Source organism: Gilliamella sp. wkB308, assembly GCF_001690185.1.
GTDB lineage: Bacteria > Pseudomonadota > Gammaproteobacteria > Enterobacterales > Orbaceae > Gilliamella > Gilliamella apicola_I.
Genome location: NZ_LZGN01000028.1, coordinates 1 through 57,671 on the forward strand (window position 1 = coordinate 1; position 57,671 = coordinate 57,671).

General features: G+C 35.7%; 54 protein-coding genes, 1 tRNA gene and 1 other RNA gene (1 of these 56 running past the window's edge). 28 read left to right on the forward strand and 28 right to left on the reverse strand.

The genetic code is table 11. From position 1 onward, the window contains the following. From A9G10_RS04190 to A9G10_RS04200, 3 genes are all read right to left on the reverse strand, one after another. Positions 1-389 (reverse strand): hypothetical protein (locus A9G10_RS04190; RefSeq protein ID WP_143425951.1); only part of this gene is annotated, 389 nt, incomplete at its 3' end. Beyond that, the gene (locus A9G10_RS04195) at positions 389-3,928 is read right to left on the reverse strand and encodes a hypothetical protein (protein WP_065558374.1); all 3,540 of its coding nucleotides are present in this window, start codon (positions 3,926-3,928) and stop codon (positions 389-391) included. The genes A9G10_RS04190 and A9G10_RS04195, both read right to left, overlap by 1 nt. A 1,111-nt stretch (positions 3,929-5,039) precedes the next feature. Then, on the reverse strand, positions 5,040-5,792 hold the full coding sequence (locus A9G10_RS04200; RefSeq protein WP_065558375.1) for a M48 family metallopeptidase: 753 nt from the start codon (positions 5,790-5,792) through the stop codon (positions 5,040-5,042). A gap of 156 nt (positions 5,793-5,948) precedes the next feature. Here A9G10_RS04200 and queA point away from each other — a divergent pair, with 156 nt between their 5' ends. Continuing rightward, positions 5,949-6,983 carry a tRNA preQ1(34) S-adenosylmethionine ribosyltransferase-isomerase QueA gene (gene queA, locus A9G10_RS04205; protein WP_065558376.1) on the forward strand — a complete coding sequence of 345 codons (1,035 nt, stop codon included), beginning with the start codon at positions 5,949-5,951 and terminating at the stop codon, positions 6,981-6,983. Positions 6,984-7,057: 74 nt separating this feature from the next. Here queA and A9G10_RS04210 read toward each other — a convergent pair whose 3' ends face one another. Next, the gene (locus tag A9G10_RS04210; protein WP_065558377.1) at positions 7,058-7,741 is read right to left on the reverse strand and encodes a M48 family metalloprotease; all 684 of its coding nucleotides are present in this window, start codon (positions 7,739-7,741) and stop codon (positions 7,058-7,060) included. A 138-nt stretch (positions 7,742-7,879) separates the two neighbouring features. Between A9G10_RS04210 and tgt the strand changes: the two genes are divergently transcribed. From tgt to A9G10_RS04225, 3 genes are all read left to right on the forward strand, one after another. Beyond that, positions 7,880-9,016: a tRNA guanosine(34) transglycosylase Tgt gene (tgt, locus tag A9G10_RS04215; protein WP_065558378.1), complete on the forward strand. Its 1,137-nt coding sequence runs from the start codon at positions 7,880-7,882 to the stop codon at positions 9,014-9,016. Between the two features lie 72 nt (positions 9,017-9,088). Next, positions 9,089-9,165, forward strand: a tRNA-Pro gene (locus tag A9G10_RS04220). Between the two features lie 39 nt (positions 9,166-9,204). Next, positions 9,205-9,329: non-coding RNA, RtT sRNA (locus A9G10_RS04225), on the forward strand. Between the two features lie 108 nt (positions 9,330-9,437). Here A9G10_RS04225 and A9G10_RS04230 read toward each other — a convergent pair. Further along, entirely contained in the window at positions 9,438-10,469 is a 1,032-nt protein-coding gene (locus tag A9G10_RS04230) for a LacI family DNA-binding transcriptional regulator (RefSeq protein WP_065558379.1), read from the reverse strand. Between the two features lie 323 nt (positions 10,470-10,792). Here A9G10_RS04230 and A9G10_RS04235 point away from each other — a divergent pair, with 323 nt between their 5' ends. From A9G10_RS04235 to rimL, 4 genes are all read left to right on the forward strand, one after another. Continuing rightward, positions 10,793-11,236: a PTS sugar transporter subunit IIA gene (locus A9G10_RS04235; RefSeq protein ID WP_065558380.1), complete on the forward strand. Its 444-nt coding sequence runs from the start codon at positions 10,793-10,795 to the stop codon at positions 11,234-11,236. Between the two features lie 32 nt (positions 11,237-11,268). Beyond that, positions 11,269-11,541 (forward strand): PTS sugar transporter subunit IIB, encoded by a 273-nt coding sequence (locus A9G10_RS04240; RefSeq protein ID WP_065558381.1) that lies wholly within the window; start codon positions 11,269-11,271, stop codon positions 11,539-11,541. 21 nt (positions 11,542-11,562) lie between these two features. Then, positions 11,563-12,927, forward strand: coding sequence for a PTS ascorbate transporter subunit IIC (locus A9G10_RS04245; protein ID WP_065558382.1), 1,365 nt, complete (start codon positions 11,563-11,565; stop codon positions 12,925-12,927). Positions 12,928-13,039: 112 nt separating this feature from the next. Continuing rightward, on the forward strand, positions 13,040-13,591 hold the full coding sequence (gene rimL, locus A9G10_RS04250; protein WP_065558383.1) for a 50S ribosomal protein L7/L12-serine acetyltransferase: 552 nt from the start codon (positions 13,040-13,042) through the stop codon (positions 13,589-13,591). A gap of 36 nt (positions 13,592-13,627) precedes the next feature. Here rimL and A9G10_RS04255 read toward each other — a convergent pair whose 3' ends face one another. Together A9G10_RS04255 and adhP are read right to left on the reverse strand one after the other, a co-directional pair. After that, on the reverse strand, positions 13,628-15,121 hold the full coding sequence (locus A9G10_RS04255) for an APC family permease (RefSeq protein WP_081299029.1): 1,494 nt from the start codon (positions 15,119-15,121) through the stop codon (positions 13,628-13,630). Between the two features lie 203 nt (positions 15,122-15,324). Further along, a complete protein-coding gene (gene adhP / locus A9G10_RS04260; RefSeq protein WP_065558384.1) occupies positions 15,325-16,359 on the reverse strand; it encodes an alcohol dehydrogenase AdhP in 1,035 nt (344 codons plus the stop codon). A gap of 496 nt (positions 16,360-16,855) precedes the next feature. On the opposite strand from adhP, the gene A9G10_RS04265 reads away from it, so the two are divergent. Then, complete coding sequence (locus A9G10_RS04265; RefSeq protein WP_065558385.1) at positions 16,856-17,896, forward strand: tagatose 1,6-diphosphate aldolase; 1,041 nt, start codon at positions 16,856-16,858, stop codon at positions 17,894-17,896. 134 nt (positions 17,897-18,030) lie between these two features. Here the strand turns inward: A9G10_RS04265 and grxB are convergent, their stop codons facing one another. Both grxB and A9G10_RS04275 read right to left on the reverse strand, forming a co-directional pair. Continuing rightward, positions 18,031-18,681, reverse strand: coding sequence for a glutaredoxin 2 (grxB, locus tag A9G10_RS04270; protein ID WP_065558386.1), 651 nt, complete (start codon positions 18,679-18,681; stop codon positions 18,031-18,033). A gap of 2 nt (positions 18,682-18,683) precedes the next feature. Beyond that, positions 18,684-19,304 carry a Pr6Pr family membrane protein gene (locus tag A9G10_RS04275; protein ID WP_065558387.1) on the reverse strand — a complete coding sequence of 207 codons (621 nt, stop codon included), beginning with the start codon at positions 19,302-19,304 and terminating at the stop codon, positions 18,684-18,686. 235 nt (positions 19,305-19,539) lie between these two features. Between A9G10_RS04275 and xerD the strand changes: the two genes are divergently transcribed. From xerD to mpl, 4 genes are all read left to right on the forward strand, one after another. Further along, positions 19,540-20,439: a site-specific tyrosine recombinase XerD gene (gene xerD, locus A9G10_RS04280; protein ID WP_065558436.1), complete on the forward strand. Its 900-nt coding sequence runs from the start codon at positions 19,540-19,542 to the stop codon at positions 20,437-20,439. 24 nt (positions 20,440-20,463) lie between these two features. Further along, positions 20,464-21,159: a bifunctional protein-disulfide isomerase/oxidoreductase DsbC gene (gene dsbC, locus A9G10_RS04285; protein ID WP_065558388.1), complete on the forward strand. Its 696-nt coding sequence runs from the start codon at positions 20,464-20,466 to the stop codon at positions 21,157-21,159. A gap of 77 nt (positions 21,160-21,236) precedes the next feature. Beyond that, entirely contained in the window at positions 21,237-22,973 is a 1,737-nt protein-coding gene (recJ, locus tag A9G10_RS04290; RefSeq protein WP_065558389.1) for a single-stranded-DNA-specific exonuclease RecJ, read from the forward strand. A 117-nt stretch (positions 22,974-23,090) separates the two neighbouring features. Next, positions 23,091-24,482: a UDP-N-acetylmuramate:L-alanyl-gamma-D-glutamyl-meso-diaminopimelate ligase gene (gene mpl / locus A9G10_RS04295; RefSeq protein WP_065558390.1), complete on the forward strand. Its 1,392-nt coding sequence runs from the start codon at positions 23,091-23,093 to the stop codon at positions 24,480-24,482. Between the two features lie 196 nt (positions 24,483-24,678). Here mpl and A9G10_RS04300 read toward each other — a convergent pair whose 3' ends face one another. Next, positions 24,679-26,037: an L-serine ammonia-lyase gene (locus tag A9G10_RS04300; protein ID WP_065558391.1), complete on the reverse strand. Its 1,359-nt coding sequence runs from the start codon at positions 26,035-26,037 to the stop codon at positions 24,679-24,681. Positions 26,038-26,366: 329 nt separating this feature from the next. Here A9G10_RS04300 and proS point away from each other — a divergent pair, with 329 nt between their 5' ends. From proS to A9G10_RS04315, 3 genes are all read left to right on the forward strand, one after another. Further along, positions 26,367-28,088 carry a proline--tRNA ligase gene (gene proS, locus A9G10_RS04305; RefSeq protein ID WP_065558392.1) on the forward strand — a complete coding sequence of 574 codons (1,722 nt, stop codon included), beginning with the start codon at positions 26,367-26,369 and terminating at the stop codon, positions 28,086-28,088. A gap of 24 nt (positions 28,089-28,112) precedes the next feature. Next, positions 28,113-28,697: a tyrosine-protein phosphatase gene (locus A9G10_RS04310; RefSeq protein WP_081299032.1), complete on the forward strand. Its 585-nt coding sequence runs from the start codon at positions 28,113-28,115 to the stop codon at positions 28,695-28,697. A gap of 166 nt (positions 28,698-28,863) precedes the next feature. After that, entirely contained in the window at positions 28,864-30,315 is a 1,452-nt protein-coding gene (locus tag A9G10_RS04315; protein WP_065558394.1) for a beta-barrel assembly-enhancing protease, read from the forward strand. A 61-nt stretch (positions 30,316-30,376) separates the two neighbouring features. Here the strand turns inward: A9G10_RS04315 and A9G10_RS04320 are convergent, their stop codons facing one another. Both A9G10_RS04320 and rluC read right to left on the reverse strand, forming a co-directional pair. Beyond that, complete coding sequence (locus tag A9G10_RS04320; protein ID WP_065558395.1) at positions 30,377-31,039, reverse strand: histidine phosphatase family protein; 663 nt, start codon at positions 31,037-31,039, stop codon at positions 30,377-30,379. Positions 31,040-31,066: 27 nt separating this feature from the next. Further along, positions 31,067-32,044 (reverse strand): 23S rRNA pseudouridine(955/2504/2580) synthase RluC, encoded by a 978-nt coding sequence (gene rluC / locus A9G10_RS04325; RefSeq protein WP_065558396.1) that lies wholly within the window; start codon positions 32,042-32,044, stop codon positions 31,067-31,069. A 146-nt stretch (positions 32,045-32,190) separates the two neighbouring features. On the opposite strand from rluC, the gene dsbB reads away from it, so the two are divergent. From dsbB to rapZ, 4 genes are all read left to right on the forward strand, one after another. Next, positions 32,191-32,721: a disulfide bond formation protein DsbB gene (gene dsbB / locus A9G10_RS04330; RefSeq protein WP_065558397.1), complete on the forward strand. Its 531-nt coding sequence runs from the start codon at positions 32,191-32,193 to the stop codon at positions 32,719-32,721. A 78-nt stretch (positions 32,722-32,799) separates the two neighbouring features. Beyond that, a complete protein-coding gene (gene rluA, locus A9G10_RS04335; RefSeq protein WP_065558398.1) occupies positions 32,800-33,456 on the forward strand; it encodes a bifunctional tRNA pseudouridine(32) synthase/23S rRNA pseudouridine(746) synthase RluA in 657 nt (218 codons plus the stop codon). Between the two features lie 77 nt (positions 33,457-33,533). Further along, on the forward strand, positions 33,534-34,130 hold the full coding sequence (locus A9G10_RS04340) for an XTP/dITP diphosphatase (protein ID WP_065558399.1): 597 nt from the start codon (positions 33,534-33,536) through the stop codon (positions 34,128-34,130). Positions 34,131-34,229: 99 nt separating this feature from the next. Continuing rightward, entirely contained in the window at positions 34,230-35,078 is an 849-nt protein-coding gene (rapZ, locus tag A9G10_RS04345; protein WP_065558400.1) for an RNase adapter RapZ, read from the forward strand. Here the strand turns inward: rapZ and A9G10_RS04350 are convergent, their stop codons facing one another. Then, entirely contained in the window at positions 35,079-35,900 is an 822-nt protein-coding gene (locus tag A9G10_RS04350; RefSeq protein WP_065558401.1) for a divergent polysaccharide deacetylase family protein, read from the reverse strand. After that, positions 35,897-37,105, reverse strand: coding sequence for a murein hydrolase activator EnvC (envC, locus tag A9G10_RS04355; protein ID WP_065558402.1), 1,209 nt, complete (start codon positions 37,103-37,105; stop codon positions 35,897-35,899). The genes A9G10_RS04350 and envC overlap by 4 nt, the downstream gene beginning before the upstream one ends. Positions 37,106-37,317: 212 nt before the next feature. Between envC and glyQ the strand changes: the two genes are divergently transcribed. From glyQ to ybaK, 3 genes are all read left to right on the forward strand, one after another. Continuing rightward, entirely contained in the window at positions 37,318-38,253 is a 936-nt protein-coding gene (gene glyQ, locus A9G10_RS04360; RefSeq protein WP_065558403.1) for a glycine--tRNA ligase subunit alpha, read from the forward strand. Positions 38,254-38,261: 8 nt separating this feature from the next. Further along, the gene (gene glyS / locus A9G10_RS04365; protein ID WP_065558404.1) at positions 38,262-40,334 is read left to right on the forward strand and encodes a glycine--tRNA ligase subunit beta; all 2,073 of its coding nucleotides are present in this window, start codon (positions 38,262-38,264) and stop codon (positions 40,332-40,334) included. A 965-nt stretch (positions 40,335-41,299) separates the two neighbouring features. Beyond that, complete coding sequence (gene ybaK / locus A9G10_RS04375) at positions 41,300-41,785, forward strand: Cys-tRNA(Pro) deacylase (protein ID WP_065558406.1); 486 nt, start codon at positions 41,300-41,302, stop codon at positions 41,783-41,785. A 173-nt stretch (positions 41,786-41,958) separates the two neighbouring features. Here the strand turns inward: ybaK and A9G10_RS04380 are convergent, their stop codons facing one another. The 4 genes from A9G10_RS04380 to A9G10_RS04395 all read right to left on the reverse strand — a co-directional run bounded on the left by A9G10_RS04380 (position 41,959) and on the right by A9G10_RS04395 (position 45,056). Then, positions 41,959-42,231, reverse strand: coding sequence for an HU family DNA-binding protein (locus tag A9G10_RS04380; RefSeq protein WP_065558407.1), 273 nt, complete (start codon positions 42,229-42,231; stop codon positions 41,959-41,961). A gap of 176 nt (positions 42,232-42,407) precedes the next feature. Continuing rightward, positions 42,408-43,001 carry a YjaG family protein gene (locus A9G10_RS04385; protein ID WP_065558408.1) on the reverse strand — a complete coding sequence of 198 codons (594 nt, stop codon included), beginning with the start codon at positions 42,999-43,001 and terminating at the stop codon, positions 42,408-42,410. Beyond that, entirely contained in the window at positions 42,994-44,067 is a 1,074-nt protein-coding gene (gene hemE, locus A9G10_RS04390; RefSeq protein ID WP_065558409.1) for a uroporphyrinogen decarboxylase, read from the reverse strand. Before hemE ends, A9G10_RS04385 begins: the two co-directional genes overlap by 8 nt. An 89-nt stretch (positions 44,068-44,156) precedes the next feature. Continuing rightward, positions 44,157-45,056: a LysR family transcriptional regulator ArgP gene (locus A9G10_RS04395; protein WP_065558410.1), complete on the reverse strand. Its 900-nt coding sequence runs from the start codon at positions 45,054-45,056 to the stop codon at positions 44,157-44,159. A 208-nt stretch (positions 45,057-45,264) separates the two neighbouring features. On the opposite strand from A9G10_RS04395, the gene rpiA reads away from it, so the two are divergent. Next, complete coding sequence (rpiA, locus tag A9G10_RS04400; protein WP_065558411.1) at positions 45,265-45,939, forward strand: ribose-5-phosphate isomerase RpiA; 675 nt, start codon at positions 45,265-45,267, stop codon at positions 45,937-45,939. Between the two features lie 59 nt (positions 45,940-45,998). After that, on the forward strand, positions 45,999-47,240 hold the full coding sequence (gene serA / locus A9G10_RS04405) for a phosphoglycerate dehydrogenase (RefSeq protein ID WP_065558412.1): 1,242 nt from the start codon (positions 45,999-46,001) through the stop codon (positions 47,238-47,240). Between the two features lie 136 nt (positions 47,241-47,376). Here the strand turns inward: serA and srlR are convergent, their stop codons facing one another. From srlR to srlA, 6 genes are all read right to left on the reverse strand, one after another. Beyond that, positions 47,377-48,156 carry a glucitol operon DNA-binding transcriptional repressor SrlR gene (gene srlR, locus A9G10_RS04410; protein WP_065558413.1) on the reverse strand — a complete coding sequence of 260 codons (780 nt, stop codon included), beginning with the start codon at positions 48,154-48,156 and terminating at the stop codon, positions 47,377-47,379. A gap of 102 nt (positions 48,157-48,258) precedes the next feature. Then, entirely contained in the window at positions 48,259-48,624 is a 366-nt protein-coding gene (locus A9G10_RS04415; protein ID WP_065558414.1) for a transcriptional regulator GutM, read from the reverse strand. A 72-nt stretch (positions 48,625-48,696) separates the two neighbouring features. Continuing rightward, a complete protein-coding gene (gene srlD, locus A9G10_RS04420) occupies positions 48,697-49,476 on the reverse strand; it encodes a sorbitol-6-phosphate dehydrogenase (RefSeq protein ID WP_065558415.1) in 780 nt (259 codons plus the stop codon). Between the two features lie 10 nt (positions 49,477-49,486). After that, positions 49,487-49,858 (reverse strand): PTS glucitol/sorbitol transporter subunit IIA, encoded by a 372-nt coding sequence (locus A9G10_RS04425; RefSeq protein ID WP_257006720.1) that lies wholly within the window; start codon positions 49,856-49,858, stop codon positions 49,487-49,489. A 21-nt stretch (positions 49,859-49,879) separates the two neighbouring features. After that, positions 49,880-50,884 carry a PTS glucitol/sorbitol transporter subunit IIB gene (gene srlE / locus A9G10_RS04430; RefSeq protein ID WP_065558437.1) on the reverse strand — a complete coding sequence of 335 codons (1,005 nt, stop codon included), beginning with the start codon at positions 50,882-50,884 and terminating at the stop codon, positions 49,880-49,882. Positions 50,885-50,914: 30 nt separating this feature from the next. Continuing rightward, positions 50,915-51,463 (reverse strand): PTS glucitol/sorbitol transporter subunit IIC, encoded by a 549-nt coding sequence (gene srlA, locus A9G10_RS04435; protein WP_065558417.1) that lies wholly within the window; start codon positions 51,461-51,463, stop codon positions 50,915-50,917. A 274-nt stretch (positions 51,464-51,737) separates the two neighbouring features. Here srlA and A9G10_RS04440 point away from each other — a divergent pair, with 274 nt between their 5' ends. The 3 genes from A9G10_RS04440 to mutH all read left to right on the forward strand — a co-directional run bounded on the left by A9G10_RS04440 (position 51,738) and on the right by mutH (position 53,670). Continuing rightward, on the forward strand, positions 51,738-52,322 hold the full coding sequence (locus A9G10_RS04440) for a Dps family protein (protein ID WP_065558418.1): 585 nt from the start codon (positions 51,738-51,740) through the stop codon (positions 52,320-52,322). Positions 52,323-52,401: 79 nt separating this feature from the next. Beyond that, positions 52,402-52,950 (forward strand): NADPH-dependent FMN reductase, encoded by a 549-nt coding sequence (locus A9G10_RS04445; protein WP_065558419.1) that lies wholly within the window; start codon positions 52,402-52,404, stop codon positions 52,948-52,950. A gap of 51 nt (positions 52,951-53,001) precedes the next feature. Then, positions 53,002-53,670 (forward strand): DNA mismatch repair endonuclease MutH, encoded by a 669-nt coding sequence (mutH, locus tag A9G10_RS04450; RefSeq protein ID WP_065558420.1) that lies wholly within the window; start codon positions 53,002-53,004, stop codon positions 53,668-53,670. Positions 53,671-53,699: 29 nt separating this feature from the next. On the opposite strand, the gene argA is transcribed toward mutH, so the two are convergent. The 4 genes from argA to A9G10_RS04470 all read right to left on the reverse strand — a co-directional run. Next, entirely contained in the window at positions 53,700-55,028 is a 1,329-nt protein-coding gene (gene argA / locus A9G10_RS04455) for an amino-acid N-acetyltransferase (RefSeq protein ID WP_065558438.1), read from the reverse strand. Between the two features lie 418 nt (positions 55,029-55,446). Beyond that, a complete protein-coding gene (locus tag A9G10_RS04460; RefSeq protein ID WP_065558421.1) occupies positions 55,447-56,646 on the reverse strand; it encodes an MFS transporter in 1,200 nt (399 codons plus the stop codon). A gap of 213 nt (positions 56,647-56,859) precedes the next feature. Continuing rightward, positions 56,860-57,372 carry a shikimate kinase AroL gene (gene aroL, locus A9G10_RS04465; protein WP_065558422.1) on the reverse strand — a complete coding sequence of 171 codons (513 nt, stop codon included), beginning with the start codon at positions 57,370-57,372 and terminating at the stop codon, positions 56,860-56,862. 211 nt (positions 57,373-57,583) lie between these two features. Further along, positions 57,584-57,671 carry the final stretch of an Aca2/YdiL-like domain-containing protein gene (locus tag A9G10_RS04470; protein WP_065558423.1) on the reverse strand. Its footprint extends 266 nt past the window's final position, so only the last 88 of its 354 coding nucleotides appear in the window; its start codon lies beyond the right edge, outside the window; the stop codon is at positions 57,584-57,586.

A 57,671-nucleotide genomic window follows, 5' to 3' on the forward strand; every position in this document is an offset into this window, starting at 1 on the left:
TGTTCACTTGATACTAAGATACCTTGATCGTTTTTTAATGTAACGGATAGACCTTGTAACGGAAAGGTTACATTAGCTGCGGTATCATCGTAGTCTAAAAATACTCTTCCCGCTATTGGAATTGCATTAGCTACCGATACAACTGCTAACGACATAAAGGTGGATAGCAACATCCATTTTAGACATTGCAATATTGCTTTATAACAAAAAACATCAACCCAAGATCTTTTTTTAGCATTCATTTTCGCTGTTGCATTACACTTAATTCGCATTATCTTCTCTCCTGATATGCGTAAATTCTTTTCTTTTCGATTTTCAGCTTTTAGGTCTGATTTTATCTGCACGGGTAAAGGTATTTGACCACTGTTAAATTTTTGCCAACTGTTCATTAGAAACTCCCCACTACATTGACAAACCAACCATGTGAACGGTAGTTCAAGCGTGTTAAGTTGTCGTTATAATCCGTGAAGTTGTAACCCACGCCCATCTTGATGTTGTCGCCAACATTGCGATAAACACTGGTCACTAAACCGTCTTTATGGTCATCTGCCAGATCAGTACGTAACGTTCGACCTTCAACCTGATATTCCCAGTCACCCGTCTTATAATTAATCCTTAGTGCATATAAATCAGCGCCTGATGAATACCAATCGCTTTCACCTTTATAACGTAAATGCCCCTGTCTTTGTGCCGCTTTAAACGCCGTCTCCCAGTTCGCATTCCATTCGTAAACACCTTCTAATGACCATACCCAGCTCTTTTGGTCATACAAACTCGATGTATAACGTTTACCGCTTGATGATGTTGAGTTCACTATCAACTGGTCATCCGGGTCTAATCCATACACATAGGTCATTTTGCCAAAAAGGTTCAGATTATTGATTACTTGAGGTCGGTAGGCAAAACCGATCATTGACTCCGTGTAATTACTTACTACATCACTTGAATCATCTTGATTACCAAACGTTTTGGCAAAATCAAATTGTCCAAGCCAACTTAAGTTTTCATTAACTACCGTTTTGACCCGGTTAGTGGTGACCCATTGTCTTATGCGTTCACTACCTTCATCTATCCGATATTCCAGACGATTGCGTATTTGAAATAAATCATTTTTATAACCATAACCAGCGGCATAAATATCCCGACGAGTTTCATCATTTCCGGTTAAACTGGTGTGATTGCGGTGACGGTTGCTCACACGGCCTATCGAGTAAGACCCCTCTATAAATTGGGCTTCCGTCGGTTTATAACTCACCCCGTAAACATCCGATGTCGTGTGGTCTATGCGGTTAGTTTTAAATTGTCGCTCAGAATATAACTCCATTTGACTCGTCGCCTTGGTTCGACCACCGAATACCGTTGTAATACCGCGACCCGAACTTGAGTCCACATCATTAAGTACCTTCGTGTATAAGTTGGTGCGGTCATTCACATCCCAGCTGCCCTGGATACCACCACCGCCTCCACGGTTTGACACAAACAATTCCGCGCCAATATTAATGCTGTCCGTTATCTGAGAGCTGTATCCCACCGTCGTGCGGTTGTCATTCGACACATCACCCGATTTGCCTAACGTCAGCTGCTGAATAATGTAACCTTTGTCCCGTCCGTCAAAAAACGAGCGTTCCAGTTTCGCCGCCACCAGCATTTCATGCGTGCTGTCCTCACCATAATTGTGGTTATTACGGTGCTCCAGCTCTAATGTGGTCTTATATAAATCGCCCAGCGTGGTGTAATATTGTGCACGGGCTATTCGTTCTACATAGTTACCCTTGTCTTTTTCATTGCTGTAACCCAGTAAGACACCTTTTTTATCCGGCTCAAAGTCATAACGTAACTCGCCACCCCACTCTTCCAAATCACTGCTTCGGGCTTTGGCAAACGATGAAAAGCCTTCCTGCTGCATCGAGTAATACCCTTTAAAACTCAGCGGAATATCCTCATCCGTAAAGTCATTAAAGTTGATGGTTTGCTCAACCTTCCATGCCGCACCTCGGGTATCGCCTGATAACGTCGTTTGATTAAACGATACACCACCATTGCTCGACACATAGATATCATTCATCCCCGCCTTGCTTTTCGCATACTCCACATGGGTATGTGTTCCTTGCGTCGGTCGTATTATCAGGTCTACCCCTTTTAATTCATACGTATCTCCGCTTGACTGGTCTTCATTGATATACGTCCCGCCAATTCGAACATGGTCGTTTAACCAGTGATAAGCACGACCACCAAACACTTTTTCGCTGTTAAAGTCAAAACCGTCTGAGTAATATTCATACTCCGCAATAATCCACACCGGGTTACCCCCTAACAGATTACCGCCTTCAATTATCGAACTCCCCGTCTCGCCCTGTGCCGTCATCGGCAATGGCTTGGTTAAAAGTACCCGACCCTGAAACTGATTGACTTCATAGTCCACGCCTTCCGTCAACGTCCCGGTGCTCAGTACCCGACCCGTATTACGGTCGCGTACCTCCATCGACAGCTTTAAACTCCCTTCGGTAATACGCTGATGTTTTAAAAAATACAAACTACCACCGGTCGAGGCTAACTCAACATGACTGCCTCGCGTTTCACCGTTCGATAAAAACACCGTCCCGTACGTGCGGGTATCGCCATATCCGGTCACGCCTTCACTTTCATGAAACAATTGTGCACCGTATAAACTGCGGTTAAAGTTGGCAAACTCATTGCCCGTAATCTGCGTGTTATAGTTACCCCATAACCCGTAACTTTTCCCTTTCTCTATTTTGAGATAAAACTTCCCTTCCGTATCCACATCCCGTTCAGTGGTCGAACCATCACCGTAACTTGGGTAGTAAGCTTGCGGGTCGATTTCACGGATAAAACGGGTCGGGTCTTTTTCACCTAAATGACCGAACGCATTTTTCAGCCGGGTTTCCGTTGTGTCCAAATGGGCGGTAATGCGATAATCACCTTTGTTCGCTTTTAAATAAAAAGCAACCCGTCCATCCCAGCTCCCTTTGCCGCTGTAGTGATGACTGTCAGCCTCTTCCAGTATGGATTGTCCGTCGCCACTGACATTGTTTTGCGCATACGTCACATCCACTATACCCACATAGAAAAGGTCATCTTCCTGCTCCACCACCAGCTTTTCCTGCTGTGTGTGGGTCTGACCCTGCTCATCCTGCCAGCTTAAATCAAACTGATACTCACCCGGCGATAAAATTATCTCGCGCATGGCTCGACCATTGTCGTCCACCACTAAGTGCTCACCATTGAGCTTCACTGCTTTTTTATCTTCCAGTCCCGCCATTTGAATGACCACTTTACGGTCTTGGGCACTGGTGACAATGCCCTGATGGTTTATTCGGCTTTCACCAAAGCCCGGTATCGTGCTGTCTGATTTTAATTGACCAAATAATAAATTTGACGTGGGGGTCGATTTGCGGTAGGCGGTGAACGGATTGTCGATTTGTGCACTGCCGTAACCTAAGGTTTTAAATGGCACTGCATATACGGTATCTTTTTGGCCTGCATAACCGGTCGTGCTTAAAATCGCTTTATACTCGCTGTCAATTGATAACGGCTCACCATTATCCGTTTCCCCGCTCCATAATACGGCCTCATCCGGACTGATATCACTAAAACGGAATGTCTTTAAGGGATATTGGTTATCTAAGTCTGATTGACGGTAAACCGTGATCTGGTATTCCGCTATTTTTGAGGGGTAGTTAGTATAGACATAAAATCCCATTGGTGAGGTAAACAGCCCTTGTGAGGTCAGCTTAAGCTTGGGATTATAGATACTTAAGTTAAGCTTCTCTTCTGCATTAAACTCATCCCGGATAATGTTCAATTTGGGCACGTTATCCGCACCGGCATAAACACCATTTGAGCCGAGTAAAAAAGCAGCACTTATCCCCAGACAAGGTAAATGCCGGGTCCAGTTATGTTTTTTCATCTACTTTATTTCCTTTCTTTTTAAGGTCAATTGCTTTATTTTTTTATAATTAAATTTATTTATTAGGTTTTATTGACTAAATTGTTATTCTGCTGACCAATCAAAACAATAATTTATAATCACTTGTTTTTTAGAGAAAAAACACCTAATTAATGAAACGGCAGTTCAACTATTACTCAATTTTTGGGCTAGCAAAAATGATAAATTTTGAACACAAGCTTCTTATCCATTGATTCAAAACGATTTTTTATAAGTGGACAATTTAATAAAACAAGTGTTTGTTTACATATTTTTTTCAAAAATTTTCACAATTATATATTGATCGCAAAAAACGATCAATACTTAACAACATGATCGTAAAAAACTATCATTACCACATATAACTATTTTTATTAGGATTAATTACGTATAAAAACTTGCATAAATAACTTTTAAAATAAAAAAACAGATGCTAATTAATAACAATATCAATATTCAATTACATAATTTTGCTTACTGATCTTGATTAGACAGTATTCGATATTTAACTTAACAAATTAATCAGAAAAATTTTTAAAAAAGTCAAAAAAATTTACTTTTAATTAATGCATTAGTTATAAAGATCCATTTAATAAATTAAGATAAAGAATTCAATTTACAATCAAACTTTCGGATTAGTAAAAATTTTTAAATGTTGCATATTCATTTCTTCTCTATTCATTTTTAATGATCAGAAAAATTAACAAAACAAGCGTTTTTACAGATACTTTTTAAATATTTTCACAATCACACATCAATCGAAGAAAACGATTAATTTAAATAATTAAAATCAATAAAAACTATTAATTTACATGTAACAATTTTTAATTTTGCTTAGTGAAGTATAAAAAGAAGCGTTAAATTATTTTAACAATTTGATAAATAGATAGTTATTTACAATAATCCTGTAATGACATGACTTAATTGTAAAAATAAGTAGTTTGTAAATGCGAGATGATAGGCAAAGAAATGGAGAACATCTTCTAGATGTCTATTGATTAATACTATTGAATTCGTCTTGAAATTTCAATTTACATAAAAACAAAAAAGCACCAAAAAATTAGGTGCTTTTGATTCAATTATTGACTCGATATTATTTTTTCAATCTAGCAATCTTCTTACGAATATTAGCCGCACGATCTGATGAAGAAGGATGACTACTTAATAAGTCAGCATTACCACCACCAAGTTTTTCAAAACTCGTTGCAAGCCCTACTGGATTAATGTTTTTCTTTACTAAGAAGTCAAAAGAGTAGTTATCAGCGTCTTTTTCTTGTTTTTGTGAAAATTGAGAGTTAACAACAGCGGTGGCTAAAGTGCCTAATTTAGATTTTGATAACGCAGTTACCGCCGCGTTTCCTGATGAAGCAGCAGCATCACGAGCTATCTCGGTAGCATAAGCAACTTGCATTGCTTTTTTAGTGTGCCCTAAAGCAACATGACCTAATTCATGTCCTAAAACACCCTGAATTTCATTGTCATTCATGTTATCCATTAAACCACTATAAACACGGACACAACCGTTAGCCATTGCCCATGCATTGATATCTTTATTTAGATATACTTTATATGTAATAGGTGTTCCATTTAAGTTATAGCCGAGTGTTTTGGCAATTTTATTCAATCGTTTAGTATAAGCACTGTTGGCAGACGCAATTTTTGCTTTTGAATCCATTTGAGCACATGCATTAGCGCTTAATGTTTTTATTTCATCGTCACTAAGTGTTGCAGCCTGAATACCACGCATACCAAGATCAGTCATATTATCTATACTGTTACAACCGACTAATGATATTGCTGCAACCAAAGGTAGAGCAATAGATAATGTATTTTTAAGATTTTTCATTTTGTTTTCCTTATTTTAAATATAATTACTTTATTCCTAACCTTAGCTAGGCAGCCAAAATTTTAAACTAACTTTAATAATAAGCAATAAATAATTACTTGCTTACTGGTATTATGAGATTTAGACTAATGCCTATTTTTTTCAGACATAGCTATTATGAAACTATCCGACTTTAATTTTTTACTTCCCAAAGAACTTATTGCAAAGCATCCTTCTCAAACCAGAAGTGACTGTCGACTTTTATCTTTAAATGGTCATACAGGAAAGATTGAACACGGAATTTTCACCGATATTATTGATAAAATTAATCCCGGTGATTTACTTGTTTTTAATAATACTAAAGTTATCCCTGCCCGTTTATTTGGAAAAAAAACATCGGGAGGAAAAATTGAAATTTTAGTTGAACGAATTTTGAATGATAATCGTGCCCTTGCCCATATCAAAGCATCAAAATCACCTAAAGAAGGTACCGAACTTTTATTAGGTGAAGATGATTCGATTAAGGTGGTAATGGTGGCAAGACATGATGCTTTATTTGAACTTCAATTTCCTGACGATGTATTGACTATTTTAAATAAAATAGGTCATATCCCTTTACCACCTTATATTGATCGCCCCGATGATGAACAAGACCGTGAAGTTTATCAAACTGTTTACAGTAAAGTGCCAGGTGCGGTTGCTGCACCTACTGCCGGGCTTCATTTCGATGAACCATTGTTAGAAAAATTGAAAGATAAAGGCGTTGAAATGGCTTTTGTTACTTTGCATGTTGGTGCAGGTACGTTTCAGCCCGTAAGAGTTGAAAATATTGAATCGCATATAATGCATGCCGAGTATGCAGAAGTCCCCGAAACAGTCGTTGAGGCAGTGTTAGCTTGTAAAGCTCGTGGTAATAAAGTTATCGCCGTGGGAACAACATCGGTTAGAGCGCTAGAAAGTGCCGCCCAAAAAACAGGTACGATCACACCTTTTTTTGCCGACACACAAATTTTTATTTATCCCGGCTACCAGTTTAATGTGATCGATGCATTAATTACAAATTTTCATTTACCCGAATCGACTTTAATTATGTTAGTTTCAGCCTTCGCTGGTTATGAAAATACAATGAATGCTTATCAACAAGCCGTTAACGAAAAATATCGTTTTTTTAGCTATGGTGATGCGATGTTTATTACAGGCAAACAAATTTAATTGGTGAGTTTTTAAAATTTGCCAATCTAAGTAGTAACCATTTACCCATTGATTGGCAAACGAAGAAAATATTATTACTTAATATTATTCAGTTTTTGTGAAATATGATTAATTCGTTTTGATATTGCAGGATGCGATGTTAGATCGACATCATTATGTACCGGCATTTTCATAAGCATGCTAATCAGTGCGGCAGGGTTTAATTTTTGTTTACGTAATATCTCAATCGCATAATTATCTGCATCAATTTCATTTTGCTGAGCGGTCTCCTTTCTTACCATCACAACAGTCTTATTCGCTTTATCATAAATTTCAATATAAGGGGCATGTTGGAATGCGTTTATCGCATGTTTTAGCGCAATGTGTCCTTGTTCATGAGCAAGTACGGCCAATAGCTCATCATCGGTTAACAGTTTAATTAATCCGCTGTTTAGGCGTATACAACCATTTGCTGATGACCAAGCATTAGGCTTTGTATTGAGATAAACTTTATAATTTAGTTGAAGAAGATTAATCTTGTTAGGCAGATATTGAATAAGGCGATGAAGTCGTTGACTTATTGCATGATCATTAGCAAGCACAATAGATTGCTTATCTTCATCACGACAAACTTGTTCATTGAATTTTAGGATTTCCTGCTCAGATAACACATCAATTTGTTGAGAAGAAAGAATAAATTGCGGTTTATTAAGTTGGCTTTGACAACCTGTTATCATGAATAAAATTAAAACTGACAATGATAAAATAATGTATTTCAAAATTTTTAAAAACCCTCCAAATGTTGTCTATTGTCAATGATCACGATAAACTAGGCGCCGAAATTTAATAATACGACAACGTATTATATCAATAATTTGCGCCAAACTGTTTATTTGGTCGCACGAGGTTAACAAAACATGAAATTTGAATTAGACAATACTGACGGACTTGCTCGTCGAGGACGTATGAAATTCGATCGCCGTGGCGTCGAATACACCGTTGAAACCCCAGCATTCATGCCTGTTGGTACATATGGTACCGTAAAAGGGATGACACCTGAAGAAGTCGCCGCAACTGGAGCCCAAATCTTATTAGGTAATACCTTTCATCTATGGTTACGGCCAGGGCAAGAGATTATGCGTAAACATGGTGATTTACATGATTTTATGCAATGGCATGGCCCTATTTTAACCGATTCTGGTGGGTTTCAAGTTTTTAGTTTAGGTGATATTCGCAAAATTAAAGAAGAAGGCGTTTATTTTCGTAATCCAATTAATGGCGATTCAATCTTTTTATCGCCTGAAATTTCAATGGAAATTCAATACGATCTTGGTTCTGATATTGTGATGATTTTTGATGAATGTGCGCCTTTTCCTGCGGAGTGGGACTATGTCAAAAAATCGATGGAAATGTCATTACGATGGGCAAAACGAAGCCGTCAACGTTTTGATGAACTTGGTAATAAAAATGCATTATTCGGTATAGTTCAAGGTGGTGTACATCAAGAATTACGTGACATATCCATTAAAGGATTAACCGAAATAGGCTTTGACGGATATGCTGTGGGTGGATTAGCCGTTGGTGAACCGAAAGCGGATATGCATCGTATCTTAGAAGGCACTTGCCCTCAATTACCGGCTGATAAACCACGTTATTTAATGGGCGTTGGCAAACCTGAAGATTTAGTTGAAGGCGTACGTCGTGGTATCGACATGTTTGACTGTGTCATGCCAACCCGAAATGCTCGTAATGGACATCTTTTTGTAACTAACGGCGTCATTAAGATTCGTAATGCCAAATATAAAGATGACACAACACCACTTGATCCTGAGTGTGATTGTTATACCTGCAAAAATTACACGAAATCTTATCTTCATCATTTAGATAAGTGTGGTGAAATTTTAGGGGCAAGGCTCAATACTATTCACAATTTACGCTATTATCAACGTTTAATGGCAGAGATTCGAGAAGCAGTTGCTAACAATCGTTATGAAGAATTTGTCACCGAATTTTATCAACGTATTGGCAAAACACCAGCCCCTTTCACAAAATAAAAAATTATCATCATAATTTTTAGGGGTAACTCTTGACACATCGAGGTTAGCGCAGTATTATGCGCATCCTAACGGCGAGTAGCGCAGCTTGGTAGCGCAACTGGTTTGGGACCAGTGGGTCGGAGGTTCGAATCCTCTCTCGCCGACCAATTTTTAGAAAAAGCCTACTCATTGAGTAGGCTTTTTTATTATTCGCTTCAGTTTAGAGGATGAGAACCGACAGAGGTTCGAGCCGAGCGTAGCGAGACAACGTTGCTTTAGCAACGACCCGAAGGGCGAGCATAAAATGCGAGTCATCCTCTCTCGCCGACCAATTTTAAAAAAAGTCTGTTTTTCTAAGTAGGCTTTTTTTGTTTCTGAATTTTGAGAATAAAATTTACTTCATTATTTCTTTCTTTTATTTAACATATAATACGCTCAACTATAAACTCACTCGAGCTTGGATGACTGGCTCTAATGGGGATAATATAGGTTCAATCCAATCCGTTTTGTTATTTAATTTATGTGATATTAAAGTCGCCGTATATTCTCCAATCTGTTTGGAAGGTAATGCGACAGTCGTTAATGGTGGAAAGCTTACTTCACTAAACTCATTATTACCAAATCCACTTACCGCCAATTGATAAGGGACACGAATATGCCGACGTTGACATTCATAAAGCACACCACACGCTAATTCATCAGTCGTACATATTAAAGCGTCAAGTTCAGGCCAGTTGAGTAATATGTCGGAGAGCAAATCGGAACCCGTACTAAAGTTAGCAGGTTTAGCAGCATTAATTACTCTATGATTGGGTAAATGATAAGTTAGCATTGCTTTATGCCAACCATGCAAACGCTGTTGAAAAAAATGATTTTGTTGATTAGCACATAACAAACCAATATGGCGATAACCTTTTTTAATCGCATACTCGGTAAGCATATACATAGCTAAACAATCATCTATTTCGACGTTTAAATCTATTAAGTCCTCATATTGCTTGCCAATATTCATAATCGGTATTGTTTTGTAATTGATGATTTGTTGAATTAACGCTTCATCTTCAACATGAAAGAACAAAATTGCTTCAAGCTGATAACTACTTAACGTATTAACTAATTGCGATTCGCATTTGTAATAATGGCACAATTCGATAATTAATGTCGTATAACCTTCTTTTGCTAAGTGGGTTTGCAAAGTATTAAGTAAAATTTGTGCTGAATGATCATATATTTTAGAAGTAATGACCGCGATAACTTTAATCGCCGATGCAGAAGCCAGTAAGCTTGCTGCGACATTAGGTTTATAACCCAATGTCGCAATTGCCAATTGAATTTTTTGACGGAGCTTATCCGAAACTTGCTCAGGAGTCCGTAAAGCTCTTGATACCGTCATAGCCCCCACACCAGCATGTTTCGCAACATCAAACAAGGTGATCTGCCCAGTACTCTTACGCTTTTTTATATCCTGCATGTTTTATCTCAATTAATGTTAACCCTTTTATTTATCTGCCTATTTGCCCAAAGAATAATGAACTAAATTTTTTTATGGCTAGCAATCAAGAGCAGATTGTTTAAGCTGTTTTTTAATCATGATTATCGATATAATATTAGTACTCTAAAAAAATATTTTTTTATCCATTCACTAAAAATGTTATCTGTATCACAAAACAGATAAATTTTATATTAACTTTGATAGCGCTATCACATTTCTATTATTTTTTCGTTTCTATTATTGTGCAGTATGTTAATTTTTGGCAAAGACAGTAACTTTATATCGGTTTTAATGGAGGAAAAATGTTAGGTAAATGGTTAACCAACCAAACAGTCAATATTATTGATTCGGTTAAAGACTGGAAAGAAGCAATACAACTTTGTGCAACACCATTGTTAAAAAATAATGCCATTTCACAAAATTACGTGGATGCTATTTTTCAGTTACACGAATCAATAGGACCTTACTACGTTTTGGCACCCGGTATTGCTATGCCACATGCCAGACCTGAACAGGGTGTAAATCAATTAGGATTGTCAATGTTATTGGTCAAGCAAGGCGTTAAATTCAATTCAGAAGATAATGACCCTGTTTATTTAGTGACTTTATTAGCGGCCAATGATAGTACCAGTCACATTGAAATGTTAACGCAATTAGCAACACTCTTCGGTGAATCAAACGATATGCAGACCATTTTTAAAGCACAACATCGTGATGAAATCTTGGCTGTGATTGATCAATATTAAATTAAATAGAAATGAGTAAAAGGATAAACAATATGAAAATTATGGCAGTTTGTGGTTCAGGTCTTGGTAGTAGTTTTATGGTTGAAATGAATATCAAAAAAGTCCTAAAAAAATTAAATATTGATGCAGAGGTTACACATGCTGATTTAGCTTCAGCAACACCCGATCAAGCTGATCTGTTTGTCATGACAAAAGATTTAGCCACCAGTTCTGGGATTCCTGCCGATAAATTAGTGGTGTTAAACAATATTATTGATATCAACGATTTAGAACAAAAACTCGTTGAGCATTTTGCCAAGAACTGAGCAAATCTTTGAGGAGTTACTATGATTCAGGAAATAGTAAAATTTATTGTTGATATCCTAAAAGTACCTGCGGTGCTTGTTGGCTTAATCGCAATGGTAGGATTATTAGCTCAACGTAAATCATTTGCCGATACGGTAAAAGGAACCATTAAGACTATTTTAGGATTTTTGGTATTAGGTGGTGGTGCAACAGTACTTATTAGCGCAATTACACCATTAGGTATCATGTTTGAACAGGCGTTTAAACTTCAAGGAATTGTTCCTAATAATGAAGCTATTGTATCAATGGCATTAAATGAGTATGGCACAGCAACTGCATTAATTATGGCGTTCGGTATGATTGCCAATATTGTTGTTGCCCGATTTACACGATTAAAATTCATCTTTCTAACCGGCCATCATACTTTTTATATGGCTTGTATGATTAGTATTATTTTAACCGTCTCAGGGTTTCAAGGTTGGCAATTAGTCTTTACTGGCGCATTAGTTTTAGGGTTAATTATGGCGTTTTTCCCTGCTTTAGCTCAACCACAAATGCGAAAAATTACCGGTAACGATGATGTCGCATTTGGTCACTTTGGTACGCTAGGTTATGTCTTAGCTGGTTGGCTTGGTATGGGAGTTGGCAAAGGGTCTCGTTCAACTGAAGAGATGAACTTACCCAAAAATTTGAGCTTTTTACGTGACAGCTCAATTTCAATCTCGTTAACCATGATGATTATTTACCTTATTTTAGCCGTATTTGCCGGTTCAGATTATGTTGAAAACAATCTTAGTCATGGTGATAATTATTTAGTTTATGCCATTATTGAGGCGATCACTTTTGCAGCAGGTGTCTTTATCATATTGCAAGGTGTACGTCTAATTCTTGCCGAAATTGTCCCCGCATTTACAGGATTTTCAGAAAAATTAGTCCCTAACGCCAAACCTGCTTTAGATTGCCCTGTCGTATTTCCTTATGCTCCTAATGCGGTATTAATTGGCTTTTTATTTAGCTTTTTGGGTGGATTAGTTGGATTATTTGTTTTAGGTCAACTTAACGCGGTACTCATTTTACCGGGTGTGGTTCCACATTTCTTCTGTGGTGCAACTGCTGGGGTATTTGGTAACGCAATGGGCGGTCGCCGTGGGGCAATGCTTGGTGCATTTGCTAATGGTTTATTAGTGACCTTTTTACCCGTGGTATTGTTACCTGTACTAGGATCACTTGGTTTTGCTAATACCACGTTTTCTGATGTCGATTTTTGTGGTGTAGGTATTTTACTTGGTAATATGGCAAAATGGTTAAATAAAGATGTTATTATGATGATTATTGTTGCTATTTTTGCTTTATTAGTCGTGTATAACTATGTGGCTAAACCGAAAAGCAAGAATCAGACCAAATAATAATCATTCTTTGTTTTGTATCCATTAAAATCCATCGAAATTGCCAGACTACACAGTCTGGCAATTTCATAACAAGGGACTTTAAACTGTTATGTTTTTAAGAGAATAAACAATGAATGATAACCAACAAGATAAAATTCATGTCACTGAACATATCTATCTTAGTCCTGCAACAACTGATTATGCCAACGCGTTATACCACATTATTGATTCAAATCGTTTCTTCTTTAGTCAATTTATGGCATGGCCAAAATTTGTCAAATGTGAGTCAGATACAGCTAATTTTTTAGCAGATTGTTTTATCAAACATCAGCAAGATCAAACTAAAACCCATGTGGTTTTACATAATAATCTACCGGTTGGTCTACTTTCCTTTAATTATATTGATAAAAACAATAAAACAGCCTATCTCGGTTATTGGTTAGATGGCAAAGCACAAGGTAAGGGTATCATTACACAAGCTATCCAAGCACTCACTCATCATTATGCTGTAAAAAAAATCATCAAACGCTTTGTCATTAAATGTGCTGTCACTAATTTGAAAAGTAATCAAGTCGCTAAGCGTTGTGGTTTTGATTATGAAGGAACACTAAAACAAGCCGAATATCTTAATGATGCGTTTTATGATCAAAATATCTATAGTTTAATTTCAAATTATATTTAAGCTAATTGTCATAAAAATAAACTGGCAATAGCCAGTTTATTTTATGAATTGATTAAATAACATCAAAACTTTAAAAGCAAGTCCTGAACTCACGATATAACCATATGCAATTAATCCGACAATGATAATTAATGAAGCATATGCAATAGAGTATTGTGTTTTGTTATGATATTTTTTCATTTCACCAAGCGAAAGTTCTTTGTTTTGATTCTTTTTATGATAGTAGTAATATACTGGTAAGCCAATTAAGGTTAAAAAGATTGAAGCGATCCCATTTACAGTTTGATAAATCAACATACCATAAATAACATAAGCAGCCCCGCTTATAGCCACAATAGGAATAATAGGGTATCCAATAACTTTGTAAGGTCTAGGCACATCAGCATATTTTTTTCTGGCAATAATCACACCAATAAAAGTCAGTAGATAAAATACCCAAATCGCAAACATTGAAATTTCTGATAACCGATCAGCATCCAGCAATATCGAATACAAGAATGAAAAAATAACTAAGACAATAATAGCATTAACTGGGGAACGACTATCCTCATCAATCGTACTTAAAAAACGTGCCCCAATAATCGTACCTCGCTCAGCCATACTAAAAATAGTTCGTGATAAGGTCATAATATAACCATTAATGCCACCCAGAATTGAGACCATAATACCAACGGCAACCAAGTTTCCACCGAATTCCCCAAACATGCGTTGTGAAGCAATAGCTGAGGCATCATGTTTTAGTGATACCATTTCCTGTACCGGAAATATTTTAAATAGTGCAATATTTATACAGGCATAGACAATAATTAAGAATAGGATTCCCAGAATGATTGCTTTAGGTAAAACTTTTGAAGGATTTCGGATTTCACCAGCTACAGAGGCGACTTGCGCCCAACCGTCATAAGCAAACAGTGTCGCAAGAATGGCAACAGCGAAAGGTGCATAGGTTTCAATACCTTGTCCACTTGCACCAAGTAAGGCGACTTGTCCATTACCTTTCCAAAGACCAAAGATAGCTAATAAAAGGATAGGAATGAGTTTACAAATCGTTGCAAAGGTTTGTAAATAGCCTGCCTCTTTAACCCCTATTGCATTAATCAAGGCAATAAAACCTAACACACCTGCACTAACCGCCATTCGATAAGCTTCATCAATGTTAAATAATAAGCAAAAAACTGAGCTAAAATAGCCAACAAGTGCCCCAACTAATGATGGCGCAAAAAGAACAGTGATCATCCAACCATAAAGGTGAGATACTTTCGCACCATAAATTTTTTCTAAATAAACTAACATGCCACCAGTTTTAGGAAACATCACCCCTAATTCACACAATGTTAGTCCACCACAAATAGAAAAAATACCGCCTATTATCCATGCTAGTAATGCATAATTATAATCACCAGCGACTTCTAACACTGCGGGTGGTTTCATAAAAGCCCCTGCTCCTAAAACCATTCCGACAACCAGTGATAATGCAGAAACTAGACCAAGATCTTTCCGCAATTTATTTTCTAAATTGTGATCTGACATAAATGTCCTCTTTGAGTAATAATCTATATTAAGGAAAATTTATTTATAATAGAAGTTTATGAATAAAATTCAAGAAAGAATACTGTTAACTATCTGAAAAAAATTAAATTCATACAAAGAATGGGATTTTTATCTTTTAAATATAAAAAAGTCAGCATTAAGCTGACTTAAGCATATAAGTCGAAACCTTTTAGTTACTTTTTTTAGTTACTTCTTTTCATTTTCATATCAATGACCATACGCCCTTGAATTTTTCCTGCTTTCATTTCTTCGATCATATCGTTGATATCTTCTAATGGTCTTTTTTCAACAATTGGGACAACTTTTCCTTCTGCACTAAATTGAAATGCTTCAGCAAGATCTTCTCGAGTCCCCACAAGCGAACCTAAAACTTGAATACCATCTAATACTGTTTTAGGAATACTTAAATCCATTGTTTCAGACGGCAAACCCAGTGCCACAACACGTCCTAAAGGACGAACAGATTCAACAGCCTGATTAAAACCGGTCTTAGTTACTGACGTCACCACAGCACCATGCGCACCACCGCCCGTATGTTGTTTTATATATGCCCCCACATCGGCTATTTTTTTAGGATTAACGACTAAATCAGCTCCCAATTTTTTACACAACTCTAATTGACTATCACTATTACTAATTGCCACCACTTTGTTATTAAAGACTTTTTTTCCATACTCCACCGCCAAAGTCCCTAAGCCTCCAATACCAAATACCGCAAGCCATTGCCCTGGCTTGGTATCCGCAACTTTAATACCTTTATAAGTGGTAACTCCGGCACACGTTACACTGGTTGCTTGAGCGGGATCTAGTCCTTCTGGAACTTTAACGGCATAATCAGCCTTAACAATACAAAATTCTGCCATACCTCCGTCAACGGTATAACCCGAATTTAACGCACTACGACAGAATGTTTCATTACCCGATATACAATATTCACAAGTCCCACAACCTGCATGAAACCAAGCAATACTGACCCTATCGCCAACTTTTAAACTTTTTACATCGGGCGCAACTTTAGTCACTATACCGACACCTTCGTGACCAATTACTCTACCCGGCTTTTTACCAAAATCGCCCGAAGCGACATGAAGATCAGTATGGCAAAGACCGCAATATTCAACTTCAACTAAAGCTTCACCTGCTTCTAATGGACGGATAGGGATATCTTTAATGTCGACTTGACCATCGCACGCATTTCTTATAACAGCAGCTTTCATTTCTTTCTCCTGAATAATTAAAATTTAACTCATAATTGTATTTATTTTAGCCTTATTTTTATGAAAAAATATGCTCATCTTCAAAGTTTTAAAAAAATATATATCCTATTTTATATATTTATATTGCATAGAAACCTATGACGATGATTAATCTCACTATTTAGAATTTGCATTTTTATTTCAATTTAAATAGTGCCGATAGATGAAGTAAGAGTGGTTTTGCCTTAGGACTACTGTTTAGTACAGTCTTAGAATAACAAATATGAATGTGTATTCATGTTAATTTAGCGGCAATGGCATCGACCACATTGGCAGATTTTAACGATTGTTCTAGAAAATAATATCAAACTATCACATTTTATCATTATCCAGAAAGGGAACTAATGAACTGAAATTTAATCATTTTTAGCTTTAATCAAAACTAGCACTAAATGACTAATAAATCATCGAGTAATAAATCTACAATGAAAAATCTTTTTAAATGGAGAGTTGTAAAATGGCTACAAAACGTATTTCTCGTGGTAAATTTACCCGTATGCAACAATTATCAAACCAAGAAGGTATTATTGCTGCGTTAGCAATCGATCAGCGTGGTTCAATGGTTAAAATGATGGAAGCCGCCGTTGGTAAGGATCGTTATCATATTGATATGGTGTATGAATTCAAAGAGCTTGTTTCTCAGGAATTAACAAAATATGTCAGTGCAATTTTGTTAGATGAAGAGTATGGCTTTAAAGGTATGGCGAAAAAAAATCAAAATGCGGGTTTAATCATTTCTTATGAAAAAACGGGCTATGATGCTAACACACCCGGTCGTTTACCTGACGTATTACCGGAAGATTCTTTACAACGTTTGTTAAAAAAAGGGGCAGATGCAGCCAAGGTTTTAGTCTATTACAACCCTGATGACCCACAAGATATTTTAGATAAAAAACATGCATTTTTAGAACGTATTGGCGATGAAGCAAGAGCGGCTGATATTCCCCTCTTTGTTGAACCTATCGTGTATGATAACACGGTAACAGATGATAAAAGTCCTGAATTTGCCAAAATCAAACCACAAAAAGTGATCAATACCATTAAAGAATTCACCAAAAATCACTATTACATTGATGTTTTAAAAGTCGAAGTTCCTGTACTTTTTAAACATGTTGAGGGCTTCAATGATAATAATGTTGTAGTGTATTCACAAAAACAAGCAGCGGATTATTTTAAACAAGCCAGCGATGCCGCCACGCGTCCTTTTATATATTTAAGTGCCGGTGTTCCGACCAAAACATTCCATCAAGAGTTAATTTTCGCGGGTGAAAATGGTGCTAAATATAGTGGTATTTTAGGTGGTCGTGCCACTTGGTTTGAAGGTGTTGCCGTTTATGCCAAAGAAGGCAAAGAAGGATTAAAACGCTGGTTAGATACCACCGGACGGGAAAACGTTGAAGAGCTCAATAAGATTTTAAAACAATATGCTACGCCATGGTATGACATATACGGCGGTAAAGACCAAATTGAAATCATTGATCTTAAATTAGGTAATTAATCGCCCTGTTTCAACATGCTAACTACGATTTATCATGTTGTTAGCATGGGTTAATAATTATCGTATTCCTATTTTTTTAATTGTTAACTCATTAACCTAGGTTAATGAGTTTTTTTACTTCACAATATTAGCAATTATACGGCTTGATCAAAAAACAGATTAACCTTACTCTGTCTTGACATCGATTCCAGATAAGCTTTAATTTTAGGCGGAAAAGTCAAATTTTTTACACAAGTTAAATTACGTAATACAGGAAATAATAAGATATCATCCAATGATAAATTACCATTACAAGCATGTGCTGAAACAATCAGGGGTGCTAGTTTATCTAGAATGTTTGATACGGACATGACTAATTCATCAGTTTGTTCAAGACATGCATCAAACGAACCTATTTTTTTGGTTTTATTGGCAACAAAATCATCAATAGCATGTTGAGTTGCAAATTCCGCTAAACCGAGTTTAATATAGCGAGGACACTCTAATTTATAATCATAGTGTTGTAATTGCTTAATTAACGCTGATATTTCGGATGATTGTGATCCAACTAAAATTGGTTTGCCCCCATAATTATTGTCGATGTAATCCACAATATCTAAACTTTCTGGCATATAACTCCCGTCATCTTTTTGCAAAATCGGAACCATTTTTTCGCCGATCATGCTTTGAGGTGTTCCCGAATCATCACTAAGTAAAACGTGCTCTTCAACCGGTATATTTTTCAAACCAAAAATCATTCTTGCTCGTGCACAGAAAGGACAATGTTCATAAATATATAGTTTCATTTTTATCTCCTTAAACGGTCAATACACCATAATAAGAAAGTTAATCCCAAAAATAATAATAGCACTTTACTCACATTATATAATGCTTTTATATAACCTATTTTTTCAATGTTGATAAATGGATACGGATATTGATGTGTAAAATAACCTCGTAAGAAGATATAAATAGCATACGCTATCATTGACAATATCGAACCAATAACAACTTTGGCGTTGATACGTCTGAATGGTCCCCAAATAAGCCAACTCAAAATACCTAATAGGGGAATAACAACATGTAAACTTTCATTTGTAAAACGCAATAAACTATTTGGCGGTTGATGAATACCGCGTAAAATTGAGTTATAAATTATTGCAGTAATAATTACACCAATTAAGCCATTTAATCGAATAACATTAAAGCTATAACGGTTACAGTTAGGTTTAAAGGTTAAAAATAGGCAACTTATTGCTAGCATGAGATTGGAAAGAACAGTAAAAAAACTATAATAAAATATTATTCGACCTATCGGCGTACCAGGTTGCCATGGACGAAACCGAGCATGCCAATAAACATGAGTTTCAATACCAATTACGAATAACGCATAAACCGCGATAAAAAGGTAAATATTTCGTTTTAACATATAATTACATTGAAGAAAGTTTAGAAATGATAAGTATATATCAAACAATGCAAGTCACATATTTTTTTCACTAACATCGATAACATTATATCCGTAAAAAGTTAAAATAATGTCTATTATCATACAATATCATATTCATGATTCAACATGAGTTACACTGCAATTAATTGCTAATTTAGTATATAATATTTTTTATATTCAAAATGTAGAGATAATCTTGGTGTCAAAAGACCACATACGTCCTCACAATGAAAAGCTTGTTGAAGAATTTCTCAACGCCATATGGTTAGAACGAAATTTAGCGGAAAATACCATAGAATCTTATAAACTCGATCTATTGGCTCTCAATCAATCGCTACAATTGAAAAATGTTAATTTTATTACTGCAAATACAACCCATTTGCAAGATTTTTTAATGCAACGGGTTGCCGATGGTTATCAAGCAAGTAGCACAGCACGACTGATGAGTGCAACAAAACGTTTTTTTCAGTTCTTATATCAAGAAAATTATCGTACCGATGATCCGTCAGCTGTCCTATCCTCACCTAAATTACCGAAAAAATTACCTAAAGATCTAACCGAATCACAAGTTGAAGCTTTGCTCGAATCGCCTAATGCTCAAGACCCAATAGAGCTTCGAGACAAAGCTATGTTAGAAGTTCTTTATGCAACTGGTTTACGGGTAACAGAATTAGTGAGTTTAGAAATAAGTGATATTAGTTTACGACAAGGTGTGATTCGGGTAATAGGTAAAGGGAATAAAGAACGTTTAGTCCCACTAGGCGAAGAAGCCATTTATTGGTTAGAATACTATTTTAAATATGGACGTGATGATTTACTTAAATCAGGACCAGTCGATGTGCTTTTCCCAAGTAGACTTGGAAAAAAAATGACACGACAGACATTCTGGCATCGAATAAAATATTATGCCATACTAGCTGATATAAATATTGAAGCACTTTCTCCTCATGTGCTTCGGCATGCGTTTGCTACCCACTTACTTAATCATGGGGCAGACTTGCGGGTTGTTCAAATGTTATTAGGGCATAGCAGCCTTTCAACTACGCAAATCTATACCCATGTAGCAACAGAAAGGTTAAAGCAATTACACAGCAAACATCATCCTCGAGCATAGGGTTTAAAAAATAAGGATAAGTAAATGAAAAAATTAGTTTTAGGTTTGGCGTTAATTTCAACCTCAGTTTTGGCAGGTAATAGTGACATCACCGACACTATGAGTAAGCTAGGTTATGAGAATAAAGATTTAAAAATTACCAACACACCTGTAAAAGGTTTGAAAAGTGTAGTCACACCCGATGGAACCTTTTATGTTACGGACGATGGTAAATATTTAACTCAAGGCCCTATCTATAATGTTGAAGGTGATGAGCCGAAAAACATCGCTAATAGCACTAATTTGGCACTAATGAAAACAATCGAAAAAGATGCGATCATTTACAAAGCCAAAGATGAAAAATATGTGATTTCAGTTTTCACTGACTATACTTGTCATTATTGTAAATTGCTACACGAGAATATAGATCAATATTTAAATAATGGCATTTCAGTCCATTATTTTGCCTACCCTCGTGCCGGTGCTGATAGTGAAGTTGGTAAAAACATGCAATCTATCTGGAGTGTTGCTGATCGCAAAGCTGCTTTTGATAAAGCTTATAAAGGCGATTCTATTACACCAGCTACCAGCGACGTTCCTTATGTTACTCAGCAATTTAACGTTGGTCGACAACTAGGTATCAGTGGTACCCCGTCTATCGTTTTATCCGATGGGCAACTTATTCCAGGTTATGTACCAGCCGATAAATTAATTGAAATCTTAAAAAACACAGCTAAATAATTTTTAATTAAATACTAGCTAAAATCCAAATTTATTATTAATAAGTATGTTAGCGCAAATGCGCTAACATTGAAAATATGAATAAAACTAAATTAGTACATCGTAAATTACCCGAGTTACTTCCTGAATTTTCGAATGACATTCCAACATTATTGCAAAGAATCTATGCTCTACGAGGCGTGACTTCAAGCAAAGAGATTGATTATGCTGCTCGAAATCTAAGTAATTATGATCAGTTAAATGGTATAGATAATGCCGTTAAAATTATCTATTCAGCCATGAAAAACAATCAACGAATCATGATTGTCGGCGATTTTGATACCGATGGGGCGACCAGTACCGCATTAGCTGTCCGAGCACTCAAACAGATGGGATGTCAATTTGTCGACTATATTATTCCTGACCGATTTGAAGATGGTTACGGTTTAAGTGTTGAAGTGGTTAAAAAAGCGATATCATTGAAAGCTGACCTGATTATTACAGTCGATAATGGCATTTCAGCTATTGAAGCGGTCGAATTTGCTAAACAAGCTAATTTGCCAGTCATTATTACCGATCATCATTTATGCCCAAACCGGTTACCTTCGGCGGATGCCATTATTAACCCTAATTTACCTGATTGTACCTTTCCCTCCAAAAATTTAGCTGGAGTGGGCGTAACATTTTATTTAATGTTAGCGTTAAGAGCAAAATTACGACAAGAAAACTGGTTTAATGATAATCAGTTAGCTGAATTTAACATTGCTAATTTATTAGATTTAGTTGCACTGGGAACTATTGCCGATGTCGTGAAACTGGATCATAACAACCGAATCTTAGTTCATCAAGGCGTTAGCCGAATCCGCTTTGGTTACTGTTGTGAAGGTATTAAGGCATTATTGCAAGTTGCCAAAAAAGATTGCTGTTCATGTAATGCGACTGATCTTGCTTTTTACATTGCACCAAGATTAAATGCCGCTGGAAGAATGGACAATATGTCGCTTGGTGTTGAATTATTACTCTGTGACCACCCTGACACCGCCCTTAACTTAGCAACTGATCTTAATAATTTAAATAATGATCGCAAATTAATTGAACAGACGATGCATCAAGAAGCGCTGTCTTTCATTGAAAAAATGGAGAATGAAAAAACCTCGATTCCTCACTTTCTAGTGGTCTATCACCCCGAGTGGCATCAAGGTATCATTGGGATTTTATCTTCCCGTTTGAAAGAAAAGTATCATCGTCCGGTTATTTCGTTTGCTTCTACTCAAGATGGTTTTTTAAAAGGATCTGGACGGTCAATTAAAGGAATTCATTTACGCGATTTACTTGATGAATTGCAGCACTTACACCCTGAGCTTATGGTAAGTTTTGGGGGACATGCGATGGCAGTTGGTTTAACAATACATGAAAATAATTTATCACGTTTTACCACATGTGTTGAAGCATTATTACTTAAACGATTAGATGACAAATTATTAGAAACGGTTATTGAAACAGACGGGGAAATCGATGGACAAGATTTCAATTATTCAATTGCCAAACAATTAAAAGATTCTGGTCCTTGGGGAGAAGGATTCCCTGAACCTATTTTTGATGGTGAATTCATCATTCATCAACAGCGATTATTGGCAGACAAGCATCTTAAATTGGTTTTAGAACCTAAAAATGGCGGACCCATCATTGATGGTATTGCATTTAATGTTGATCGCCTAGAATGGCCTGATTTATCAATAAAACAAGCTAAAGTAGTTTATCATTTAGACGTAGATGAGTTTCGTGGTAATCAAGCCGCCAAATTACTGATTAGACATTTGTGGCCTATCGCATAGTTAATCAAAATCGATTATAATTCGCAGAATATTTAAAAGTTACATTATATTAACCTTTGATATAATTCAGATAAAGACTAGTTTATTAACATAATTTGTAGAGATTGAGGACTAAAAATGCATATTCATATTCTTGGGATCTGTGGCACATTTATGGCAGGAATTGCATTAATAGCCCGTTCTCTTGGTCATAAAGTTACTGGCTCAGATAAAAACGTTTATCCACCTATGAGCACGCTTTTACAAAAAGAGCATATTGACATCATTGAAGGTTATGATCCATCACAACTGACTCCTAACCCAGATTTAGTCATTATTGGTAATGCGTTATCCAGAGGTAATCCTTGTGTCGAGCATATACTAAATAGTAATATTCCTTATATTTCTGCACCACAATGGTTACATGACAATGTATTAAAAGATCGTTGGGTTATCGCTGTTGCAGGAACGCATGGTAAAACAACCACAGCAGGCATGGTCAATTGGATTTTAGAAAAACAGGGATATAAACAAGGTTTTGTTATTGGTGGTGTACCGGGTAATTTTGATGTTTCCGCTCGATTAGGCGAAGGTAAATTTTTTGTTATTGAAGCCGATGAATATGATTGTTCGTTTTTTGATAAACGCTCCAAGTTTATGCATTACTGCCCTAAAACGCTTATTATGAACAATCTAGAGTTTGATCATGCTGATATCTTTGATGATCTTAATTCAATTCAAAAACAATTTCATCATTTGGTACGTTTAGTCCCTAGCAAAGGGCTGATTATTTCGCCTCAAGATGATGTGAATTTACGACAAGTCTTAGCCAAAGGTTGCTGGAGTGAACAAACTTTTACTGAGTCTGAATCTGGTTGGCTAGCCCAAAGAATTAACCATGATGCAAGTCACTTTGCTGTTTATTACAATAGTCAAAAAGTCGGTGAAGTAGAGTATTCTTTGGTTGGTGAACACAATATGCATAATGCACTCATGTCAATTGCAGCTGCCCATAATGTCGGTATTCAACCGGCTGATGCTTGTTTAGCGCTCAGCTCATTTGTTAACGCTAAACGACGTTTAGAACTTTATGGTAAAGTTAATAATATTGAAATATATGATGATTTCGCCCATCATCCAACAGCTATTTTGGCAACCTTAGAAGCACTACGTAGTAAAATTGGTGCTAATCGTCGTATTCTGGCAGTGTTAGAGCCTCGCTCAAATACCATGAAATTAGGCATATCGAAAGATGAATTAGCGCCGTCATTAGGTCGTGCCGATGAAATCTTCATTTTTCAACCAGAACAGTTACCATGGTTAGTCGTTGACGTTGTTGATGCTTGTATTCAACCGGCTTATTGGTCTGGTGATATTGATTTGTTAGTTGAAATGATTGTTAAATCAGCAAAACCAACCGATGCAATATTAATTATGAGCAATGGAGGATTTAATGGTATTCATAAAAAGCTTTTGGATAAGTTAACAAAACAGCAAAGCAAAGAGCAGGAAGACCAAGATTTAATCTAATTGATTTTTATGATTGTCGGTATGGCTAGATACCTAGCCTACCATACAAGTATAAATAGCACACCTTTCACAATCTATTCAATATATTACAATTTGTTTATCAACAATCAAAATCGTCTCCTCCCAGTCACCATTGCATGGAAAAATTGATTTTAAAAAATACATTCCAAACTGGCTACAAATTATAAATGGGCTGCTAACTACAATGCACCGTTATGGCTAGTCCACCCCGTGAAGTTTCACGATATTTGGCATTCATATCTTTACCTGTCTCGTACATGGTTTCTATTACTTTATCGAGAGACACAATGGCAGCAGTTGTCCGTCTTAATGCCATGCGAGTCGCATTAATGGCTTTTACCGCAGCAATCGCATTACGTTCAATACAAGGGACTTGTACTTGACCATCTACGGGATCACAAGTTAAACCAAGATTATGCTCCATACCAATTTCAGCCGCCATACACACCTGTTCAGGACTGCCACCCAGTAATTCCGCAAGTCCAGCTGCAGCCATTGAACAAGCTACCCCTACCTCACCTTGACAACCTACTTCAGCCCCCGAAATAGAAGCATTATTTTGGTATAAAATCCCAATGGCGCCACAAGTTAAAAAGTACCGAACATAGGTATCAGGAGTTACAGTATCAATAAACTTATCATAATAAGCAAGCACTGCTGGAATAATACCGCAAGCCCCATTAGTTGGCGCAGTCACCACCCGACCCCCAGCTGCATTTTCTTCACTGACAGCTAAGGCAAACATATTTATCCAATCGATAATAATCATTGGATCATTATCATTTTTACTGGTTGATAATTGTCGATAAAGTGCATTTGCTCGACGCGGTACTTTTAACGCCCCCGGTAATAAACCTTCGGTGTGGATACCTCGCTTAATACAATCTAACATGGTTTGTCCAACCAACGTAAAATAGTTGATAATTTCCTGTTGCGAATGGAGTTGTAACTCATTTTTAAGCAGAATGCTTGATATCGACAATGAGTTTTCATCACAGTGCTGCAAAAGTTGAGCTGCCGATGAAAAAGGATAAGGAAAGACAACCGTATTTTGATCTTGTTGACCAAACTGCGTATCTTCTACAATTTTACCACCACCGACCGAATAATAAGTCGTTTGAGCAAGTATTTGCTCACCTTGATAAGCTGTTAAAGTCATACCATTTTCATGCTTAGGCAAAAAAGTAGAGTGAAATAGAATATTTTCACTTAAAAACGCTATTTCATAACGACCATTATAGATAGGTAACTGTTTATTTTGATTAATATTTTTAATCAAAATAGGAATATCATCGATATTAACGGTATCGGGTTTTTCACCCGCTAGCCCTAAAATAATAGCGATATCAGTATGATGCCCTTTACCTGTCAAAGATAATGAACCATAGACATCGGCAATAATCTTAGTAACAGCAGTCATTTGACCATTATCTATTAACTGATCGATAAATGCTTTGCCTGCTCGCATTGGACCAACAGTATGCGAGCTTGAAGGACCAATACCTATTTTAAATATCTCAAAAACTGAAGCCATTTGTTTCCTTTATACGATTAACGTCTATTAAAGTAAGAATAACTTTTTGATCAAAGATGATGGCTATATTATGGCGTTAACCATGGCATAATCAAGTATAGAATCAAGCTTTCAATTTAAATCGTAAAAAATTTTGCCAAGCGAAGATATGCGCCTTAGGCATATTGTTAATATTCATTTTATCTTTCTTTATTTGCTTAAATTTATAAATAATTTTTGTCGATTACAATAATTACGCATAAAATTACTTTAGTGTTACGCAACGGACTGCTAAACTAGCTCACATTTTAGTATATTCATTAGTACATTATTTTTTTCAGGATAAATTTATGCGAACCAGTAAATATCTTCTTTCTACATTAAAAGAGACTCCAGCAGATGCTGAAGTGATAAGCCATCAATTAATGTTACGTGCAGGCATGATCCGTAAAGTTGCCGCAGGATTATATACTTGGCTACCCACTGGTTATCGTGTACTTAAAAAAGTTGAAAATATTGTTCGGGAAGAGATGAACAAAGCAGGGGCAATTGAAGTGTTAATGCCAGTTGTGCAACCTGCTGATATTTGGCAAGAGAGTGGCCGTTGGGAACAATATGGTCCGGAACTATTACGTATTAAAGACCGGGGGGATCGTGATTTTGTATTAGGTCCAACCCATGAAGAAGTGATCACTGACTTACTACGCAACGAAGTCAGTTCATATAAACAGTTACCACTTAATGTTTATCAAATTCAAACCAAATTTCGTGACGAAGTCCGCCCTCGATTTGGCGTAATGCGTTCTCGTGAATTTATTATGAAAGATGCTTATTCGTTTCATACTTCACAAGAATCCTTGCAAGAAACCTATGATGATATGTATAAAGCCTACAGTGCAGTGTTTACTCGTGCAGGCTTAAATTTCAGAGCGGTACGAGCTGATACGGGCTCTATTGGTGGCAACTGGTCGCATGAGTTCCAAGTATTAGCTGATAGTGGTGAAGATGATATTGTTTTTTCAACTGAATCTGATTACGCGGCGAATATTGAGATGGCACAAGCATTAGAACCAACGCAAAGCCGATCAGCACCAACTAAGGCGATGGAACTGGTTGATACACCTAATGCAAAAACGATTGATGAATTAGTTGCACAATTCAATTTACCGATTGAAAAAACAGTTAAAACACTCATGGTCAAGGCGACTAAAGAGAGTGGGCACCAACTTGTGGCTTTATTAGTTCGTGGTGATCACACGTTGAATGAAATCAAAGCGGAAAAAATTGATATTGTGGCATCACCTCTTGAATTTGCAACTGAAGATGAAATTCGTGCGATAGTGAATGCAGGGCCAGGCTCATTAGGACCGGTAAACCTTAATATGCCAATCATCATTGACCGAGATGTCGCAGTGATGAGTGATTTTAGTGCTGGTGCCAACATTGATCATAAACATTACTTCAATATCAATTGGGAAAGAGATGTCGCTTTACCTCGCATTGAAGATATTCGTAACGTGGTTGAAGGCGATATTAGCCCTGACGGTAAAGGAACATTACAAATTAAACGTGGTATTGAAGTAGGACATATTTTCCAATTAGGCACCAAATATTCTCAAGCGATGAAAGCCACTGTTCAAGGGGAAGATGGTCAAAATCATGTCATGATTATGGGGTGTTATGGTATTGGTGTAAGTCGTATTGTCGCAGCAGCGATTGAGCAATGCCACGACGACCGCGGTATTATTTGGCCTGACGCAATTGCGCCTTTTAGCGTTGCCATAATACCAATGAATATGCATAAATCTGAAAAAGTACAAGCCACTGCTGAAAAGCTTTATGCAGATCTACAATCAGCAGGTATTGAAGTACTCTTTGATGATCGTAAAGAGCGACCGGGCGTGATGTTTGCTGATGCCGAACTCATTGGTATTCCACATACTTTTGTCATCGGTGAACGCAATCTTGAAAATGGCGAAGTAGAATATAAACACCGTGCTGGTGGTGAAAAATCGCTAGTAAAAATCGATGAATTGATGACATTTATTAAAAAACGTCTTCAAACTGTTTAAATAAACATGTTCGAATAATTAGTTATGCAAAATACAACACAACAGTTAAAAATGAGTCATAACCGTATTACAACGATTGTGATAAGTCTACTACTGCTGTGTTGTATGAGTTTAAATCTCACTGGCTGTCAATCTAAACTTAATTCTGATTTTCAATTACCGGATAATTTTCATCAAGTATCTAACGATATCTATCGCTCAGAACAACCTTCAATAACTGAATTTAAATATCTTGATAAACTTGGCTTTAAAACCATTATAAATTTACGGCTATTTCACAGCGATCGAGAGTTAGTCGAAAATACACATATGTCAGAAGTTTGGATTCGAATGCGGGCAGGTGATATTACTGATGAGAAAATGATCCAAGTAATGAAAGCGATTCATACCTCCCCTAAACCAATATTAATCCATTGTTGGCAAGGCAGTGATCGTACCGGCGTCGCTATTGCTATGTACCGTTTGGTTTTTGAAAATTGGACTAAATCTCAAGCAATTAATGAGTTAATGCAAGCTGAATTTGGTCATCACTACAATGTTTATCCCAATATCAAAAAATATCTTGAAACGGTTGATATTGAAAAAATTCGCTCTGCCGTTTTTCAATAAAAAGATAGAAATTTTGATAACCCTAAACGAGGTCATTGATTAAAGATGCTATCTGTTAGGCTTATTAACTTTATGTAAAGTTTAGTCACAAATTCAAAGTGATATTGTGTTTTTTTTCAGCTAAAATAATCGTTAATCAATTTTATTATCCCTATGGAATAAAATAATGCTAAAAAAAACAATTGCATTTTTAATCTCGGCTTCATTGCTATTGCAAAATACCTCATTGGTATATGCAGATAACATTAACTTGCCCGATATTGGTACAGCGGCTGCATCAACATTAAGTATCGGTCAAGAAATGGAAATGGGGGATTATTACATGCGAATGTTACGCGCTCAAGCCCCTATTCTAAATGATCCTGTTTTGAATCAATATATTAATGACTTGGGTCAAAAATTAGTTTCAAAATCAGAATCAGTACAAACCCCTTTTCACTTTTATATCATGCGCAGCGATGTCCTTAATGCTTTCGCTTTTTTTGGTGGTAATGTCGTTGTCCATTCTAAGTTAATACTTGATACGGATAACGAAAGTCAACTAGCATCAGTCATGGCTCACGAAATAGGTCATGTCACCCAAAGACATTTAGCCCGTGCAATCGAAGCCCAAAATCATAACAGCCCTTATTTTTGGGGAGCCACGTTAGGTTCAATATTACTTACTTTAGCAAATCCTGAAGCTGGAATGGCTGCAATGACAAGTACAATGGCGGGTTCTGCACAAAGTATGATTAGTTTTACTCAGAGCAATGAGCAAGAAGCGGATCGTGTTGGTCTTAGGACTTTAGTCAAAGCCGGATTTGATCCTTATGCATCATCTGAATTTTTGCAAAAACTTGCTGACCAAACGCGCTTTAGTAGTAAACCGCCTGAAATATTACTTACTCACCCATTGCCTAATAATCGTTTAACTGACGTTCGCAACCGAACTTTGCAATACGGTAAAAAAAATATTACTTCTTCTCTTGATTACTATTTAGCTAAAGCTCGATTAGCGATTATTACGGCTAAAAATAAAAATGCCGCTTTGTTATTAATTCAAGATTATAAAAAATTAAATAATCAACCAAGCAAAATTGCCATCATATACTGTGCCGCATTGGCGGATTATCAGGCAGGTAAATATCAACAAGCCAAACAGCAACTTCAACCATTATTAGATAGTCAGCCTGATAATCTATGGTTTATTGATTTAATGACTGATATTGATTTGGAACTTAATAATAATAATGTTGCGATTACACGGTTACAGCAAGCTTTAAAAAAATTTCCTAACAGCACAGCGATACAATTAAATTTAGCGGCGGCTTATAATAATAATAAAAATTACCAACAGGCCGTTAGTCTTCTTCATCGCTATACCCATGATCATAATGACGATATGAATGGCTGGGATGAACTGATTAAAGCTTATGGTGGGCTGCACTCAACAGCACAGCAGATGACTGCAAGAGCAGAGCTCATTGCTTTACAAGGTAGATTTGATGAATCTATTCAATTGCTACAAAACGCTAAAAATAGAGCTAAAAGCGATCAAATCACACTATCTAAAATAGATGCCAGAATAAATCAATTAAAACAACTGCAAAAACGCTTTGCAAAATACAAAAGGTAATATTTATAATTTTCTGGCTAATGGCATCCACATTAGCCAGAAAAATATTCATTCAGTAAATTTATTTATTGGCTAAATGATCAATGTTATTATAAAACTTAACCGAAAATTGCCCTTCAGGCTGATTTTCATCTTGTTTATAGTTAACCACACTTATACTTGTATTTAACATACGTGGAAAATACGCTTCATCACGGTGTAAACGCCAGTCTCCACCATTTAAAACACAAAGTAGTATCCGTAATACTGTGCCATGAGAAACAACTAAAATATTACCGGTATCTTGCTTAGTCTTTTCGATAATGGTGTTTAATGCTCGCTCCATACGTGCCAAAACTTGTTGATAATTTTCACCTTGATTGACTGTTGCATCAAAGTTAGCAGGATCAGTAAGATAAGTGTTAAATTCCGGAAATGCTTTTTTTAATGTCGGCACATGTTTACCTTCCCAAAGACCAAAATCCATTTCACATAAATCTGGAAGTTCAGCTGTTGGAATAACATTTACATTTTCATTGATAATATAGTCTCGAGTTTCCATTGCACGCTGTTGAGTACTTGAATAAGCCTGTATGAACGGAATATCTTTAAGGTATTTTCCTGTCACCTTTGCACCTAAAATTCCTTCTTCTGTCAAAGGGGAATTCTGTGAGCCTTGCATTTGATCTTTAATATTCCATTCCGTCTGACCGTGTCTAATTAAATATAAATTGATATCTTTCATTAGTGCTAACTACCTTATTTTTAAAAATTATGCTTGTTTGAATTTATCTTTTCTAAGCTGAGTTAAACAAGCTTGCAATGTGGCATCCATTGGAGCTTGTAATAGCATTTCTTGCTGGGTTTTAGGATGAATAAATTTGACACTCGCCGCATGTAAAAATAGACGGTTAAGTGTAGTATGTGATAATAATGCATCAAATTGGCGATCCCCATAACGATCATCAAAAGCAATCGGATGATTAGCATATTGCGTATGAATTCGAATTTGATGAGTTCGACCTGTTACAGGACTAGCTTTTATCAAAGTAGCAAACTCAAATCGTTCTTCAACTTTAAAACGTGTTTCTGAAGGTTTTCCTTCTTTATCAACTTTCACCACACGTTCACCACTTTTGAGCACATTTTTTAGCAATGGTGCTTGAATCACTTTACATTCAGAAGACCAATTGCCTTTCACTAACGCTAAATAATTTTTTTGCATCTGCTTTAAACGAAGTTGTTCATGCAACGCTTTTAATGCAGAACGTTTTTTAGCAATCAACAGTACCCCTGATGTTTCACGATCGATACGATGTACCAACTCTAAAAATTTTGCTTCAGGCCTTAATGCGCGTAATCCTTCAATTACACCAAAACTTAAACCACTACCACCATGTACTGCAATGCCCGAAGGTTTGTTGATAGCTAAAATCATCTCATCTTCATAAATAATTGCCTTTTCTAATTCGGCCACTTTATTTAATTTTGTTGAGATTTCGGGCGTAGCTTTTTCAGCAACTCGAATAGGAGGAATACGAACTTCATCGCCAATATTCAATTTGTATTCTGGCTTAATACGTTTTTTATTCACTCGCACTTCACCTTTGCGTAATATACGATAGATCATACTTTTTGGTACACCTTTCAAATAGGTGAGTAAAAAGTTATCAATACGTTGAGTCGCATTTTCTTCAGATATAGTCACAAAAGTAACGTTTAATTTTTTTTGTGGAGCGTTTGTGTGCATAAGAGATGATTAGTCCGCTATCAATGAGTAAAAGTCGTTTACATTATTCTTAAATAATCTACACTAATCTTAATTATAATTAGGTAGTTTTTTTCAGTATAATAAAAGCAAAACAATTATAACGGAATCTGGGAGAATAAAATAGTATGTTATCGCTGCTTAATCAGTACTCACGTAGAAGGTTTGCTTGGTTTTTACTTTTTCTTTCAACCGTTGTTTTTGAATTAATTGCACTTCATTTTCAATACAATTTAGGTCTTGCACCCTGTACATTGTGCATTTATCAACGTTGTGCGATTTTTGGCATCATGATAGCAAGCTTTATTGGATTTCTGGCTCCTCGTAAAACATCTTTTCGTTTAGCCGGTATTTTTATTTGGCTTATTAGTGCATTTCAAGGTTTTCGATTAGCAAAATTCCATGCACAGCTACAGTTCGAGCCAAGCTTTGGTGATACGTGTTCAATTAAAACTGAATTTCCATCTTGGTTACCTTTAGATACTTGGTTACCTGAAGTATTTAGTGCTTATGGTTCTTGCTCCGAAAAAATCTGGTCATTTTTAACGATTGAAATGTCACAATGGATGATCATCATTTTTGCTTGCTATTTTATTGTGGGTCTGATCATATTGTTTATGCAGCTCTTTTCACCGAAAGAATCAACATGGCATAAGTAAACAATTTATAGAACTGGCACTTTTTGTTGATTTTGCTAGAATATATGGCAATTTTTAGTTATTAATTGTCATATTTAAATGCTTTTGGAATATCATCCCCCTACAGATCCTTGGCTGTCAATTTTATATCAAGACGATCATATTGTTGTTGTTAATAAACAACCGGGAATCTTATCGGTTTCTGGTAATAAACCACAATTTATTGACAGTATCATTCATCGTTTGCAACAAAAATATAGTTATGTGGAATCGGTACACCGTTTAGATATGGCGACCAGTGGCATTATGGTTGCCGCATTATCTAAACTTGCCGATCGAGAAATAAAAAAACAATTTCGAGAACGTATTCCTAAAAAAACCTATATCGCGGTTGTGCATGGACATGTTGAGCAAGACACCGGAACCGTTGAATTACCACTGATTTGTGATTGGCCAAATCGTCCTAGACAAATGGTAGATAAGGAAAATGGCAAATATGCGTTAACAGAGTATCAAGTAATTGCAAGAAATCCTGATAATACAACTCGCATTAAATTATTTCCATTTACAGGACGTTCTCATCAACTACGTGTACATATGCAAGCTATTGGTCATCCAATTTTAGGCGATAAATTTTATGCCCATCCAGAAGCTTTCTCGATGTCCAAAAGATTACTATTGCATGCACAATTATTAACAATTAATCATCCTAAATCAGGTGAAAACATGACTTTTACTTGTGATCCTGAATTTTAAATAAGTAAATATAAAAAAAACACTCATATGTTTAATCAATCAGCTCAAATATTAAGCCAATAGGTTAAGGAACCTTTATGCAAAAAATTGTTTTAGCAACCAATAATCAGGGTAAAGTCAATGAACTACAAAATTTACTGGCTGATGCGGGTTTTGATATCGTCGCACAAAGTCAGTTTAATCTCCCTGATGCCGATGAAACAGGTTTAACATTTGTCGAAAATGCCATTATAAAAGCCAGATATGCCGCAAAATTAACCGGATTACCCGCCATAGCCGATGATTCAGGGTTAGTTGTGGAAGCACTTAATGGTGAACCGGGTATCTATTCTGCACGTTATGCAGGTGAGCACGGTAATGATGAAAGTAATAATCAAAAATTATTACAAGCATTACAACCAATTCCTCAAGAAAAGCGTTCCGCATATTTTTATTGTGCTCTAGTTTTTATGCGTCATGAAAACGATCCTACTCCCATCATCTGTTTAGGCAAATGGAATGGCTTAATCTTAAATGAATTAAAAGGTAAAGGCGGTTTTGGTTATGATCCGTTATTTTATGTACCAGAACTAAATTGTACTGCCGCTGAGCTGACTAAAGAACACAAAAGCCAAATTTCCCACAGAGGGCAAGCTCTTAAACAATTGATTAAAGAAATAAAAACTAAATATTAAAAATATTTAGTTTGTTGTAATATTGTTTATATTCCAAATTGCAAGTTTACGAATAAACGTTATATACTTACATGCATCAATTATATCGGAGTTGAAATTGTGATCCTACTGATAGTAAGTGGCCGTTCAGGTTCAGGAAAATCGATTGCATTACGTGCGCTAGAAGACATGGGTTTTTATTGTGTTGATAATATTCCTGTTGCTTTATTACCGCAATTAGCTGATTCACTCAAAAATAATAAAACCCCTGTTGCTGTGAGTATTGATATCCGTAATTTACCAATCAATTTTGATTTTGATAAAGATATATTTCAACGTTTACCTCAATCTGTTTCGCCTGAGATAATTTTTTTTGATTGTAGCCGTAATACGCTTATCCGTCGTTATAGTGAAACAAGACGAATTCACCCATTGGCTAATCAGCAATTTTCGCTTGAAGAAGCCATCGATAAAGAAGAAAAGTATTTAGAACCCTTAAAATCTCATGCCAGTTTAATGATTAATACAGATAATCTTTCAGTGCATGAACTATCAGATATTTTACGATCTCGTATTTTAGGCAAAAAAGAGCGTGAACTCACCATGATTTTTGAATCATTTGGTTTTAAGCATGGTTTACCGGTGGATGCAGATTTTGTCTTTGATGTTCGTTTTTTACCGAATCCACACTGGGATGTATCGTTAAGACCATTAACAGGATTAGATGATCCCGTCAAAAACTATCTGTTAAAACATGATGAAGTGACTAATTTTATTTATCAAACTGCAGATTATTTAAAAAATTGGTTACCAATGTTAGAAAAAAACAATCGAAGTTATTTAACTATTGCAATTGGTTGCACAGGTGGTCAGCACCGTTCCGTGTTCATTGCTGACCAGTTAGCTGATATTTTTCGAGCTCAAAATAAACAAGTCCAAGTCCGTCATCGAACATTAGAAAAGAAGTAGTTATTGCTGCATTATCGTTAAATAATAGATTTCATAACCTATTTTTTCAAATATTTTGTATATATCTTTGAAGGTTAATGTTTGTTTTTCGGGTAAGGACTCTGGATGAATTAATTGACTAAGTTTAACAAGTTGTATATCTGAAGGTAATTCGGACAGCTTCTTTGTTAATACGTTCACCGTTTGTGGATAAGGATGACCAATAACAATTGCCTGCCCTTTTTTTCGGGCTAATTCAATAGCAATATCAAATTGGTGAGCAATGGCAATTTCATTTTGTTTATCATCCAGAAAAACATCCCGAACGAGAACAGGAATATTATAGTTTTGAGCCGCATTCATTACCTGCGTTTTACCTATTGTTTTGCTGTCTAAATAGAAGAATGAATATTGGTTAAGTGCTTTCATAACATGCTCCATACCTTTAAGGTCAGATGTCATTAAACTTCCCATATGATTATTCACGCCAATTGCATAAGGTACGCGCTCAACAGCATTGGCAATAATTTGATTAACTTCTTCTTCCCCCATGTAAGGAAATAGTGTCTCTTTTTCTAACGGCTGTTTTGATAATGGTGCCATGGGTAAGTGAATAATCACCTCATTACCTTGCTTGTTTGCTAAGGTTGACATCCGTTTGGCATGGGGTGAATAAGGCAAGACTGCAATCGTAATATTAGGTGATAGTGAAATAATTTTTTGTTCATTTTGCTGACGATAACCGAAGTCATCAATAACAATAGCCAGTTGTGAAGCAAGTCCACTATTGATAGGAAATAATAACAGGCTCGTTAAAATTAAACTTACACAGCGTACAATCATTTTAACCATCCACTCGGATCTAGCGCTTTACCATCACGCCGAATTTCAAAATAAAGTCCGGGGTTATTTTGACCACCACTCGAGCCAACAATTGCAATTGATTGACCGGTTTTAATTTTATCCCCAACTCCCACTAAAACACGCTGATTATATCCATATAAGCTCATATCGCCTTTTCCGTGTTCTAAAACCACCATAAATCCATATCCTTGTAGCCAACTGGCTAATAACACTCTTCCATCAGCAATTGCTTTAACTGTCGCACCATTTTTCGCATTAATGACCATGCCTTTCCAGTATAATTCGCCCTGTAATGCCTCACCAAATCGATGTGCCACACTCCCACTTACCGGCCAATTAAATTGATGAGCCGGTTTGCCAATACCACTCACTCTTGCCATAAGTGATTGTTCATCTGAGCTCAGTGTATAGTTATTATTTTTTTGTTTTTCTTCAATACTTTTCGCTTGCCTTGCTTCTTCTTCTGCAATACGTTGGCTTTCTTTTTCTGCTTGAGCAATTTTTGCTTGCAATTTCGCTTCGTTTTCACGTAATTGCGCTAATTTTTGTTGATTCTGTTGCATAGATGATTCTAGCGATACTATCGTTTTTTTACGATTTTGACGATTTTTTTCAAGTCTCAATTGTTCTTGCTTTTGTCTATTTTGTAATACTTTATGAGAGGACTCTTTTTTTTGCAAAGCGGCTTTTTTTTCACTTAATTGTAATTGGATCTGTTTAAGCTCATTAATTAATTGCTGTCGAGCTTGGTTAATGTATCCGTAATACTGAATAATTCGTTCGTTACGTTCACCCTTATCACCCGAAAATACCAGTTCTAATCCGCTATTTTTTCCAATTTTAAATGCACCAACTAATTGTTTAGCTAACACTGCTCGTTGCTGTGCTTGCTTATTAACCAGTTCATCTATTTGGTCAATCATTATATGTATTTCTTGATTGAGTTTTTTTAACGATAAATCATTTTTTTCAATTGAGGTCAACAAAATTGCTATTTCGGTTTCTTGCTGTTTAAGATCTTTGACTAATTGAGTGCGTTGTTTATTTTGTTCTGCTATTCGATTTTCTTGTTCTTCGATTGAACGACGCAAAGACTCTAGCCTCTGAGTATCATCAGCGTGCAAAAAACTAACATTGATTAATGTTATAAAAATAATCACAACAATTTTTTGATAAATAGACATGGTGTTTTATTTTAGATTTATTACCAAGCAATAATGATAATGTCACTATACCGACAAATAGGTAAAGATGCAAAATGTAAACCACATTAAGATAGTCAAGTAATATATTATGATATGAAGCGATTAGACATTTCACAAGCACTCATAAAAAGTATAAAATACAGCACTGTTTTAAATATCGAAAAAATCAATTCAACCATAAAGACAACATCATGCAAAAGTTTAATGTCAAAACCTTTCAAGGTTTAATACTTACGTTACAAGATTACTGGGCTAATCAAGGTTGTACAGTGATTCAACCCTTAGATATGGAAGTGGGAGCAGGTACATCACATCCAATGACCTGCTTACGTGCGCTTGGACCTGAGCCAATTAATGCTGCTTATGTTCAGCCTTCACGTCGCCCTACTGATGGTCGTTATGGTGAAAATCCAAATAGGCTACAACATTATTATCAATTCCAAGTTATTTTAAAACCTTCACCCGATAATATCCAAGAACTTTATTTAGGTTCGTTAAAGGAACTTGGTCTAGATCCGACAATCAATGATATTCGCTTTGTTGAAGACAATTGGGAAAACCCAACCTTAGGTGCTTGGGGGCTTGGCTGGGAAGTGTGGTTAAATGGCATGGAAGTAACCCAATTTACTTATTTTCAACAAGTCGGTGGACTTGAATGTAAGCCAGTAACAGGTGAAATAACATATGGTTTGGAACGACTAGCCATGTATATTCAAGGCGTCGATAGTGTTTACGATTTGATTTGGAGTGATGGAGCATTTGGTAAAACGACTTATGGCGATGTTTTCCATCAAAACGAAGTTGAACAATCAACTTACAATTTTGAATATGCGAATACTGACTTCTTATTTTACTGTTTTGAACAACACGAAAAAGAAGCAAAATTTTTGCTTGAGTTAGAAAAGCCACTTCCTTTACCAGCTTATGAACGTATTTTAAAGGCCGCTCACTGTTTTAATTTACTTGATGCCCGCAAAGCCATTTCGGTTACAGAGCGACAACGCTATATATTACGTATCCGAACATTAACTAAAATGGTTGCTGAAGCCTATTATGCATCACGTGAAGCGCTCGGTTTCCCTATGTGCCAAAATTCACCTTCAAGCGAAAGTGCATCATCTAAGTAGGAATATATATTATGCAAAAAACATTTTTAGTGGAAATTGGTACAGAAGAGTTACCTCCAAAATCGCTCCGCACTTTGGCTGAAAGTTTTGCGGCTAATTTTATCGAACAACTGGATAATGCAAATTTAGAACATGGTGAAGTCCTTTGGTATGCATCACCAAGACGTTTAGCATTAAAAGTATTAAATCTGAATGATACTCAACCTGATAGCCAAATCGTCAAACGAGGCCCAGCAGTAAGTGCAGCATTCGATCAAGCAGGAAATCCAACGAAAGCCGCAGAAGGTTGGGCACGTGGTTGTGGTATTACGGTTGATCAAGCAGAACGAATACAAACAGATAAAGGGGAATGGCTTTCTTATACACAAAATCAAAAAGGACAGCCTGTTGTCAATTTGTTATGTGATATGGTTAAAAATGCTTTAAACAAATTACCGATACCAAAACCAATGCGCTGGGCAGCCCGTCAAGTTGAATTTATTCGCCCAAGCCATACTGTGACGATGTTATATGGTGATGAACTGGTACCAGGCACTATTTTAGACATTGATTCCGCACGGGTGATCCGTGGACACCGTTTTATGGGTGAACAGGAGTTTACTATCGATAATGCCGATCAATATCCTGAAATTTTAGAACAACGCGGTAAAGTTATTGCTGATTATGATAAACGTAAATTAATCATCCAACAACAAGCAGAAGCTGCAGCGGCAAAACTTAATGGTAAAGCGGATTTAACAGATAGTTTATTAGAAGAAGTCTCTTCATTGGTTGAGTGGCCGGTTGTTTTAACAGCAAAATTTGAAGAACGATTTTTAGATGTCCCTGCTGAATCACTTGTTTATACCATGAAAGGTGATCAAAAATACTTCCCTGTTTATGATAAACAAGGAAAATTACTACCGAATTTTATTTTTGTTGCCAATATTGAGTCAAAAGATCCGCAAGTGGTCATTGCTGGTAATGAAAAAGTAGTTCGTCCACGTTTAGCTGATGCCGAGTTTTTTTATAAAACAGATTTAAAACAGCGTTTAGAAGATCGCTTACCTCGCCTTGAAACAGTGTTATTTCAACAACAGTTGGGTACAGTAAAAGATAAAGCATTACGTATAGAATCATTGGCAGGTTTTATTGCTGAGCAAATTGGTGCAGATGTAGCGCAAGCAAAACGTGCAGGCAAATTAACTAAATGTGATTTAGTCACAAACACTGTTTTCGAGTTTCCTGAAACACAAGGGATTATGGGACGTTATTTAGCCCTTAAAGATGGTGAAAGTGTTGAAGTCGCCACCGCCATAGAAGAACAGTATAAACCTCGTTTTTCAGGTGATGAGTTACCAAGTACAGCTGTTTCTTGTGCAGTTTCAATCGCTGAAAAAATGGATACTTTAGCGGGTATTTTTGGTATTGGGCAACATCCTAAAGGCGATAAAGATCCCTTCGCACTACGACGTGCGGCTATTGGCGTTTTAAGAATCATTGTAGAAAAAAACTTACCGTTAGATCTTATTGCATTATCTGAATTTGCCACTTCATTATATGGTGATAAATTAAATAACCAAAATGTAGTAACCGATATTGTTAGTTTTATGCAAGGTCGTTTTCGTGCTTGGTATCAAGAACTTGGTTTCACGATTGATACTATTCAAGCCGTATTGGCTCTTAATCCTACCAAACCAGCCGATTTTGATGCGCGTGTAAAAGCCGTAACACATTTTAGAACACTGCCAGAAGCATCATCATTAGCTGAAGCAAATAAACGAGTATCAAATATATTATCTAAAGCAGAACTAGCAATTCCTGATAGTGTTAATGCTTCACTGCTTGAAGCAGGTGCAGAAGGAGAGTTAGCAAAACATGTTGCGGTGTTAATGGATAAATTAGCCCCATATTTTAATCAAGGACGGTATCAAGATGCTCTCGTTGAGTTATCTGCGCTTAAAGCACCCGTTGATGAATTTTTTGCTTCAGTTATGGTAATGGTTGATGATGAAAAAATAAAACTTAATCGTTTATCATTATTGAAAAAACTACAAAGTTTATTTTTAAAAGTTGCGGATATCTCATTATTACAATCATAATAAGTATGTATCAACACTTGTGGTAGCCTATTTTGGTTACCACTTAATGACTTAGAGCTAAAAAATGCAAACCGAATTATCCTTTTATCGATTGTTAAATGAAACAATTAATTTTATTAGAAATCGTTTTCAGCCAATCATTATCATCTGTTTTTTAATCAGTGCCACTACCACACCAATTTTAAATCATGTATTTGATAAACAACTTTTTCAGCAACTATCTAACCAATCTCTTAATGTCGTGTTATTGCAATTATTAAAACCAGCAATGATTTATATGCTGATAAATTTTATGACGCAGGCGGTTATACTTGCTGTGATATATAATTATTCAATCAGTAATAAATTTAATTTCAATTTAATATTGTCCCGTTTGTTACCAAATATATTGAATTTAATTGGTTTAAGTTTAGTTTGTGCATGTTTAATTGTTACTGGGTTAATATTTATGTTATTAATATGCTCAGTTTTGAATCTAATTTTACCCATCCAAATCATGAATCTTTTAATTTCAACGGTCACGATTGTTGTTATGATTGTTATATCGATAGTTTATCTCCAATTCAATAGTTTAATTATTGAACCTTCAACAAAAGATTTTTTCCAAAAATTTATAGAATGTTTTACACACACGTTGATGTATTGGCGATTAACCTTACCAATGTTTTTAATCTACTTTTTAGCTATATTTGTATTGTCACATTGGGCTGTTTCAATTACATCGCTGATGATAAATATTATCTATTCAACAATAATAATGTTTGCAAATATCTTTATGATATGTTTCCTTTATCGTCTCAATATGCTATTAAAAAACCAGCATAAAACACATTAAAAACCAGAGCAAAATATCAATTAATTATTTAAAATTATCCATTATTATTTTTTAATCACTCTATTAAAAATTTATAGAGTGATTAAAATTAAATGATGCCCTATCATTTAGAATTACAGGGGATATTGATATGACACCAGCGATTAACCAACTAAAAAAATTAAAAATTCAATTTAAAATTCATCAATATGAACACGACCCTAATACAACCAATTACGGTCAAGAAGCTGTCAATAAACTTGATCCAACATTAAATGTGGTTGCCGATCAAATTTTTAAAACGCTTGTTGTAAGTTTAAACAACAATGACAAAACATTAGCTGTTTGCGTATTACCTGTTAATAAACATTTAGATCTTAAAAAAGTAGCAAAAGCATTTAACTGTAAAAAAATTGATTTAACCCATCCTAATATAGCTGAAAAAACGACAGGTTATTTGGTTGGAGGAATCAGTCCATTAGGTCAGAAAAGACGTCTACCGACATTAATTGATATTAGCGCAAATTATTTAACCACTATGCTAGTATCAGGCGGAAAAAGAGGATTAGAAATTGAAATAGCACCTAGTGATTTACTTACAGTATTAAATGCTAAATTTATAGAAATTACATCTTAGTTTAATTAAATAATATTAGCTAACAATCACAGATTAAATGTAAGAAAATTTAAATGCATTGTAATGCAATTGATGTGATTTAATCATTTTTTTAAATAGAAAGGTCATGAAACAATGTTCCATGACCTAACGTTATTTATTGTCAAAAAAATATTTTCGACAATTTCAAAAAACTATTTGATTGCTTCTTTAAGACTTTTACCTGATACAAAAGCAGGTACTTTACTTGCAGCAATTTTGATTTCTTTACCAGTTTTTGGATTACGACCCGTGCGTGCTTTACGAGCATTAACTTTAAATGTACCGAAACCAACTAATTGTACTGGTTCACCAGCTTTTAATGATTCAGTAATAGCTGCTAATGTAGCTTCTAACGCAGTTTTAGCTGCAACTTTAGTAATATCAGCTTTACTAGCAATTGCATCGACAAGTTCTGTTTTATTCATGGAAATATCCTTACATATTTATTTTATTGTTAAAGTTAACATAATAAAGAAAGTTAATTACATAACTTTCCAACTGTAAACAACATTTAGGTTACATTGCTATTAAATGTAGTCTATATTGCTCTAATATAAAAGAAAAATTTATTAAAAAATAAAAAAATCATGGCTTGAACGCTTTAATCGCTCAAAAAAACACCAATATTGCTCATTTGTGACGTTCGAATTTCTGCTTTTAGACCTTTTATTAAATCTTCCATTTCATTTTTTTCATCGCGTAATAATCGGAAAATTTCCCATTGCAAATCAAATTCATCAATTACACTAGGTAATTGCTGTTGTTCATCCTCTGAAAGTAAAATATTTTCTTTTGTCATCTCAAATTCAGCAATGGTTGTCGCTGATATACTACTTACTTTAGCGGTGTGTTCAGCAATATCACCACTTAAATACGAGTGTAACAACTCGCTAAGTGCCTGACATGCATCAATAGCAGGATAGACCATATAAGGGCTTTCATTAGTAAAAACAGGAATGATAGCTTCTAATTTTTCTAGCTGTAAATCAAAGTTTATTTTTACATCATAGACTAATAAGGATTCCCATATTAAATCAAGTATTTTTTTGTAATTTTTACTATCTTCTTGATTTTCAACTTGTTTGCAGTAGTAAACAAAGTTAGGGTACATTCGTTCACACAAACAAACCATAAATAAACGTTGTTGCCATTCAGGCAATTTTTCCATTCTTAATTGAATTGGGTTTTTAATCATGATGAAACCTTTTTGATTGACGATGAACCGCGTCAATTAAATATTGTACATGTTCTAGCGGAATATCTTGATGAATACCATGTCCTAAATTAAAAACATGGCCATTATGATAGCCAAATTCCGATAACACAGCATCTACATTTGCTTCAATTATCTGCTTATCAGCATATAATACTGAAGGATCAAGATTACCTTGTACCGCTATTTGTCCTTTTTGTGACACGTTACTTAGATCAACTGTCCAATCAACACCTATCGCATCACACCCCGAGTTTATAATACTGTCTAACCATAATCCGCCACCTTTAGTAAATAAGGTTACAGGTACATAAGAAGTGATATTTTGACTCTTTTTACCTTGTTTTAATTGCGATAGGATTAATTTCATATAATCTAATGAAAACGTTTGATAGCTTTGATGACTCAGCACCCCGCCCCAAGTATCAAATATCATTATCGACTGCGCGCCGGCTTCAATTTGGGCATTTAGATATATAGCGACACTGTTAGCCAGTTTTTCAAGTAATAGGTGTAGTGCTTTAGGATCACTATACAGCATTTTTTTTATTTTTGTAAAAGCTTTACTGCTACCACCTTCAATCATATAGGTAGCGAGTGTCCACGGACTACCCGAAAATCCAATTAAGGGTACTGTTCCGTCGAGCTCTTTTTTGGTTAGCCGAATAGCATCCATCACATATCTTAATGATTGCTCTGGGTCAGGAATGGGGAGTTGCTGAATATCAGATAAACACTGAATTGATTGCTTAAATTTAGGGCCTTCTCCCGTCTCAAAATACAGACCAAGCCCCATTGCATCGGGAATAGTTAATATATCAGAAAAAATAATGGCAGCATCAAGATCAAATCTTTTCAGTGGCTGTAAAGTCACTTCACATGCTAAATCAGGGGTTTGACACATCGTCATAAAATCCCCTGCTTTAGCTCTTAAATCACGATATTCAGGTAAATAACGCCCAGCTTGGCGCATCATCCACACCGGTGTGTAATCAACGGGTAAACACTGTAAAGCTCGTAAATAACGATCATTTTTTAGTTGATACATAGCATCGACTCTTTTAGTTGTTATGACAATTGACCCAAACGTTTAAAGTTAACATCCTATTTTAGCATCTTATATGCTTATATAATCGATTATTTATGAGGTTGAGAGAGCACATTTTGTGCATAACGGATCAATGTTTCAGAAATATTTTGCATCACACTACTTTCTGGGGCAAATCGATGCCAATAAAGCATTCGTCTTTGATAAAGACCTTCTGTTAAATTGACAAGCTCACCAGTTTTTAGCTCTTGTTCAACTTGAAGTTTTGGTAACATACAACAAGCCGAACCTTGTTTTGCTAGCTGAACAAATGCTTCAGAAGAACTTGTTATATGACAAACGACACTTCCTGGCGTAAGATTAAAATTCTCTTGTAAAAAAGCTTGATGCATATCATCTAAATGGTCAAAGGCTACCGCTGGTGCCTTTAACAAGGAAGAACGGGTAACCCCATTAGGAAAATATTTTTTAGCAAAATCTGGCGACGCAACAAAAATATAGTCTAAAGCGCCTAACATGTCTGACAAGCAACCTGGTAATGGATTGGCTTGAATACTGATTGCAGCCACAACTGTACCAAGTCGCAGTAATTCTAATGTATGTTCTTCATCTTTAACTTGAATATCAAAACGTAAAATATTTTTATCTAACACGGGTTTTAACGCTGGTAAAAGCCATGTTGCAAGCGAATCCGCATTGATTGCAATCGATAACGACAAAGGTGTCGGATTTTGATCGTTATCGCCTAACCATTGTTGTTCAAGTAATTCTACTTGATGCAATAAACCTAAAAGATGTTCCCCTTGCTTGGTCGCTTTGGGTGGAATGGTTCTGACTAAAAGCTGTTGACCAAAAAAACTTTCAAGTTGCTTGATGCGTTGCGAAACCGCCGGTTGTGTAATGCACAATTTATCGGCTGCTCTTTCAAAACCTCGCTCTTTTATTACTGCATCTAATGCTTGTAATGCTCTATAATCTGGACGCTTCATAATCTCTTTACGAATAATGGGATCTTTGCTTGAATACTCAAAGCTTTTAGATCAAGCTAATTTTTTAAATAGATCTAAAACTTAATATATTTTATCAAAATACTAATGATTTTTGCTTTCCAAACAGTTACTATGCCATATCTTCAGTAATTTTGCTTTCAAAATTTTATTTTTTTGAATAAAAATTATTTAAAACTACGGTGATATTATGACGCAAGATGAATTAAAAAAAGCGGTCGGCTGGTCTGCTTTAAAGTTTGTAAAACCCAACTCTTTAGTCGGAGTTGGAACTGGGTCAACAGCAGCACATTTTATTGATGCTTTAGCAACGATTAAAGGTCAAATTAAAGGAACGGTTTCAAGTTCAGAAGCTTCTACCCAAAAACTACTCAGCTATGGTATCCCCGTACTTGATTGTAATGAAGTCGATAGTTTGGATGTTTATGTTGATGGCGCAGATGAAATTAATTATCAGATGCAGATGATAAAAGGTGGAGGAGCTGCACTCACGCGCGAAAAAATTGTTTCAGCATTAGCTAAACAGTTTATTTGTATTGTTGATGAATCAAAAGTTGTCAACGTATTAGGTAAATTTCCTTTACCCATTGAAGTTATTCCAATGGCTAGATCATACGTTGCACGTGAATTATTTAAACTGGGTGGAAAACCCGTTTACCGTCAAGGCGTTGTGACTGATAATGGCAATGTTATTTTAGACATTCATGATTTAGTCATCACAAATCCAATTGAATTAGAAAATTGTATTAATAATATTCCGGGTGTCGTCACAGTTGGTTTGTTTGCTAACCGAGGTGCAAACATTGCATTAGTCGGTTCAAGTTCAGGTGTTAAAGAATTAACATTAGACCGTTGTTCAAATTAAATTGAGTGTTATTATTAAAGCTTTACGCATTGATGTGGTATATGGAAAGAGAGGAAAAGATGGTTGTTCAGGCTTTAACCAAAGATGAAAATAAGTTTTTATTACTTGAAGGTGTTCACCCTAGTGCAGTTGAGGTACTCAAATCCGCTGGTTTTACAAATATAGAATATCTTAAAAGCGCCTTATCGCCTACCGAACTTAAAACAGCCTTAAAAGATGTCCGCTTCATAGGAATTCGCTCAAGAACTCATTTAACCGAAGATATTATTAATTCAGCACCTAAATTAGCCGGTATTGGTTGTTTTTGTATAGGCACGAATCAAGTTGATCTAGATGCTGCAACTGTTAAAGGTATTCCTGTTTTCAATGCTCCATTTTCGAATACTCGATCTGTTGCGGAACTTGTTTTAGCCGAAGCCATATTATTGCTTCGACGAGTACCTGAAGCCAATGCTCAAGCTCACCAAGGTAAATGGAATAAAATAGCAACCGGATCTCATGAAGCGCGAGGAAAAAATTTAGGTATTATTGGCTATGGCCACATTGGTAGCCAATTAAGTATATTAGCTGAATCATTGGGAATGAATGTCTATTTTTATGACATTGAGACTAAATTACCTTTAGGCAATGCAAAACAGATAGCAACGATGAATGAATTACTCGCGATGAGTGATATTGTCAGTATGCATGTCCCTGAAAACCCAACGACAATCAGAATGATCAGCAAAAATGAAATCAATCAAATGAAATCAGGTGCGATATTAATTAATGCATCACGCGGTAAGGTTATCGATCTTGATGCATTAACTGATGCTTTAAAAGCCAATAAAATTAGTGGTGCCGCCATTGATGTATTTCCAAGTGAACCAGCAAGTAATAATGATCCATTTGAATCGCCACTATGTGAATTCGATAATGTCATTATCACTCCACATATTGGTGGTTCTACCAGTGAAGCTCAAGAAAACATTGGTATCGAGGTGGCAACTAAATTGGCTAAATATTCCGACACGGGTGCGACCTTATCTGCTGTCAATTTTCCTGAAGCCTCTTTACCTATTCCGGCTAAAGGCTCAAGTCGATTTATCAATATTCACCATAATCAACCCGGTGTATTAACCGCAATCAATACTCTGTTTGCCGAACAAGGTTTAAATATTTCTGCTCAATATCTACAAACGGATCCTAAAATTGGCTATGTAGTTATTGATATCGATAGGGTTGAACAAAGTAAAGCTGAAGAGTTATTAATTAAACTCAAAAATGTCGCAGGGACTATCAGAGCAAGATTGCTATTTTAGCTAAAGAAAATTATCAATAAAAGGCTTATTGATAATGGGTTTTGGTTTCTAACGTATCTCAATATATATTAAGATTACGAAAGAAGCCAAATACTCCGGAAATTTAATTTCACATTCGATCAAACTTTAGTATTAACTATTTATCAACGACTTTCACTTTAATAACATTGATACCCCGTTGCATCAAAGCATCATAATATTTATCATCTAAATGGTCATCAGTGATGATAGTATCCACTGCATCTAAATCACAAACGACATTTGGGCTTCGTCGTCCAAACTTTGAAGAATCCGCTAATAAAATCAGTTTGGCAGCAGCCTTACTCATTGCCACACTACCATGATAACTTTCATTAAAGGTGGTTACACCACCAACCAAATCCACGCCATCAGCCCCCATAAACAGTTTATCAAATGAATAGGATTCAAATGCTGCAATAGCGGAAGCATTATTACTATGAAACGAGGCGGATTTACGACGAAATGTGCCACCTGTTAATATAATATTTTGGTCATTATCGTTAGCAACGAGCTCATTCACCATATGTAAACTATTGGTCATGATAGTTAAATTATTAAATTGAGCTAGCATAGGAATCATTTGTGCAACCGTACTTCCTGCATCAAAAATAACAGAATCGCCGTCATGAATTAGTTTTGCGGCTTCTTGGGCTATTGCTTTTTTTTGTGCCGTATTAATATAAGTTTTGTGGTCAATCGCACGATCACCAATTTCGCGATTTAACATTGCACCACCATAAGTCCGTAGCACAAGTCCACTCTCATAGAGTTGAGTAAGATCTTTTCGAATAGTGGTACCCGTCGTTTGAAAATGGGTAGCTAGCTCATCAACACTCACTTGCCCATTTTTTTGCAGATATTCTAAGATTGCTGTTTGTCGTTGCCTTACTTTCATGATTGGAGTCCATTATTACTGTTCAATAACAGAATTAATTTATTGTATAAAATATTATACTTCATCATGAAAGAAAATACTTTTCAAAATAAAAGATAGGGATTATTTATTTGCTTTTAATGCAAGAATCAACGCGCTTTGAGACGCAAAATCATTGGGGAAAATTGTTTCCGGCATAATATCGGTAATATTTAGTCCCAATAATTGTGGTATCGGTTTTGGCAATGCAAAAACGGTGAACCCTTTCATCCATATTGAATCAATCACTTTTTTATCGTGATCTAATGATAGCGCGATTAAAACTTTCGGTTTAAAACGTTGAGCTTGGCTACGACCAACACCTAAATAAGTGCCTTTCTTCATCGACAAAAATGCTCGGTTAAAACGTCGGATCTGAAACCAACCAAGTATTATTTGTATACTCCAAGCAATTAGAGCTAATATGGCTAAATTAGTGGTCAAATTCATTATTATCTCCTTTTTACCAGACCAAAGAAAAGATGTGCGAAAGGCATCACTATACTTTCGCACCAAATTGAGTTAAAACATAACTTGCCCACCCGTAATATTAATTGATTGCCCTGTACAATATGATGCTTTATCGCTTGCATAAAATAACAATACATTAAGCACATCCTGATATTCACAGCCTCGTTTAAGTGGCACTTTATCAATATAAATTTGTTCAACTTGGTTTTCTGGTATACCGAGTTTTTTAGCATATTGTGGAATCAAGGATTGAAACATTGGCGATTTTAACAAGTTACCCAGCATCAATGAATTAACCGTAATCCCGTAGTCAGCTAGATCAAGCGCTAACGATTGTGTTAATCCAACACCGCCAAATTTTGCGGCGCTATACCCGGAATTATGTTTGCTACCCACTTTGCCCGATTTAGAGTTAATTTGTATAATTCGACCGGCAGTTTTATATTTAATCATCAAATTAGCGAATTCACGTGCACATAAAAAATAACCGGTAAGATTAACATTGACGGATAATTGAAAGTCTTTCAATACAAAATGAGTAATGGGCGCAGCTTTAGCAACGCCAGCACTATAAACCATTAAATCCATTCGTTTAAAAGTATTATCAATTTCGTCAGCCAACTGCCGCACACTTTCTTCATCGGTGGCATCCACCCTAAAACCTTTTGCAGTTCCTACACCATACTTGCTGTTTATTGTTTCAGCTACTTTATTTGCATTATCAATATTTAAATCTGCAACGGCAACTTTATATCCAGCATCGGCAATACCTTCAGATAAGAAAGCCCCTAAGGTTTGTCCACCACCTATAATGACTGCTACTTGTTTCATTTTCTGTTCCTTAAATAGTTAAAATTATAATTTCATCATCGATATTAAGTTGATTAGGTATTTCACCGATAACATGCACTGACCCCGGTAATTCAGCTTCATAATTCCCATCAAATCTTAATGTGATATGACCTAACTCTTTAAAATTGGTTGTGGCAACCTCTCCAACCGAAGTTATACGATAAGTGTGCTTGCCTAATTGAATGCATTGCCCTATTTCAAGGTTTTGCCTTAACTCGTCATGACTATGTATAAAGCAATAATTGGCAAAATCGGACGGTGAGCCTTCTTTAAACAGGATTAGCATGCCATCAGCCAACGCTTCTTTGGCAAAGTCACCAATTTGTTTAATTTTTGAATGGTAGATAACTTTTGACATCATTAACCTTCTTTGTTCGTTCGCTTATTGATAAATAAATAACGATACCGCCCACGCAATTAAAACAGTTGGTGCACCGGTTAAAAAACGACTGACTAAAACAGCGGGAACCCCAACACGTACGGTATCTTGTTTCGCTTCGGCAAGTGACAAACCGACAGGAATGAAATCACAAGCAGCTTGAGCATTAATGGCAAACAAAGCAGGTAAAGCTAAGTGTGGCGGAATATTACCAAGTCCAATTTGAACACCAACTAATGTCCCGATGACTTGTGCAATAACCGCACCAGGCCCTAAAAAAGGTGATAGTAATGGAAAAGAACAAATAAGCGCTAAAATAACCAGACCAAGTGGATTATCAGCTAATGGAACTAAGCCATGAGCAATTAAATCACCTAATCCTGACGCAATAATAATACCAATTAAGGCCGATACAAATGCCATAAACGGTAAAATAGTTTTAAGCACAGTATCAATCGTGTCACGACCAGCTTGAAAGAATACGGCAACACCTGATCCCATACCGATACCGATTTTTGCCAATAAACCATCGCTTTGTTCGGTAATTTTTTTACTACTGTCATACTCTTTAAAATTATTTGCTGACACTTTTTGATATGAATTGTTTGTAACAGATGCTTTCTGAATGTCAGTATCCTTCTCTTTTTCAATTAAAGTAATATTATTGGGTTTTACCGCGGACACATAAATGTCTTCTAAAATATATTGAGCAAGTGGTCCAGATTTACCTGTCGCATGAATATTAATCGTTGGAACTCGATTTTTAGGATAGATACCACATCGTAATGTACCACCACAATCAATGACAGCAACACCAATTTCATCTTTAGGCGGTTCTCCTTCTTTAAAACCATCAATAGCTTGCCAACCCGTTAATTTTTCTAATGTATCAACAATTGCTGGTCGGGTACCTGCTGCAATGTAGACGATTTTTTTACCCGCTATAATTGGCAGTTCTAAAGGTCCACCCCAACCAGCTTCACCTTTTTCAATTCGAATAAATTTCATCATGTTCATTTCCTTGTTTAATCCTTTTAATTATAGATGTACCTTTCGATCTAATTTAATGCCCATTTTTCTTTCAAAAATAGCAGTACAAAAATCAGTAATCCAACCTCTAAAAAAGTTTGAGAATAAGCCAACTAAAAAATAACTTACTGCCAATGGTCCTAAAGGAAGATTTAAGGTTGTTAACCCAGCAGCGATACCTAAATAAACAAAAAGTTCACCGGGATTAACATGAGGAAATAGCCCATTCATTGAATGGCAGCTGTAAGAAGATGCCGCATAATAACTAGGTTTGTAAAACTCGGGCATAAAACGCCCTAGGCTTAGCGTCATCGGATTACAAAAAACAAATGTGCCTATTAAAGGTAACAATAAATATCGTGAAATAGGATTGCCGGCACAAGCTTGCGCTAAGCGCTCGATACGGTCTTGCCCAATGAATTTGATTACGGCATTCATAACCACTAACAGTGAAATTAACAGTGGTAATATTCCGGTAACCATACCGACAAACACTTTTCCACCTTCTTGAAATAAGCCGATAAACCATTCGGCGCCATATGAAATTGTATCAATCATAATTTCTCCTCATTAATTAAACTTCAAACAAAGAGTATCAATTTCAAAAACACAAAACTTTTAACTATGTCACAATTTGAAATAATTTCTTTTATTGTGAAAGAATTTATTTCAAATAACGCTTTATTTAGAATAAAAATAAGAATCATAGACTGCTGAAATAGCAGTAATAGTTAAAAATAGCTCATTTTGATTGGACTTTAGTTAAGACTTGGCGTAATTTGGTATAGGAAAGTTAAGCAATTTTTACAATTCACCTATAGGAGAATATTAGATGGCTAAAAGTACTACTTCCAAAAAAACGACTACAAAAAAACCCTTATCTGCCAAAAGTACAGCTACTGCAAAAAGACTACAACAATCTGCAATTTTATTTCCAACTGATTTAGGTCAAAAAGCGTCTAAAGATATCTCTGGAGCAATGAACTCTGTATTAGCAGATGTCTTTGCTTTGTATTTAAAAACTAAAAACTTCCATTGGCATGTCAGTGGTCCACATTTTCGTGATTACCATTTAATGTTAGACGATCATGGAGATCAACTATTTGCAATGACCGATCCTATTGCTGAACGCGTACGTAAATTGGGCGGAACAACTTTGCGTTCAATTAGTCACATCTCTAAATTACAAAGTATTTCTGATAATAATGCAGATTTCGTTGAGCCGTCTGATATGCTTGCTGAACTTTGCCAAGATAATATTAGATTAACTGAACGGATGCGTGTTGCTCATGATATTTGTGATAAATACAATGATTCAGCAACTGCAAGCTTAATTGAAGAATGGATTGACCAATCTGAAAGACGAGCTTGGTTCCTATTTGAAACAGGACGTAAATTGGACTCATCAGGACATTAAAACACCGTAATGATCTGTATTTATCTTAAATAAGAGGCACTCATGGTGTCTCTTTATTTTCAATTTAAGGGGACCCAAAATGAGTAAAAAAATTGCAGTACTCGTCGGTAGTTTACGTAAAGGTTCATATAATTTAAAAGTAGCTAAAATCCTTAAAGAAATTGCCCCTTCTTCACTTTCCTTATATTTAATCGAAATTGGCGATCTTCCCTTTTATAATGAAGATATTGATACCGATACCCCACCAGCATCTTACACTTTATTTCGCAACGAAATAGCGGATTGCCAAGGCGTAATTTTTGTCACACCTGAATATAACCGAGGTTTACCTGCTGTGATTAAAAATGCAATTGATGTCGGCTCACGTCCTTATGGTAAAAATGTCTGGGCAAAAAAACCAGCCACTGTAATTTCGGTATCACAAGGTGCAATTGGCGGTTTTGGCGCTAATCATCAACTACGTCAGTCACTAGTTTTTCTTGATATGCCAACTTTACAACAGCCTGAAGCTTATATTGGTGGTATCAGTGCCGCTTTCGATGCGAATGGCAATATTGCAGAAAAAACCCGAGAATTTCTTTCATCAATTATTCAAGCTTACGCAGTATGGGTTGAAAAATTAAGCTAATCCTTTATTATTTTAGCTATGTACATATTTATTAGATAGTATCGTTTCTAGATGGCAATATTTTTTCCAAACAGTGAACAAGAGTTATTAGATCGAGCAAAACTTGTTGCTGGATATACATTTGGTGAAATTGCTCAATATTTAGGCATGCCAATTCCTGACAATTTGACTAAACAAAAAGGATGGGTTGGCAATCTTATTGAAACGTTTTTGGGCGCTAATGCGGGTAGTAAAGCTGAACGGGACTTTATTAATTTGGGCATCGAACTAAAAACAATTCCAATTGATATGCATGGAAAACCATTAGAAACGACCTTTGTCAGTGTCGCACCATTAATGGCCAATCATGGTGTAATTTGGGAAACAAGTCATGTGAGATATAAATTATCTAAAGTACTTTGGATCCCAATCGAAGGGGAAAGATCTATCCCACTTGCCAATCGTAAAGTTGGTAGTCCTATTTTATGGATACCCTCAAAAGAACAAGAACAGCAACTCAAACAAGATTGGCAAGAACTGATGGATATGATTGCATTAGGTCATGTTGAAAAAATTACCGCGCATTATGGTACTTATTTACAAATAAGACCTAAAGCGGCAAACGGTAAAGCTTTAACCGAAGCGGTGGGAGAAAATGGTCAAACTATTTTAACACGTCCACGTGGCTTTTATCTTAAAAAAACATTCACCATGCAAATTTTACACAACGCTACTTACTAATACTATCATCCTGATTCTAAGAAAAGAATTCAAATAATATCAAGCATTAAAATTTTGGAGTTGCGTTGATAGTTATAAAGTAGCTTTTTTTTAATCGGTAAATCATCGACTTCTGCTGGGTTAAAGCCCTTTTCTCTAAACCAATGAATACTACGCGTTGTTAGCACAAAGATTTTATTAAGTCCTAAATTTTGCGCTCTACTTGCAACCGTGCTAATCAACAAATCACCTCTGGATGAATTGCGATAATCAGGATGAATGGCAACACATGCCATTTCACCCATTTTTTCTTCCTGATAAGGATAAAGCGCTGCACAACCGATAGTCATATTGTCACGCTCAATAATCGTAAATTTATCAATCTCCATTTCCAATTGCTCTCGTGAACGCTTGACTAAAATACCTTGTTCTTCTAACGGACGAATCAATTCTAAAATACCACCAATATCGTTAATGGTCGCTAAGCGAATTTGCTCAGAATGTTCTTTAGCAACTTGCGTTCCTATACCATCACGTGAAAATAGTTCTTGCAAAATAGCGCCATCAATTAGATAGCTAACTAAATGACTTCGCCTAACGCCATTTCGACAGGCTTTTGAAGCGGCTTTCAAAAAGCGAGCCTCACTGGATAGATATTTACCTAATTGCTGTTTACAATTGACATAGTTGTCAGCATCAATTGGAAAAAGGTCAGTAATAACTTTACCTTGTTCATCAAGTACACCTTGCTCAGCACAAAAGCTGATTAACTTATCAGCTTTGACTCGAATCGCCACTTCGGCAGCGACATCTTCTGAAGCTAAATTAAAGCTTTCTCCTGTCACCGATACACCAACCGGCCCTAATAGCACAATCGAACCTCGATTAAGTTGATCATCAATTGCCTCACTATTAATACGACGAATTTTACCTGTATGGCAATAATCAATTCCCTCATCTATTCCTAAGGGTTGAGCTATAACAAAGTTACCGCTGACAACATTAATATGAGCACCTTGTAATGGGGTATTATTTAAACTCATTGATAAACTGGCAGTAATATTCAGTTGCAACATACCAGTTACTTGCTTAATGATATCCAACGTAACGGCATCTGTAATTCGGGTGTTTTTGTGGTATTTCGGCTCAATGTTGTGATTTTTAAGTGATTCATCAATTTGATTACGTGCACCATTGACAATAACCAATTTGATTCCAAGACTATACAATAATCCAATATCACTAATAATACTTGAATAATTATTGCTTTTTAGTACAGCACCAGTTAACAGAATGACAAAGGTTTTACCATGATGGGCATTGATATAAGGCGCAGAGTGCCTTAACCCTTCAACTAACTCGGTTGTTCGCTCTTTCATTTTCGCAATCACCCAAATTGAATATTTATTCACATTTTTTGTATTTTTATTTATTTGTGAACAATAAGCAAGCAATATTTGATAAAATTTTGACAAGATCAAATCCCAAGTTAAGCAACAACATAAAAAACTTGTATTTAACAATGTTCTGTTTATCAAAATATGATTAAAAGCGGTAACGAAAACCGAAATCAATGTATAAAAAAAGCATACCATTATCGTATGCTTTTTAAACTGAGAATGAATTTAAGTAATGCACTAAAAAAACGAGTATTATTGCCCCATTCCATGCAAAAAGTCGTTTATATAAAAAAAGATCGAAGTGACTAAATATCTATTTTTCATCTATTATTTCTTGTTTAAATTAATTTTAAAACACTAAAATAAATTTTACTCATAATGTAAATAACATTGAGTTTTAAATTTTTTTCATATCTATCACTTTGATAAAACGGAAATAGACAATCATCGCTAATACCACACTCGTCAACGCCATAACAAAATCGGTTAATATGGCATAACGTACATCAATTTTCGCTAATTTAGGTACTATCAATGGAATAACAATAAAAGAGAACCCGCTAAAAGTATACATACTACCAACGGCAAGACCTTTACGTGTTGGAAATAATTGTTGCATGACCACTAATGTTAATTGAAGTACACCACCTGCAGCTGTAACCCCCATTCCAATAGCAACAAAAAAACACATCGTCGAAGATATATTGAAATAGAAAAGAATGAGCACCAGAGCGGATAGAGCAGGAAGAATAATGATACAATTTATTGGTTTTAAAAAATGTTTAACTATAAAGGCAGTAACAAATACAGAAATAATTGATGCTGCGCTATAATAGCTAATTAACTGGTTAGCATCAAATTCATTCATATTCACTCCTTGAACCGCTATGGTTGGCAACCATTGTGAAATGACCAAAAATGTTGTGGTGGTGGTAAACCCCATAATAATTAATAGTACACCTTCAATAGCAAATTTTGGGGTATCTTTAAAATAATTATCAGTTTCTTCACACCCTATAATAGCAGTATCTCTATGAGGAAATTGAGTTGGTGCAAGCAAAATTCCATTGATTATTAAAAAGGCCGCAAAAGAAAGAAATGCCCAACCATACCAAATATGATATTCACCAAAAAAAGTAACGATAAAAGGTAATATTAATGTTCCAATTGAGATAAATGCTTTAATCAATACGCTAGCAGAACCTGCTGATCGAGGGAAACACTCAGTTAATGTAGGCATAGAACCAGTATCTAAACATGAGTTTCCAGCCCCAATAGCAATAGCGAGAAAAAAGGCGATATGAATATCAGTGCAAAAAGTCATGCCCACAAAAAAGATTATATAGCATGCCATGCCTAAATAGATAAAAAGTTTACGACCCAATAAATCTGACAAGATTCCACCAGCAAACATCAAAGATATTTTTCCTATCCCGATACCAGAAGCGACATAGCCAAGTCCAACAATATCAGTATTAAGTTGTTTTGAAAGATCACTTGAAAATTGCATGATTACGATTAAAGCAATACTTTGTATAATGTAATTTGCGTAAATAGAGCTGACAATCCCATAAGAATTGACCTTTCGATTATCCATTAGTAGTACTCCATAGCTAAAAATTAAAAATATAAAACTATAATTGCTTTCAATATACAATCATCAATCTGAATCTAAAAGAGATAAGTATAATTTTATTGCTAAACTTTAATGTTGGTTAAATTTATTCTGTAGTATTTTAAGAATTTATTCTTTTTTATAAAAAATGCCACATTAAATGGGGCACTTTGGAAGAAAGGAAAAAATATTATATTAGTTCTGCAAAATTTGAAGAATTTCACTAAGAATTTGACTTTCATCTTGATCAACATTGATCACATGATGTGCTGCATCATGATATAAAGGCAATCTATCTGCTAATACTTTTTCCATTTCATCAATAATGGATAAGCCTGTTAAGGATGGTCTTTGAGCAACATTAGGATCTTTCATTAAGCGTCCGGCTAACGTTGCTGCTGGAGCAGATAAAAAGATCACTGTTCCATTTTGTTTCATGAAGTCACGATTATGTTCAGCTAATACCATCCCACCTCCAGTTGCGATAACACGTGACGGTTTGGACGTATCAATCAGGACTTGACTCTCTCTTGCTCTAAATCCTTCCCAACCTTCTTTTTCGACAATTTCTGCAACGGTTTTTTGGGTAGTTTCCAGTAAATGGCAATCTGTATCAACAAAAGAAAATGACAGCTTATTTGCAAGCATTTTTCCTATAGTTGTTTTACCTGCTGCTCTTGCACCAACTAAAAAAATTGTCTTATTCATATTGGATCCTTTCATATTTACAGATTGAAAAATATAACACTATGCTAGTGATTCACTTCAGCTTTTGCAACAATTTTTTTACATATTGTTTATCAAAACAAACGGCATTGATTTTTATGAATTTAATTTAATATTTTATCAATTTTTTGTAAATAAAAATTTACACCCTTTATTCTGTTCACTTTATAAATTTATATTATTCTATAATCTACTAACAGAGTTTTTCTAAACCACGAAAATAGAGTTCCGTTGCAATTGATTGATGTAAGCGCCATTGTATAACATCGAGATCTGGGTTT

What these genes read in the sequence shown, in the direction of transcription:
- grxB (WP_065558386.1), bottom strand. Translation starts at nt 18,681, where the DNA reads ATGAAACTATATATTTATGAACATTGTCCTTTCTGTGCACGAGCAAGA.
- A9G10_RS04300 (WP_065558391.1), bottom strand. Translation starts at nt 26,037, where the DNA reads ATGGCTTCAGTTTTTGAGATATTTAAAATAGGTATTGGTCCTTCAAGC.
- rimL (WP_065558383.1), top strand. Translation starts at nt 13,040, where the DNA reads ATGAATGATAACCAACAAGATAAAATTCATGTCACTGAACATATCTAT.
- queA (WP_065558376.1), top strand. Translation starts at nt 5,949, where the DNA reads ATGAAACTATCCGACTTTAATTTTTTACTTCCCAAAGAACTTATTGCA.
- A9G10_RS04460 (WP_065558421.1), bottom strand. Translation starts at nt 56,646, where the DNA reads ATGGATAATCGAAAGGTCAATTCTTATGGGATTGTCAGCTCTATTTAC.
- srlE (WP_065558437.1), bottom strand. Translation starts at nt 50,884, where the DNA reads ATGAAATTTATTCGAATTGAAAAAGGTGAAGCTGGTTGGGGTGGACCT.
- dsbC (WP_065558388.1), top strand. Translation starts at nt 20,464, where the DNA reads ATGAAAAAATTAGTTTTAGGTTTGGCGTTAATTTCAACCTCAGTTTTG.
- A9G10_RS04200 (WP_065558375.1), bottom strand. Translation starts at nt 5,792, where the DNA reads ATGAAAAATCTTAAAAATACATTATCTATTGCTCTACCTTTGGTTGCA.
- proS (WP_065558392.1), top strand. Translation starts at nt 26,367, where the DNA reads ATGCGAACCAGTAAATATCTTCTTTCTACATTAAAAGAGACTCCAGCA.
- recJ (WP_065558389.1), top strand. Translation starts at nt 21,237, where the DNA reads ATGAATAAAACTAAATTAGTACATCGTAAATTACCCGAGTTACTTCCT.
- serA (WP_065558412.1), top strand. Translation starts at nt 45,999, where the DNA reads ATGGTTGTTCAGGCTTTAACCAAAGATGAAAATAAGTTTTTATTACTT.
- tgt (WP_065558378.1), top strand. Translation starts at nt 7,880, where the DNA reads ATGAAATTTGAATTAGACAATACTGACGGACTTGCTCGTCGAGGACGT.
- mutH (WP_065558420.1), top strand. Translation starts at nt 53,002, where the DNA reads ATGGCAATATTTTTTCCAAACAGTGAACAAGAGTTATTAGATCGAGCA.
- aroL (WP_065558422.1), bottom strand. Translation starts at nt 57,372, where the DNA reads ATGAATAAGACAATTTTTTTAGTTGGTGCAAGAGCAGCAGGTAAAACA.
- adhP (WP_065558384.1), bottom strand. Translation starts at nt 16,359, where the DNA reads ATGAAAGCTGCTGTTATAAGAAATGCGTGCGATGGTCAAGTCGACATT.
- A9G10_RS04265 (WP_065558385.1), top strand. Translation starts at nt 16,856, where the DNA reads ATGGCTACAAAACGTATTTCTCGTGGTAAATTTACCCGTATGCAACAA.
- A9G10_RS04315 (WP_065558394.1), top strand. Translation starts at nt 28,864, where the DNA reads ATGCTAAAAAAAACAATTGCATTTTTAATCTCGGCTTCATTGCTATTG.
- dsbB (WP_065558397.1), top strand. Translation starts at nt 32,191, where the DNA reads ATGTTATCGCTGCTTAATCAGTACTCACGTAGAAGGTTTGCTTGGTTT.
- A9G10_RS04255 (WP_081299029.1), bottom strand. Translation starts at nt 15,121, where the DNA reads ATGTCAGATCACAATTTAGAAAATAAATTGCGGAAAGATCTTGGTCTA.
- A9G10_RS04340 (WP_065558399.1), top strand. Translation starts at nt 33,534, where the DNA reads ATGCAAAAAATTGTTTTAGCAACCAATAATCAGGGTAAAGTCAATGAA.
- rpiA (WP_065558411.1), top strand. Translation starts at nt 45,265, where the DNA reads ATGACGCAAGATGAATTAAAAAAAGCGGTCGGCTGGTCTGCTTTAAAG.
- A9G10_RS04380 (WP_065558407.1), bottom strand. Translation starts at nt 42,231, where the DNA reads ATGAATAAAACAGAACTTGTCGATGCAATTGCTAGTAAAGCTGATATT.
- A9G10_RS04235 (WP_065558380.1), top strand. Translation starts at nt 10,793, where the DNA reads ATGTTAGGTAAATGGTTAACCAACCAAACAGTCAATATTATTGATTCG.
- A9G10_RS04415 (WP_065558414.1), bottom strand. Translation starts at nt 48,624, where the DNA reads ATGAATTTGACCACTAATTTAGCCATATTAGCTCTAATTGCTTGGAGT.
- envC (WP_065558402.1), bottom strand. Translation starts at nt 37,105, where the DNA reads ATGTCTATTTATCAAAAAATTGTTGTGATTATTTTTATAACATTAATC.
- srlD (WP_065558415.1), bottom strand. Translation starts at nt 49,476, where the DNA reads ATGAAACAAGTAGCAGTCATTATAGGTGGTGGACAAACCTTAGGGGCT.
- A9G10_RS04385 (WP_065558408.1), bottom strand. Translation starts at nt 43,001, where the DNA reads ATGATTAAAAACCCAATTCAATTAAGAATGGAAAAATTGCCTGAATGG.
- argA (WP_065558438.1), bottom strand. Translation starts at nt 55,028, where the DNA reads ATGAAAGAGCGAACAACCGAGTTAGTTGAAGGGTTAAGGCACTCTGCG.
- srlA (WP_065558417.1), bottom strand. Translation starts at nt 51,463, where the DNA reads ATGATTGATACAATTTCATATGGCGCCGAATGGTTTATCGGCTTATTT.
- rluA (WP_065558398.1), top strand. Translation starts at nt 32,800, where the DNA reads ATGCTTTTGGAATATCATCCCCCTACAGATCCTTGGCTGTCAATTTTA.
- A9G10_RS04275 (WP_065558387.1), bottom strand. Translation starts at nt 19,304, where the DNA reads ATGTTAAAACGAAATATTTACCTTTTTATCGCGGTTTATGCGTTATTC.
- A9G10_RS04395 (WP_065558410.1), bottom strand. Translation starts at nt 45,056, where the DNA reads ATGAAGCGTCCAGATTATAGAGCATTACAAGCATTAGATGCAGTAATA.
- A9G10_RS04310 (WP_081299032.1), top strand. Translation starts at nt 28,113, where the DNA reads ATGCAAAATACAACACAACAGTTAAAAATGAGTCATAACCGTATTACA.
- A9G10_RS04245 (WP_065558382.1), top strand. Translation starts at nt 11,563, where the DNA reads ATGATTCAGGAAATAGTAAAATTTATTGTTGATATCCTAAAAGTACCT.
- A9G10_RS04440 (WP_065558418.1), top strand. Translation starts at nt 51,738, where the DNA reads ATGGCTAAAAGTACTACTTCCAAAAAAACGACTACAAAAAAACCCTTA.
- A9G10_RS04350 (WP_065558401.1), bottom strand. Translation starts at nt 35,900, where the DNA reads ATGATTGTACGCTGTGTAAGTTTAATTTTAACGAGCCTGTTATTATTT.
- A9G10_RS04195 (WP_065558374.1), bottom strand. Translation starts at nt 3,928, where the DNA reads ATGAAAAAACATAACTGGACCCGGCATTTACCTTGTCTGGGGATAAGT.
- hemE (WP_065558409.1), bottom strand. Translation starts at nt 44,067, where the DNA reads ATGTATCAACTAAAAAATGATCGTTATTTACGAGCTTTACAGTGTTTA.
- mpl (WP_065558390.1), top strand. Translation starts at nt 23,091, where the DNA reads ATGCATATTCATATTCTTGGGATCTGTGGCACATTTATGGCAGGAATT.
- ybaK (WP_065558406.1), top strand. Translation starts at nt 41,300, where the DNA reads ATGACACCAGCGATTAACCAACTAAAAAAATTAAAAATTCAATTTAAA.
- A9G10_RS04425 (WP_257006720.1), bottom strand. Translation starts at nt 49,858, where the DNA reads ATGATGTCAAAAGTTATCTACCATTCAAAAATTAAACAAATTGGTGAC.
- A9G10_RS04240 (WP_065558381.1), top strand. Translation starts at nt 11,269, where the DNA reads ATGAAAATTATGGCAGTTTGTGGTTCAGGTCTTGGTAGTAGTTTTATG.
- A9G10_RS04445 (WP_065558419.1), top strand. Translation starts at nt 52,402, where the DNA reads ATGAGTAAAAAAATTGCAGTACTCGTCGGTAGTTTACGTAAAGGTTCA.
- glyQ (WP_065558403.1), top strand. Translation starts at nt 37,318, where the DNA reads ATGCAAAAGTTTAATGTCAAAACCTTTCAAGGTTTAATACTTACGTTA.
- srlR (WP_065558413.1), bottom strand. Translation starts at nt 48,156, where the DNA reads ATGAAAGTAAGGCAACGACAAACAGCAATCTTAGAATATCTGCAAAAA.
- rluC (WP_065558396.1), bottom strand. Translation starts at nt 32,044, where the DNA reads ATGCACACAAACGCTCCACAAAAAAAATTAAACGTTACTTTTGTGACT.
- A9G10_RS04320 (WP_065558395.1), bottom strand. Translation starts at nt 31,039, where the DNA reads ATGAAAGATATCAATTTATATTTAATTAGACACGGTCAGACGGAATGG.
- A9G10_RS04230 (WP_065558379.1), bottom strand. Translation starts at nt 10,469, where the DNA reads ATGCAGGATATAAAAAAGCGTAAGAGTACTGGGCAGATCACCTTGTTT.